The organism is Pseudomonas sp. Z4-7 (assembly GCF_051131965.1).
Lineage (GTDB): Bacteria > Pseudomonadota > Gammaproteobacteria > Pseudomonadales > Pseudomonadaceae > Aquipseudomonas.
Window position 1 is genome coordinate 5,547,672 of sequence record NZ_CP071642.1, and the last position, 57,671, is coordinate 5,605,342.

General features: G+C 61.6%; 48 protein-coding genes and 1 tRNA gene (2 of these 49 cut by a window edge). 31 read left to right on the plus strand and 18 right to left on the minus strand.

The annotated features are described in order from the left end of the window. The 13 genes from J3P91_RS24980 to J3P91_RS25040 form a co-directional block, all read left to right on the plus strand. Nucleotides 1-2,699 carry the 3' portion of a bifunctional diguanylate cyclase/phosphodiesterase gene (locus J3P91_RS24980; protein ID WP_434602019.1) on the plus strand. It extends 1,045 nt beyond the left edge of the window, so the window shows 2,699 of its 3,744 coding nt (coding positions 1,046-3,744); its start codon lies off the left edge, out of view; it ends in the stop codon at nucleotides 2,697-2,699. 15 nt (nucleotides 2,700-2,714) lie between these two features. Further along, nucleotides 2,715-2,791, plus strand: a tRNA-Ile gene (locus J3P91_RS24985). Between the two features lie 151 nt (nucleotides 2,792-2,942). Then, on the plus strand, nucleotides 2,943-5,378 hold the full coding sequence (locus J3P91_RS24990) for a hypothetical protein (RefSeq protein WP_434605219.1): 2,436 nt from the start codon (nucleotides 2,943-2,945) through the stop codon (nucleotides 5,376-5,378). Nucleotides 5,379-5,413: 35 nt separating this feature from the next. Further along, nucleotides 5,414-5,875, plus strand: a complete 462-nt coding sequence (locus J3P91_RS24995; protein WP_434602020.1) for an Lrp/AsnC family transcriptional regulator — start codon at nucleotides 5,414-5,416, stop codon at nucleotides 5,873-5,875. Nucleotides 5,876-6,147: 272 nt separating this feature from the next. Further along, complete coding sequence (locus tag J3P91_RS25000; protein ID WP_434571388.1) at nucleotides 6,148-7,830, plus strand: flavin monoamine oxidase family protein; 1,683 nt, start codon at nucleotides 6,148-6,150, stop codon at nucleotides 7,828-7,830. A gap of 12 nt (nucleotides 7,831-7,842) precedes the next feature. Next, nucleotides 7,843-8,637 carry a carbon-nitrogen hydrolase family protein gene (locus tag J3P91_RS25005; RefSeq protein WP_434602021.1) on the plus strand — a complete coding sequence of 265 codons (795 nt, stop codon included), beginning with the start codon at nucleotides 7,843-7,845 and terminating at the stop codon, nucleotides 8,635-8,637. A gap of 48 nt (nucleotides 8,638-8,685) precedes the next feature. Further along, nucleotides 8,686-11,124: a pyrroloquinoline quinone biosynthesis protein PqqF gene (gene pqqF / locus J3P91_RS25010; protein ID WP_434602022.1), complete on the plus strand. Its 2,439-nt coding sequence runs from the start codon at nucleotides 8,686-8,688 to the stop codon at nucleotides 11,122-11,124. Nucleotides 11,125-11,281: 157 nt separating this feature from the next. Further along, entirely contained in the window at nucleotides 11,282-11,356 is a 75-nt protein-coding gene (gene pqqA / locus J3P91_RS25015) for a pyrroloquinoline quinone precursor peptide PqqA (RefSeq protein ID WP_003177660.1), read from the plus strand. 79 nt (nucleotides 11,357-11,435) lie between these two features. Then, on the plus strand, nucleotides 11,436-12,347 hold the full coding sequence (gene pqqB / locus J3P91_RS25020; RefSeq protein ID WP_434571383.1) for a pyrroloquinoline quinone biosynthesis protein PqqB: 912 nt from the start codon (nucleotides 11,436-11,438) through the stop codon (nucleotides 12,345-12,347). Between the two features lie 189 nt (nucleotides 12,348-12,536). Continuing rightward, complete coding sequence (gene pqqC, locus J3P91_RS25025) at nucleotides 12,537-13,289, plus strand: pyrroloquinoline-quinone synthase PqqC (RefSeq protein WP_434602023.1); 753 nt, start codon at nucleotides 12,537-12,539, stop codon at nucleotides 13,287-13,289. Continuing rightward, complete coding sequence (pqqD, locus tag J3P91_RS25030) at nucleotides 13,286-13,561, plus strand: pyrroloquinoline quinone biosynthesis peptide chaperone PqqD (protein ID WP_434571379.1); 276 nt, start codon at nucleotides 13,286-13,288, stop codon at nucleotides 13,559-13,561. The genes pqqC and pqqD overlap by 4 nt, the downstream gene beginning before the upstream one ends. Further along, on the plus strand, nucleotides 13,554-14,684 hold the full coding sequence (pqqE, locus tag J3P91_RS25035; RefSeq protein WP_370871052.1) for a pyrroloquinoline quinone biosynthesis protein PqqE: 1,131 nt from the start codon (nucleotides 13,554-13,556) through the stop codon (nucleotides 14,682-14,684). Before pqqD ends, pqqE begins: the two co-directional genes overlap by 8 nt. Continuing rightward, nucleotides 14,650-16,476 carry an alpha/beta hydrolase family protein gene (locus tag J3P91_RS25040; RefSeq protein ID WP_434602024.1) on the plus strand — a complete coding sequence of 609 codons (1,827 nt, stop codon included), beginning with the start codon at nucleotides 14,650-14,652 and terminating at the stop codon, nucleotides 16,474-16,476. The genes pqqE and J3P91_RS25040 overlap by 35 nt, the downstream gene beginning before the upstream one ends. A 132-nt stretch (nucleotides 16,477-16,608) precedes the next feature. Here the strand turns inward: J3P91_RS25040 and J3P91_RS25045 are convergent, their stop codons facing one another. The 11 genes from J3P91_RS25045 to bioB form a co-directional block, all read right to left on the minus strand. After that, on the minus strand, nucleotides 16,609-16,767 hold the full coding sequence (locus J3P91_RS25045; RefSeq protein ID WP_038436734.1) for a YqaE/Pmp3 family membrane protein: 159 nt from the start codon (nucleotides 16,765-16,767) through the stop codon (nucleotides 16,609-16,611). A gap of 339 nt (nucleotides 16,768-17,106) precedes the next feature. Further along, complete coding sequence (locus tag J3P91_RS25050) at nucleotides 17,107-18,885, minus strand: acyl-CoA dehydrogenase C-terminal domain-containing protein (RefSeq protein ID WP_434602025.1); 1,779 nt, start codon at nucleotides 18,883-18,885, stop codon at nucleotides 17,107-17,109. A 252-nt stretch (nucleotides 18,886-19,137) separates the two neighbouring features. After that, a complete protein-coding gene (locus tag J3P91_RS25055) occupies nucleotides 19,138-20,934 on the minus strand; it encodes an acyl-CoA dehydrogenase C-terminal domain-containing protein (protein ID WP_434602026.1) in 1,797 nt (598 codons plus the stop codon). 91 nt (nucleotides 20,935-21,025) lie between these two features. After that, entirely contained in the window at nucleotides 21,026-22,315 is a 1,290-nt protein-coding gene (locus tag J3P91_RS25060) for a GGDEF domain-containing protein (RefSeq protein ID WP_305498358.1), read from the minus strand. A gap of 393 nt (nucleotides 22,316-22,708) precedes the next feature. Next, complete coding sequence (locus tag J3P91_RS25065) at nucleotides 22,709-24,514, minus strand: phenylacyl-CoA dehydrogenase (RefSeq protein WP_434571371.1); 1,806 nt, start codon at nucleotides 24,512-24,514, stop codon at nucleotides 22,709-22,711. A 277-nt stretch (nucleotides 24,515-24,791) separates the two neighbouring features. Then, nucleotides 24,792-25,088 carry a pyrroloquinoline quinone biosynthesis protein PqqE gene (locus J3P91_RS25070; RefSeq protein ID WP_305498355.1) on the minus strand — a complete coding sequence of 99 codons (297 nt, stop codon included), beginning with the start codon at nucleotides 25,086-25,088 and terminating at the stop codon, nucleotides 24,792-24,794. 118 nt (nucleotides 25,089-25,206) lie between these two features. Continuing rightward, nucleotides 25,207-25,887: a dethiobiotin synthase gene (bioD, locus tag J3P91_RS25075; RefSeq protein ID WP_434571368.1), complete on the minus strand. Its 681-nt coding sequence runs from the start codon at nucleotides 25,885-25,887 to the stop codon at nucleotides 25,207-25,209. Continuing rightward, entirely contained in the window at nucleotides 25,884-26,696 is an 813-nt protein-coding gene (gene bioC, locus J3P91_RS25080; protein WP_434602028.1) for a malonyl-ACP O-methyltransferase BioC, read from the minus strand. Before bioC ends, bioD begins: the two co-directional genes overlap by 4 nt. Continuing rightward, nucleotides 26,689-27,420 (minus strand): alpha/beta fold hydrolase, encoded by a 732-nt coding sequence (locus tag J3P91_RS25085; protein WP_434602029.1) that lies wholly within the window; start codon nucleotides 27,418-27,420, stop codon nucleotides 26,689-26,691. Before J3P91_RS25085 ends, bioC begins: the two co-directional genes overlap by 8 nt. Beyond that, a complete protein-coding gene (gene bioF, locus J3P91_RS25090) occupies nucleotides 27,413-28,591 on the minus strand; it encodes an 8-amino-7-oxononanoate synthase (protein WP_434602030.1) in 1,179 nt (392 codons plus the stop codon). The genes J3P91_RS25085 and bioF overlap by 8 nt, the downstream gene beginning before the upstream one ends. A gap of 96 nt (nucleotides 28,592-28,687) precedes the next feature. After that, nucleotides 28,688-29,743 carry a biotin synthase BioB gene (bioB, locus tag J3P91_RS25095; RefSeq protein ID WP_434602032.1) on the minus strand — a complete coding sequence of 352 codons (1,056 nt, stop codon included), beginning with the start codon at nucleotides 29,741-29,743 and terminating at the stop codon, nucleotides 28,688-28,690. Nucleotides 29,744-29,833: 90 nt separating this feature from the next. Between bioB and J3P91_RS25100 the strand changes: the two genes are divergently transcribed. The 5 genes from J3P91_RS25100 to rarD all read left to right on the plus strand — a co-directional run bounded on the left by J3P91_RS25100 (nucleotide 29,834) and on the right by rarD (nucleotide 35,608). Continuing rightward, complete coding sequence (locus tag J3P91_RS25100) at nucleotides 29,834-30,574, plus strand: ComF family protein (RefSeq protein WP_434602034.1); 741 nt, start codon at nucleotides 29,834-29,836, stop codon at nucleotides 30,572-30,574. A 55-nt stretch (nucleotides 30,575-30,629) separates the two neighbouring features. Further along, nucleotides 30,630-31,394 carry a TOBE domain-containing protein gene (locus J3P91_RS25105; RefSeq protein WP_434602035.1) on the plus strand — a complete coding sequence of 255 codons (765 nt, stop codon included), beginning with the start codon at nucleotides 30,630-30,632 and terminating at the stop codon, nucleotides 31,392-31,394. 67 nt (nucleotides 31,395-31,461) lie between these two features. Beyond that, nucleotides 31,462-33,363 (plus strand): PhoX family protein, encoded by a 1,902-nt coding sequence (locus tag J3P91_RS25110; RefSeq protein ID WP_434605221.1) that lies wholly within the window; start codon nucleotides 31,462-31,464, stop codon nucleotides 33,361-33,363. 169 nt (nucleotides 33,364-33,532) lie between these two features. Next, nucleotides 33,533-34,507: a serine/threonine protein kinase gene (locus J3P91_RS25115; RefSeq protein WP_434602036.1), complete on the plus strand. Its 975-nt coding sequence runs from the start codon at nucleotides 33,533-33,535 to the stop codon at nucleotides 34,505-34,507. Nucleotides 34,508-34,720: 213 nt separating this feature from the next. Beyond that, nucleotides 34,721-35,608, plus strand: a complete 888-nt coding sequence (gene rarD / locus J3P91_RS25120) for an EamA family transporter RarD (RefSeq protein ID WP_434602037.1) — start codon at nucleotides 34,721-34,723, stop codon at nucleotides 35,606-35,608. Nucleotides 35,609-35,825: 217 nt separating this feature from the next. Here the strand turns inward: rarD and J3P91_RS25125 are convergent, their stop codons facing one another. Beyond that, nucleotides 35,826-36,344 carry a glycine cleavage system protein R gene (locus J3P91_RS25125; RefSeq protein WP_434571355.1) on the minus strand — a complete coding sequence of 173 codons (519 nt, stop codon included), beginning with the start codon at nucleotides 36,342-36,344 and terminating at the stop codon, nucleotides 35,826-35,828. Nucleotides 36,345-36,868: 524 nt separating this feature from the next. Here J3P91_RS25125 and J3P91_RS25130 point away from each other — a divergent pair. After that, nucleotides 36,869-39,046 (plus strand): malate synthase G, encoded by a 2,178-nt coding sequence (locus tag J3P91_RS25130; RefSeq protein ID WP_434602038.1) that lies wholly within the window; start codon nucleotides 36,869-36,871, stop codon nucleotides 39,044-39,046. A gap of 278 nt (nucleotides 39,047-39,324) precedes the next feature. Here the strand turns inward: J3P91_RS25130 and J3P91_RS25135 are convergent, their stop codons facing one another. Next, nucleotides 39,325-39,771 carry a response regulator gene (locus J3P91_RS25135; protein WP_434571351.1) on the minus strand — a complete coding sequence of 149 codons (447 nt, stop codon included), beginning with the start codon at nucleotides 39,769-39,771 and terminating at the stop codon, nucleotides 39,325-39,327. Nucleotides 39,772-40,024: 253 nt separating this feature from the next. On the opposite strand from J3P91_RS25135, the gene J3P91_RS25140 reads away from it, so the two are divergent. From J3P91_RS25140 to J3P91_RS25175, 8 genes are all read left to right on the plus strand, one after another. After that, the gene (locus J3P91_RS25140; RefSeq protein WP_434571350.1) at nucleotides 40,025-41,965 is read left to right on the plus strand and encodes a putative nucleotidyltransferase substrate binding domain-containing protein; all 1,941 of its coding nucleotides are present in this window, start codon (nucleotides 40,025-40,027) and stop codon (nucleotides 41,963-41,965) included. Continuing rightward, nucleotides 41,962-42,669, plus strand: coding sequence for a 3'-5' exonuclease (locus tag J3P91_RS25145; RefSeq protein WP_434602039.1), 708 nt, complete (start codon nucleotides 41,962-41,964; stop codon nucleotides 42,667-42,669). Before J3P91_RS25140 ends, J3P91_RS25145 begins: the two co-directional genes overlap by 4 nt. Before the next feature lie 209 nt (nucleotides 42,670-42,878). Beyond that, nucleotides 42,879-43,397, plus strand: a complete 519-nt coding sequence (locus tag J3P91_RS25150; RefSeq protein WP_434602040.1) for an RNA polymerase sigma factor — start codon at nucleotides 42,879-42,881, stop codon at nucleotides 43,395-43,397. Further along, a complete protein-coding gene (locus tag J3P91_RS25155; RefSeq protein ID WP_434602041.1) occupies nucleotides 43,394-44,374 on the plus strand; it encodes a FecR domain-containing protein in 981 nt (326 codons plus the stop codon). The genes J3P91_RS25150 and J3P91_RS25155 overlap by 4 nt, the downstream gene beginning before the upstream one ends. A 218-nt stretch (nucleotides 44,375-44,592) precedes the next feature. Continuing rightward, nucleotides 44,593-47,031 (plus strand): TonB-dependent siderophore receptor, encoded by a 2,439-nt coding sequence (locus tag J3P91_RS25160; RefSeq protein ID WP_434602042.1) that lies wholly within the window; start codon nucleotides 44,593-44,595, stop codon nucleotides 47,029-47,031. A 221-nt stretch (nucleotides 47,032-47,252) separates the two neighbouring features. Next, nucleotides 47,253-48,383: a PepSY-associated TM helix domain-containing protein gene (locus J3P91_RS25165; RefSeq protein ID WP_434602043.1), complete on the plus strand. Its 1,131-nt coding sequence runs from the start codon at nucleotides 47,253-47,255 to the stop codon at nucleotides 48,381-48,383. Beyond that, nucleotides 48,380-48,559, plus strand: a complete 180-nt coding sequence (locus J3P91_RS25170) for a hypothetical protein (RefSeq protein WP_434602045.1) — start codon at nucleotides 48,380-48,382, stop codon at nucleotides 48,557-48,559. The genes J3P91_RS25165 and J3P91_RS25170 overlap by 4 nt, the downstream gene beginning before the upstream one ends. Before the next feature lie 177 nt (nucleotides 48,560-48,736). Next, entirely contained in the window at nucleotides 48,737-49,366 is a 630-nt protein-coding gene (locus tag J3P91_RS25175; protein WP_434602047.1) for a glutathione S-transferase, read from the plus strand. 201 nt (nucleotides 49,367-49,567) lie between these two features. Here the strand turns inward: J3P91_RS25175 and creD are convergent, their stop codons facing one another. From creD to J3P91_RS25195, 4 genes are all read right to left on the minus strand, one after another. Then, nucleotides 49,568-50,941, minus strand: coding sequence for a cell envelope integrity protein CreD (gene creD, locus J3P91_RS25180; protein ID WP_434602048.1), 1,374 nt, complete (start codon nucleotides 50,939-50,941; stop codon nucleotides 49,568-49,570). Nucleotides 50,942-51,167: 226 nt separating this feature from the next. Next, complete coding sequence (creC, locus tag J3P91_RS25185; RefSeq protein WP_434602049.1) at nucleotides 51,168-52,586, minus strand: two-component system sensor histidine kinase CreC; 1,419 nt, start codon at nucleotides 52,584-52,586, stop codon at nucleotides 51,168-51,170. Next, on the minus strand, nucleotides 52,586-53,266 hold the full coding sequence (gene creB / locus J3P91_RS25190; RefSeq protein ID WP_305498327.1) for a two-component system response regulator CreB: 681 nt from the start codon (nucleotides 53,264-53,266) through the stop codon (nucleotides 52,586-52,588). The genes creC and creB overlap by 1 nt, the downstream gene beginning before the upstream one ends. Nucleotides 53,267-53,335: 69 nt before the next feature. Beyond that, on the minus strand, nucleotides 53,336-53,842 hold the full coding sequence (locus tag J3P91_RS25195; RefSeq protein ID WP_434602050.1) for an ATP-dependent zinc protease family protein: 507 nt from the start codon (nucleotides 53,840-53,842) through the stop codon (nucleotides 53,336-53,338). Between the two features lie 197 nt (nucleotides 53,843-54,039). Here J3P91_RS25195 and J3P91_RS25200 point away from each other — a divergent pair, with 197 nt between their 5' ends. Further along, complete coding sequence (locus tag J3P91_RS25200; protein ID WP_434602051.1) at nucleotides 54,040-54,927, plus strand: acyltransferase; 888 nt, start codon at nucleotides 54,040-54,042, stop codon at nucleotides 54,925-54,927. Here the strand turns inward: J3P91_RS25200 and J3P91_RS25205 are convergent, their stop codons facing one another. Next, nucleotides 54,928-55,497, minus strand: a complete 570-nt coding sequence (locus tag J3P91_RS25205; protein ID WP_434571332.1) for a DUF2780 domain-containing protein — start codon at nucleotides 55,495-55,497, stop codon at nucleotides 54,928-54,930. 159 nt (nucleotides 55,498-55,656) lie between these two features. Between J3P91_RS25205 and J3P91_RS25210 the strand changes: the two genes are divergently transcribed. From J3P91_RS25210 to J3P91_RS25220, 3 genes are all read left to right on the plus strand, one after another. Continuing rightward, nucleotides 55,657-56,235: a hypothetical protein gene (locus tag J3P91_RS25210; protein ID WP_434602053.1), complete on the plus strand. Its 579-nt coding sequence runs from the start codon at nucleotides 55,657-55,659 to the stop codon at nucleotides 56,233-56,235. Nucleotides 56,236-56,550: 315 nt separating this feature from the next. Beyond that, on the plus strand, nucleotides 56,551-57,141 hold the full coding sequence (locus tag J3P91_RS25215; protein WP_434602054.1) for a lytic polysaccharide monooxygenase auxiliary activity family 9 protein: 591 nt from the start codon (nucleotides 56,551-56,553) through the stop codon (nucleotides 57,139-57,141). 48 nt (nucleotides 57,142-57,189) lie between these two features. Beyond that, on the plus strand, nucleotides 57,190-57,671 hold the 5' portion of the coding sequence (locus J3P91_RS25220; RefSeq protein WP_434602056.1) for an RHS repeat-associated core domain-containing protein. The gene runs 568 nt beyond the window's last position; 482 of the gene's 1,050 nt are visible here — the first part of the coding sequence; its start codon is at nucleotides 57,190-57,192; its stop codon lies beyond the right edge, outside the window.

Below are 57,671 nucleotides of genomic sequence, written 5' to 3' on the forward strand. Positions count from 1 at the left end.
TCGCCCATTGGCTCATCCCCGGATTCTGGCGCAACATCATTCACCCGGCGGACCTGATCCGCGCGCAGACATATTGTGATCACGAAGTCCTTGCCGGCCGCGACCATTGCATCGATTACCGGGTGATCACCGCCGACGGTCGCTGCCTGTGGGTGCGGGACATCGTCAGCCTGATCAAGCATGGCCATGAACCGTTGATGCGCGGACTGATGATCGACATCAGTGAAGCCAAGCACACTGAGGAAGCGCTGCGCCTTTCCGAACAGAAGTTCGGCTCGGTGTTTCGCCAGTGCCCGGACATCCTGGTGATTGCCCGCCTGCTGGACGGTTGCCTGCTGGAGGTCAACAAAGCCTTCGAAGAGCAGATCGGCCTCAGCGCCGCAGAGGTGGTCGGCAAAAGCGCTACCGACCTGGATATCTGGGGCATACAGGGCGTCGGCCCGAGCCTGCTCCAGCGGTTGCAGGCCGGGAGCATTCGCAATCTGGAAATGCCTTTCCAACGCAGCAACGGCGAAGTGTTCACCGGGCTGATATCTGCCGAACCCTTTGATCTGGACACCACGCCCGCGCTGGTCGTGGTGGTGCGGGACATCAGCCAGCTCAAGGAGACCCAGCAACAATTGCAGACCTCCGAAGAAAAGTTCGCCAAGGCTTTTCATGCCTCGCCCGACGGCTTGCTGCTATCCAGGCAGAGCGATGGTTTGCTGATTGAAGTCAACGACGGTTTCAGCCGCATTACCGGTTTCAACAGCGCCCTGTCGGTTGATCGTTCGACCCTGGACCTGGGAATCTGGGTCAATCTCAACGAGCGCAAGCAGATGCTCGACCTGCTGCAGCGGGACGGTTTCGTAAAGGATTTCAGCTGCCATATCCGCCGTAAAGACGGGCAGATACGGCTCTGCGAGGTGTCCAGCCGTCCGCTGCCCATCGGCAACGAGGACTGCATGCTGACTATCGCCCGGGACATCACCGAACGCCACTTCATGCAGGAGAAACTGCAGCAGGCCGCCACCGTATTCGAAAGCACCGCCGAAGGCGTACTGATCACCGATACGCAACAGCACATCAGCGCCGTGAACCGAGCCTTTACCGAAATCACCGGCTATAGCGAAACCGAAGCCCTGGGCCATACGCCTCGGCTGCTTGCTTCCGGGCTGCACGACAGCGCGTTTTATGCCGCGATGTGGCATCAGTTGACGGCGGAGGGCCACTGGCAGGGTGAAATCTCCAATCGACGCAAGAATGGCGAGCTGTATCCCAGCTGGCTGACCATCAGCGCCGTGCGCAACCAGGAACAACAGACCACCCATTTCGTCGCGGTTTTTGCCGACATTTCAAGCCTCAAGCACGCCCAGGCCCGACTCGACTACCAGGCGCATCACGACCCGCTCACGGGCCTGCCGAATCGCACCCTGTTCGAAAGCCGTTTGCTCTCGGCGCTCAATAGTCAGCAAGAAAATGGCGGCCAAGGCGCGGTGTTGTTCCTGGACCTGGACCGTTTCAAACACATCAACGACAGCCTCGGGCACCCGGTCGGCGATCTGCTGCTCAAGGGCATTGCCGTGCGCCTGCGCGAGCAACTGCGTGATATCGACACCGTGGCGCGCCTGGGCGGTGACGAATTCATCATCCTGCTGCCCGGCCTGCAGCAGCCCAGCGATGCCGAGCACATTGCGCAGAAGCTGTTGAACTGTTTCTGCGCGCCGTTCCAGGCCGGCGAGCATGAGTTTTTCATCAGCGCCAGCATCGGCACCAGCCTCTATCCGCAGGATGGCTGCGATGTCGCCACGCTGGTCAAAAACGCCGACGCGGCGATGTACCGCTCCAAGGCCAAGGGCCGCAACCGGGTGGAAAGCTACACTCGCGACCTCACGGCCCAGGCCAGCGAGCGCGTGGCACTGGAACACGAGCTGCGTCGGGCGATCGAACGCAACGAACTGTCGTTGTCGTTCCAGCCGAAAATCAGCCTCATCGACAACCGGCTGGTGGGCGCCGAGGCATTGATTCGCTGGACCCATCCGACCTTTGGCGACGTACCACCGGAGCATTTCATCCCCCTGGCCGAAGAAAACGGCATGATCCTGCAAATCGGCGATTGGGTACTGGAAAACGCCTGCCGGCAACTGCACGCATGGAACAGCTGTCACGAAAGCCTCGGGCCATTGTCAGTCAACCTGGCCGGCGCCCAACTGCGTCAGCCCAACCTGCTGAATCGGATCGAACAATTGCTGCGGGAAAACCACCTTGAGCCTGGTTTGTTGCAACTGGAGATTACCGAAAACTTCATCATGAGCCAGGCCGAAGAGGCCCTGACGGTACTGTATCAACTGAAAAAACTCGGCGTGCAACTGGCCATCGACGACTTCGGTACCGGCTATTCCTCGCTGAGCTACCTCAAGCGCCTGCCGCTGGACATCCTGAAAATCGACCAGTCTTTCGTCCGCGGCCTGCCCGATGACCCCCACGATGTGGCCATCGTGCGGGCAATCATCGCCTTGGGCCGGAGCATGCAATTCAGCATCATCGCCGAGGGCGTCGAAACCCTCGCCCAACAGCAATTTCTCGCCGAGGAAGGCTGCGAACAGATCCAGGGCTACATCGTCAGCCTGCCCCTGTGCGCCGAAGAATTTGCCGCGACGTTTCTGCATGTGACCGTATCGGATTTTTCGGATAGCACAGCCGAGAAACCGTCGCTATAATCCGCGGCCTACTGAGGGCCTATAGCTCAGTTGGTTAGAGCAGAGGACTCATAATCCTTTGGTCCACGGTTCAAGTCCGTGTGGGCCCACCAACTCCAAAGCCGCGCATTGCGCGGCTTTTGTATTTCCGGGCCGATCAGCAGCGTACTACCAAGGTTCTCGTAAACGGCTCAGCGCCGGACTTTGTCTTTTTTAACGTCCGCTCACTTACAATCAGATTTCCAATACCCCGCCGAGACGCCCATCATCGCCAGCCCCAGCCTTCCCCGCCTGTTCCTCGAACTCTTCTGGCAGCTCGGCATCCTGGTGGTGCCAGCCTTTTTCATTACCATACTGCCGCCGCCGCTGGCCTTGCTGGCGGTGGTGTTGCTCGGTTTGCTGATGGGTCTTGCCGCGCGGTTGGGCTTTTTGGGGGTGGGCCGGGGTATTGCCCGGCTGACTGTCGGCGCGGTGTTTGGCCTGGGTTTCAGTCTGGGGCGGGCATTGCCTGAGTGGTGGGGTATTCTGGTGGCGATCGTCGCCATCGTTGGCGGGCTCGCCTGCGTGAGCAAGTGGGAGCGCCGCCTTGGGTTGGCGCCGGTCTCCTCTACGGGCCAAGGACCGAGTGCCTGGGGCACAAACGCACCGCTGCTGACGCCCGAGGGCGAGCCGATCCGGGTGTTCAACCACAGTGAAATCGCCATGGGCGGCCCCGTTCATTGCGATTATCTGTTTCCTGATGGCGTGCTCTTGCAAGGCCTTGGCTCCTCGGCGGTGCTCTCCAGCGACGGTCGCTATTTCGCCGCGCCGGTACCTTCACGCCAGGAATGGGGACTGGTCGTTCTCGACCGGGAGCAACGCAAGCTGTACCGCTGTGCCGAAAGCGAGTTCTGGGAGCTGGATGCCCTGGACCTGGATCAACTGAGCGGCCGCCATAGCCCCTTGGTCGACAACAGCGTTCGTCAGGTCCGACTGGATGAACTGTTGCAGGCCGCCGAAGTATCCGACCTGATCCCGTTTGCGGACCTTTGGCTGGAGCCTGGCTGGAATCCTGATAATGTTGCGCGCAGCTTCGAACGGACTTCCATTGATGGGGGGCAAATCCTGCAGGGCGACATCTTGTTGCCCAAGACCTTTCGCGATCTGGCCCAGCCATTGGAGCCACTGTATTCGCCGCGCTACGCCATCAGCCTCAATGGTCAACCATCGGGCCTGGTCATGGCAGCCGATGCGCCACTGGTCTGGAGCGGCGATAACCGCGCCCTGGTCTGTCTGGCCCGGGAGCAGGCCAACGAGGCGGATGGCAATCAGTACTGGTTGTGGCAAGTGGATCATGGCTGGCGAGCCCTGCCCTCGCCGTGGGTGAAGAGCGACGCGGAGCCGTCCTTTTATTGGCACGAATTATTGAGTCTTGATGCGAGCCATGTCCGTATCGGCTCGTATCTCGATTATCCGCGACCAGGCGCCGGCCGTTATGGCTACCGCCTGGAGAGTATCCACGGCGATACCGAGACCCAAACCGGTCATGACGCTCAAGGACGCGTGCAGGTCGGTGAGTTCAAGCTGACCCGCATGGCGATCATGCTGCCGCTTGACAGCACGGGGCGGCGAGGCGACTCGTGCATCGAGACGCAACCATTGCAAGGCGATGTGCGCGCTGTCCTGACCTGGCTCGGTGACAATCGCCAAGGCCTGGGTGGCTATCGCTGCCGGATCGGTGACTGGTCGTTGCCGGGGGCTTGGCTGCTGGACCATCGGGTTTCCGATTGTGGACGCTATCTGGCGCTGCTGCCCTTTGAAAACTCAACGACAGTCACCAGCCATGCGCTGGTGGCGGATGTGCAGGAGCAACGTCTGCTGGAAGGGCCGCCCATGTGGGTGGAACGGATACTGGATTTGCGCGATGGTCGATTGAATCTGGCAGTGATCCAGGGCCGTCTTGATCAAGACAAGGAAAGCAGCCCGTTGCAACGTTTCAACATCGCCGCGCCAGAGGTTGGCGGCGACGCGTCGTTCTTCCGTCCCAACGAGCAATCCCGGCTGTTCTACAACACTGTGCAGTTGCAGCCGACAGACTCGCAGCTCAAAGCCGTCCCGACTTGGCGTCTGGTGGCTGGCCCGCAAGCGGCCACTGCCGAGGGAGATTTCATCCAGCCCGCGCCGAATGATCAGGATGCCGCCTGGCTGTTCGGCAGTGAGACGGAATACGCCGACAGCTGGGTGCGTACCGGTACGCCCCGTCTCGGCGGGCATTTGCTGACCGTCTCAGGCTGCGCGTTGATTGATCTGGCGCCCTCGATGATCTGGTCGGCGGACAGCCGCTACCTGGCCCTGACCTGCATGGCGACCGATGTCACGGAACTGTGTGGAAGTTACCGCGGTTGGCAACTGCTGCTTCTTGATGTTGAGGCGCGTACGCTGCGTATACATCCGCAATGGCTGGGCAATCGGCCGCTATTTGAAAGTTTCGAAGAAGAGCAACTACGCCTGCGAAGCTTCCAGCGCGACTGGGAGACCGAAGCCGACAAGGACCAGGGTTCGGTGCAGTCGTTCTCACTGGACGCTCTGCTGCAGTTGCCCACTGAGCAACTGATCTGCCAGGAAGGTGTCTGGCTCAGGTCTTCCCAGGCGCACCTGGCAGCCGCCTGGCGGGCGCTGGCTTTACCTGCCACTGGCTATTTCGAGCGAGGGAACCTGTAACATGCCCGCCATTGATGCCCGCGCCGGAGCCAACCTTGACTGAGATCCGCCCCCCCGTCCTCGACGAAATCGACCGCCAGTTGATCTCGGCCCTGCAAATCAACGCGCGGGAAAGCGTCGCCATGCTCGCCCGGCAATTGGGAATTGCCCGCACCACAGTGACTTCGCGCCTGGCTCGACTGGAAAAAGCCAGGGTGATCACCGGCTACGGCGTGCGTCTTGGCCAGCGGGTGATCGATGGCGGTCTACAGGCCTATGTCGGCATCAAGGTGCAGCCACGCTCCGGTAAAGAGGTACTGCGACGCTTGAGCGCCATGGCCCAGGTCCAGCAGTTGTGCGCAGTCAGCGGCGAATTTGATTATGTGGCGTGGCTGCGCACCGATTCGCCGGAGCAGCTAGATCAGTTGCTCGACCAGATCGGCAGCGTGGACGGGGTGGAGAAAACGACTACGTCGATCATTCTCAGCAGCAAGATCGATCGGGGCCAGCCGGTCTGAAGTCTTGCAACTTACCCTGTGGGGGCGAGCCTGCTCGCGAATGCGGTGGGCCAGTTGGAGTAGTTCTTTTTGACAACCGCTTCGCGAGCAGGCTCGCTCCCACAGGATCATACTTCGTCATTACGACTCGACCAGATTACAAAATGACTTGTAATCACGCAAAACGACGACACATTGCGTCTTATTAACGTGCTTCACCCTCTCTAGAATGGCTGGCATCTTTTCTATACTCAGACGCGAACGCCGCGTCGAGTCGCCCATCAAGGTCAGCCATGAACAAGCACAATCGCCACCCAGCAGACGGTAAGAAGCCCATCACCATTTTCGGGCCGGACTTTCCTTTCGCCTTTGACGACTGGATCGAGCACCCGGCCGGCCTGGGGGTCATTCCCGAGCACAACCACGGGGCTGAAGTGGCGATCGTCGGCGCGGGGATCGCCGGTCTCGTAGCCGCTTACGAATTGATGAAGCTGGGCCTCAAACCGGTGGTCTACGAGGCGTCGAAGATGGGCGGACGTCTGCGCTCCCAAGCGTTCAACGGCGCCGAAGGCATCGTTGCCGAGCTCGGTGGCATGCGTTTTCCGGTGTCGTCCACGGCGTTCTACCACTACGTCGACAAACTGGGCCTGGAGACCAAACCGTTCCCCAACCCACTGACCTCGGCCTCGGGCAGCACCGTCATCGACCTGGAAGGGCAGACTTACTACGCCGAAAAAATGGCCGACCTCCCTGCGCTGTTCCAGGAAGTCGCTGACGCCTGGGCCGATGCCCTGGAGGATGGCTCGCGTTTCAGCGAAATCCAGCAAGCGATCCGCGAGCGCGACGTGCCGCGACTCAAGTCGCTGTGGAACACCCTGGTACCGCTGTGGGATGACCGCACGTTCTACGATTTCGTCGCCACCTCCAAGGCGTTCGCCAAGCTGTCTTTCCAGCATCGCGAAGTGTTCGGCCAGGTCGGCTTCGGCACGGGCGGCTGGGACTCGGACTTCCCCAACTCGATGCTGGAAATCTTTCGTGTGGTGATGACCAATTGCGACGACCATCAGCACCTGGTGGTTGGCGGTGTGGAACAGGTACCGCAGGGAATCTGGAGGCACGTGCCGGAGCGTTGTGTGCATTGGCCGGAGGGCACCAGCCTGAATTCGTTGCACCTGGGCGCGCCACGCAGCGGGGTGAAGCGTATCGCTCGCGCCGACGACGGCCGATTCAGCGTGACCGACGTCTGGGGCGACACGCGCGAATACGCCGCCGTGCTGGTCACCTGCCAAACCTGGCTGCTGACCACCCAGATCGAGTGTGAAGAAGCGCTGTTCTCGCAAAAAATGTGGATGGCCCTGGATCGCACCCGCTACATGCAATCGTCGAAGACCTTCGTGATGGTCGACCGGCCGTTCTGGAAGGACAAGGACCCGGAAACCGGCCGCGACCTGATGAGCATGACCCTCACCGATCGCCTGACCCGAGGCACCTACCTGTTCGACAACGGCGACAACAAGCCGGGGGTCATTTGCCTGTCGTATTCCTGGATGAGCGATGCACTGAAAATGCTCCCGTACCCGGTGGAAAAACGCGTCAAGCTGGCCCTGGATGCCCTGAAAAAAATCTACCCGAAGGTGGACATCGCCGCGCGGATCATTGGCGAACCGATCACCGTGTCCTGGGAAGCCGACCCGTATTTCCTCGGCGCCTTCAAGGGCGCGCTACCCGGCCACTATCGTTACAACCAGCGCATGTACGCGCATTTCATGCAGGACGACATGCCGGCCGAACAAAAAGGGATCTTTATCGCCGGCGACGACGTCTCATGGACACCCGCCTGGGTTGAAGGCGCGGTGCAGACCTCGCTCAATGCCGTGTGGGGAATCATGAAACACTTCGGCGGTAAAACCCATGCCGAGAACCCGGGTCCAGGGGATGTGTTCGACGAAATCGGTCCGATCGCCCTGCCCGAATAAAAGGAGTTGTCGATGCGCGTAGCCCTCTACCAATGTCCACCGCTGCCAATGGATCCGGCCGGCAACCTGCAGCGCCTGCACCAAGTCGCGCTGGAGGCCCGAGGCGCTGACATATTGGTGCTGCCGGAGATGTTCCTGACCGGCTATAACATCGGCGTCGATGCGGTGAATGTACTGGCCGAGGTCTACAACGGCGAATGGGCCCAGCAGATTGGCCGCATCGCCAAGGCGGCCGGCCTGGCGATTCTTTATGGCTACCCCGAACGCAGCGAAGACGGACACATCTACAACGCCGTGCAACTGATCGATGCCCAAGGCGAACGCCTCGCCAACTATCGCAAGAGTCACCTGTTCGGCGACCTCGACCATACGATGTTCAGCGCCGGGGGTGCGACGCTGCCCATTGTCGAGCTCAACGGCTGGAAACTCGGTTTCCTGATCTGCTATGACCTGGAGTTCCCGGAAAACGCCCGGCGGCTGGCCTTGGCCGGTGCCGAGCTGATCCTGGTGCCGACCGCCAACATGCAGCCCTACGAGTTCATCGCCGACGTCACCGTGCGGGCACGGGCCATTGAAAACCAGTGTTTCGTGGCCTACGCCAACTACTGTGGCCATGAAGGTGAATTGCGCTATTGCGGCCAGAGCAGCATCGCCGCGCCGGACGGCAGCCGCCCGGCCCTGGCGGGGCTGGACGAGGCGTTGATCGTCGGCGAACTGGATCGACAGTTGATGAATGACTCACGCGCGGCCTACAACTACCTGCATGACCGTCGCCCGGCGCTATACGGCGACTTGCATAAACACTGATCCGGGCTAATCCGCTAGCATGAGCACATCCTTGTCCTGGAAGCGCTCATGCCGGCCCCCGATTCCCTCCGCCCCCATACCGAAACCCTGGCCAACGGCCTGCAAGTGACGTTGCGCCATGCACCCGGCCTCAAGCGCAGCGCTGCGGTGTTGCGGGTGGCGGCCGGCAGCCATGATGCGCCCGAGGCCTGGCCGGGCCTCGCGCATTTTCTCGAACATCTTTTCTTCCTCGGGACAGAACGTTTTCCCAGCGGGCAGAACCTGATGGCCTACGTCCGGGACCACGGTGGGCAAGTCAACGCGCGTACCAGCGAGCGCACCACGGACTTTTTCATCGAGCTGCCGCCTGCCGCCCTGGCCGACGGGTTGGAGCGTCTGGCAGACATGCTCGCTCATCCCCGACTGGATGAAGCCGACCAGTTACGCGAGCGGGAAGTGCTGCACGCCGAATTCATCGCCTGGTCCCGGGACGCCGCCGCCCAGCGCCAGGTTGCCCTGTATGACGGGTTGTCGGCGGCTCATCCGCTGCGAGGTTTTCACGCCGGCAACCGCGACAGCCTCGGCGTATCACAGCCTGAATTTCAAACGGCGCTGCGCGGTTTCCATCAGCGTTTCTACCAGAGCGGTCAGATGACCTTGAGCCTCGCCGGCCCGCAAAGCCTCGAAACAATGAAGGCGCTGGCCGATCAATTCGCTACAAGCATGCCCATCGGAAAAGCGGTGACCAGGCAATCGCCGCCGAGGCTAATGACGTCGCCAGGCATCGCTTATCAACAGGTCCGGGAAGGCTGCCTCGACTTGCTCTTCGCCCTCGAACACTTGCCTGGCGCCTCGCCTCAAGCATTGGCCTTCCTGTGTCACTGGCTGAACTCCAGCAAACCGGGCGGCTTGCTTGCGACGTTGCGCCAACGAGGTCTCGCCGACAGCCTCAAGGCTTCGCCGCTGTATGAATTTGCCGGTCAGGCACTGCTGCACATCGAGCTCAAGCTCGACAGCGGCCAGGTACCGTCGGCTATCGAGCCGTTGCTGCGCGATTGGCTGGGGTTCTTTGCCGCCCATGACGACTGGGCTCCCTTGCGCCAGGAATTCAACGCGCTACTGCAGCGCCGTCAGGAAACGGCAACCGCCCTGCAACTGGCGCGTTGGGACGGCGATGGATGTGCCGGGGCTCTAGCGGAAAACGACTTGATGCGGGTTCGAGAAATCCTCAAACAATTGCACCCTGCGAATCCGGTCACCGAACAATGGCAACTGCCCTCGCCCAACCCGTTCCTGCAAGCGCCAAGCGAGCCGCCCCGCGCCGGTTTGATACGCGGCCAGACCAGCGCCCACCGTGGTCTGCGCACGTTCGCACAAGACCGCAGCCGGGGCCGGCGGGAACGCTCGCCCATGCAGTTCAGCCAGGCATTGCCGGACTCCCGGGAAAGTGCGGTGTATGTGCGCTGGCAACTGGAGACCCGGGTACCGCTGGATTTTCAACCCAGACTCGATCGGCACCTGGCGGATGTGCGCGAGGACGCCCGGCAGGCAGGCGTGGACATCACTTTCGAAGCCTGTAGTGATCGATGGCTGTTGAAGCTGGTCGGTTTGCAAGCACCGATGCCGTTGGTGCTTGAGCACCTGCTGACGAAGCTGGAGCAGCCGCTGCCACCCATTCAGGCCAGGAACGAAACGCCCCTGATGCCGATTCGACATTTGCTGCGGGAATTGCCGGATTACTATCAGCAAAACCTGCGGCATGCAGAGCTGCCACCGCCCGACAGCGAACAAGACGTCTGGGCAAGCGCCCGCTGGGACGGCCTGGCCATCGGTCTGTCGGCTGCTTCCCAAGCGGCTGTGGGCCCGTTGTTGGCCCGAATTCCTGGCGTGGCCCGCGAGGCGACGGCGCCAGCAGTGACGCCTTCACCAGGGCGGATCTGGCGCACCCTCGAGACCCATGGCGACGAACACGCCGTGTTGCTGTTTTGCCCCTCGCCCACGTTGGACTTGCCCGACGAAGCTGCCTGGCGATTGCTGGCTCATTTGTGCCAGACCCCGTATTACCAGCGCTTGAGAGTCGAGCTGCAGTTAGGTTATGCGGTGTTCAGTGGTTTGAAACAAATCGATGGGTGGACCGGCTTGTTGCTGGGTGCGCAATCGCCCGAGACGTCGGCCGCACAGTTGGTCAGCCATATGGAGCAGTTCCTGACCGAGCTCCCCGCAGTGGTCGAGAAAACCGACGATGCAACCCTGGCCAGCCAACAACAAGCCCTGGCCAGCCAGATGCAAATCGCGGCGTTGCCCTGCGCCCAGGCGGCCGAGCTACTCTGGCAAGGAAAACTGGCCGGCCACCCGGCGGACTTCCCTGAGCGACTGGCCGATGCCATCCTGGGCATGCAGCGCATAGACCTGGTGAATGCCGCCCGCCGCTTGATCGATGCGCATGGAGGACGTTATTGCCTCAGCAACGCGCCGAGCCCGGGCGCCCCTTGGCGAGCGGCCGAATGATCATTACAGGCGCTGCAATGAGCTTTCTCAGAGAATCGCAGCGAACCAAATTGTCAGATTTAGTAACATAGTCACCTGAGCATCTGAACATCTCCGGACGGAGGTGGACTATATGTATAGCTTTAAACCGATCCACCCCAACCAAAGGAGTATTCCCATGTCCTGGTCCAAACCCGCATATATCGACCTGCGTATCGGCTTCGAAGTCACCATGTACTTCGCCAGCCGTTGATGATTGCAGGCAGTTAGTACGCGACACAACGCCTCGGCCATCCGGGGCGTTTTTATTTTGGTTTGCAGATGGAGCGAGCATGTTCGTCCAGATTCTAGGTTCCGCCGCCGGCGGGGGCTTTCCCCAGTGGAACTGCAACTGCGCCAATTGCGCGGGTTTTCGCGACGGCAGTCTCCGAGCGCAGGCGCGCACCCAGTCGTCCATTGCAATTTCCGATGATGGCGTGAGCTGGGTCCTGTGCAACGCCTCGCCGGACATCCGCGCGCAACTCCAGGGTTTCGCCCCGATGCAGCCTGGCCGGGCGCTACGGGACACTGGCATCGGCGCGATCATCCTGATGGACAGCCAGATCGATCACACCACCGGCTTGCTCAGCCTGCGCGAAGGCTGCCCGCATCAGGTCTGGTGCACCGACATGGTCCATGAAGACCTGAGCACCGGTTTCCCGCTGTTCAACATGCTGACCCACTGGAACGGCGGCCTGAGCTGGAACCGCATCGAGCTGGACCAGAGCTTCACCGTCCCGGCCTGCCCGAACCTGCGCTTCACCCCGCTGCCGCTGCGCAGCGCCGCGCCGCCCTATTCACCGCACCGCTTCGATCCGCACCCGGGCGACAACATCGGGCTGATCGTTGAAGACCTGCGCAGCGGCGGCAAACTGTTCTATGCGCCGGGCCTGGGCAAGGTCGACGAACCGTTGCTGCAGATCATGGCCGACAGCGACTGCCTGCTGGTGGACGGCACGATGTGGGACGACGACGAAATGCAACGCCGTGGCGTCGGCACTCGCACCGGTCGGGAAATGGGCCACCTGGCGCAGAATGGCCCTGGCGGCATGCTGGAGGTGCTGGAGCAATTGCCCGAACAGCGCAAGGTGCTTATCCATATCAACAACACCAACCCGATCCTGGACGAAGACTCGCCCGAGCGGGCCGAGCTGGTGCGTCGCAAGATTGAAGTGGCCTATGACGGGATGAGTATTGAGTTGTAGGAATGTGCAGACGAATGTGTGAGCGGCTTTGCGGTGTGCCAGGTCCTCTTCGTGAGCAGGCTCGCTCCCACAGTAGTCGTGAGTCGTACCGGACATCTGCTTTAGCACAACCCAATGTGGGAGCGAGCCTGCTCGCGAAGAGGCCGACCAGGCAACCCATCCGCCAGCGGTTATCCAAGGAGAACCGAAATGACTGACACCCCCCTGTCCATCGCCGAGTTCGAGGCGGCCCTGCGTGCCAAAGGCGCGTACTACCACATCCATCATCCCTATCACGTGGCGATGTATGAAGGCCGCGCCACGCGCGAGCAGATCCAGGGCTGGGTCGCGAACCGCTTTTACTACCAAGTGAATATTCCACTCAAGGACGCCGCGATCCTGGCCAACTGCCCGGACCGGGAAATTCGTCGCGAGTGGATCCAGCGCCTGCTCGACCATGACGGCGCCCCCGGCGAAGACGGCGGCATCGAAGCCTGGCTGCGACTGGGCCAGGCAGTGGGCCTGGACCCCGATCAGCTGCGCTCACAAGAGTTGGTGCTACCCGGCGTACGCTTCGCCGTGGATGCCTACGTCAACTTCGCCCGCCGGGCCTCCTGGCAGGAAGCCGCCAGCAGCTCATTGACCGAACTGTTCGCCCCGCAGATCCACCAGTCGCGCCTGGACAGCTGGCCGCAGCACTACCCCTGGATCGACCCGGCCGGCTATGAATATTTCCGCACCCGCCTGGGCCAGGCTCGGCGTGATGTGGAGCATGGTCTCGCGATCACCTTGCAGCACTACACCACCCGCGCAGGCCAGCAGCGCATGCTGGAAATTCTCCAGTTCAAATTGGACATTCTCTGGAGCATGCTCGACGCCATGAGCATGGCTTACGAATTAAAACGCCCGCCCTATCACAGCGTGACCGATCAACGGGTGTGGCATAAAGGGATTACCTTATGAGCTTCGACCGCAGCAAAACCCCTCAGTGGCGTCCCGGCTATCGCTTCCAATACGAACCGGCCCAGAAAGGCCATGTGCTGCTTTATCCTGAAGGCATGATCAAGCTCAACGACAGCGCTTCGCTGATCGGCGGCCTGATCGATGGTGAACGGGATGTCGCGGCGATCATCGGCGAGCTGGAGAAGCAATTCCCGGACGTGCCGGAACTCGGTGACGACATCGAGCAATTCATGGAGGTCGCCCGTGCACAGCACTGGATCACCCTTGCCTGAGAAGCCCGCCGTCGGCTTGCCGCTGTGGCTGCTGGCCGAGCTGACCTATCGCTGCCCGTTGCAATGCCCGTACTGCTCCAACCCGCTGGACTTTGCCGAGCAAGGCAAGGAGCTGAGCACCGAGCAGTGGTTCAAGGTCTTTCGCGAGGCCCGGGAAATGGGCGCCGCGCAACTGGGCTTTTCCGGTGGCGAGCCGTTGGTGCGCCAGGACCTCGCCGAGCTGATCGGCGAGGCGCGCAAGCTAGGCTTCTACACCAATCTGATCACCTCGGGCATCGGCTTGACCGAACAGAAAATCAGCGATTTCAAGAAGGCCGGCCTCGACCACATCCAGATCAGTTTCCAGGCCAGCGACGAGCAGGTGAACAATCTGCTGGCCGGTTCGAAAAAAGCTTTCGCGCAAAAACTGGAGATGGCCCGAGCGGTGAAAGCCCATGGTTATCCGATGGTGCTGAACTTCGTCACCCATCGGCACAACATCGACAAGATCGACCGCATCATCGAGCTGTGCATCGCCCTGGAGGCGGACTTTGTCGAACTCGCCACGTGCCAGTTCTATGGCTGGGCACACCTCAACCGCGTCGGCCTGCTGCCCACGCGGGAACAACTGGTGCGTGCCGAGCGCATCACCAATGAATACCGGGCCAGGCTCGAGGCCGAAGGTAACCCGTGCAAGTTGATCTTCGTGACCCCGGATTACTACGAAGAACGTCCCAAGGCCTGCATGAACGGCTGGGGCAGCATCTTCCTGACCGTTACCCCAGATGGCACGGCATTGCCTTGCCATGGCGCCCGGCAGATGCCGGTGCAGTTCCCGAATGTGCGTGACCACAGCATGCAACACATCTGGTACGACTCGTTCGGCTTCAACCGTTTTCGAGGTTATGACTGGATGCCCGAGCCCTGCCGCTCGTGCGATGAAAAAGAAAAGGACTTTGGCGGCTGTCGTTGCCAGGCGTTCATGCTCACCGGTGACGCCAGCAATGCCGATCCGGTGTGCAGCAAATCCGCGCACCACGGGATGATTCTCCAGGCTCGCGAAGACGCCGAGCATGCCACGCAAACCATTGAACAACTGGCCTTTCGCAATGAACGAAACTCGCGCCTCATCGTTAAAGGCTGAACCTTTCAGCGCCGCCCAGGCCGTCGCGGCAGGCGTCGACTTTGCCGAGCTGCAACTCGGCCCCCAGGGTCTTTTCTGGAACGAATACCGCCCCGAAGATGGCGCTTGCCGGATCTGGCATTGGCGAGACGGCAAGGCGCGTTGCCTGACCCCGGACGGTTTCAGTGTGCGCAGCCGGGTGTATGAATACGGCGGCGGGTCGTTCTGCCTGAGCGACGACGGCGTACTGTTCGTCAACGAAAGCGACCAACAGCTGTATCACCAATCGCTGCGCGACCAGTGTCCGGTAGCGCTGACCGCGGGCGATTGTCGATACGGCGATCTGCACTTCGCCACAGGGCACGTGCTGGCCGTGGAGGAACAGGCCGATCAGCATCGATTGGTATCGATCGGGCTGGCGGATCACCAACGCCGTGTATTGGCCGAAGGCGCGGACTTCTATGCCGCGCCGATCTTGAGCCCCGACGGAAAACGTCTCGCCTGGATTGAATGGAGTCGCCCTCACCAGCCATGGACAGCGACGCGGCTGATGCTCGCCGAACGCAACGATTCAACCTGGGCAGCGCCATGCTGCGTGGCCGGCGATGATGGCGAAGAATCCATCCAGCAACCTCGCTTCGATGCTTGCAGTCGCCTTTATTGCCTGACCGACCGAGACGGTTATTGGCAGCCCTGGAGTGAACGCGCCGGCGTCCTGAAGCCAATGGACGCCGCCGAAGCCGATCACGCCCCGGCGCCTTGGCAACTGGGCGGGTGTACATGGTTGCCGGTGGATGAAAGCAGTTACCTGGCAAGCTGGACCGAGGCCGGCTTCGGGCGGTTGGGGCTGCGCTGCGGCGGCGTGCTCGAAGATTTCACCGGCACTTACAGCCGCTTCCGCAGCCTCGCGCTGGATGAGCAATTCATCTGTGCCATTGCCGCCTCGCCAGCCAGCCCCTCGGCGGTCATTGCGATCGAGCGGCGCAGTCATGAAGCGCTGGTGCTGGCCGGAGGCATCGCGCCGTTGCCTCCCGAGCAAATCAGCCGCCCCCGGACTCTGCGCTATCCCTCTGCGTCCAGCGAAGCCCACGGTTTTTTTTATCCAGCCATGAACACCGACGCGAAACCGCCGCTGGTGGTGTTCGTCCACGGCGGGCCCACTTCGGCTTGCTACCCGATGTTCGACCCGCGCATCCAGTATTGGACCCAGCGCGGCTTCGCCGTTGCCGACCTCAACTACCGTGGCAGCAGCGGCTATGGCCGCGCCTATCGGCAAGCGCTGCATTTGAGTTGGGGCGTGGTGGATGTCGAGGATGCCTGCGCCGTGGTTGCTTACCTGGATGAGCAAGGCTTGGTCGATGGCCGCTGCGCCTTCATCCGTGGCGGCAGCGCGGGAGGCTATACCAGCCTCTGCGCCCTGGCGTTCCGGGACGTGTTCCGCGCTGGCGCCAGCCTCTACGGCGTCAGTGATCCCGTTGCCCTGGCCCGCGCTACGCACAAATTCGAAGGTGACTATCTGGACTGGCTGATCGGCGACCCGCAACTGGACGCCGAACGCTACCGGGCCCGCACCCCGTTACTGCATGCCGAGAGGATTCGCGCGCCGGTGATTTTTTTCCAAGGTGAACTGGACGCCGTGGTCGTGCCTCAGCAGACCCGCGACATGGTCAAGGCGCTGGAAGACAACGGTGTTGCGGTCGAGGCTCATTACTACCCTGATGAGCGCCATGGCTTTCGCAAGGCCGCGAACCAGGCACATGCGCTGGAGCATGAGTGGTTGTTCTATCGCAGGGTGATGGATGCTCGCCTCTAGAAGCGACAAGTACTTGTGGCGAGGGAGCTTGCTCCCGCTGGGTCGCGGAGCGGCCCCAGGCTTTTGCGATTGCTGCGCAATCGAGCGGGAGCAAGCTCCCTCGCCACAGAGGTCGTAGTCATTACATTAACTTCAGCGCTTGGCGATGATGTACACCGCATGCACGATGCCGGGGATATAACCCAACAGCGTCAGCAGAATGTTCAGCCAGAAAGCCCCGCCGAACCCGACTTGCAGGAACACACCCAGCGGTGGCAACAGAATGGCGATGATGATTCGAATGATATCCATGGACAGCTCCTGATGGTCGATGGCCACATTGCCATATAGCTCATGGACAGCTGACCGCTCGTCAGGGTTCAGTGCGCGTCCAAAGAGGCGCGCCGCAGGGAGAAGATACGCAGGCAAAAAACGCGGGCAAAAGAAAACCCCGCCGAAGCGGGGCTTTGCAGACTGTTTCCCTGACATCCATTTCACTCCGCCTTCCTGGCAGAATCCTACGTGTCCGTGTTGTAACTTTGCGCGTCCTGCGCTACGTCCATGGAAGCTAGATTAGCCGTGGATCCAATCGGCCGATAGAGGGAAATCGCCAGCACGTCATGTAAGCTTTTTCCTACATATCGTCTTCTTTTAGAACTGACCGGGTTCCAGCAAGAACAGCGACTCGCTGCCCGCCCTTACCGAAGCGCCCAAGGAATGGATTCGTGGCAACAGGCGGGCGAAATAGAAACGTGCCGTGCCCAGTTTGCTCGCGTAGAAATCGTCCTGCTTTTCCTTGCCCAGGGCCGCCCGGGCCATGAGCGCCCACATGTAGGCATACGCGGTGTAGCCGAACGCCTGCAGGTACTCCACCGAAGCCGCGCCAATTTCATGGGGATTGTTTTTCGCCCGGTCCAGCAGCCACTCGGTCAGCTCGTCCAGCGTGCCGACGGCATCGTTCAACGGCTGGGTGAACTCCGTCAGATCGCTGCCAGCGGTAGCGGTGAAATGACGAATCTCGTCGGCGAACAGTTTGTAGAACGCCCCGCCGTTGCCGACGATCTTGCGCCCCACCAGGTCCAGTGCCTGGATGCCGTTGGTGCCTTCGTATATCTGGGTGATGCGCACGTCGCGCACCAGCTGCTCCTGGCCCCATTCTCGAATGTAGCCGTGGCCGCCGAAAACCTGCTGGCCGTGAATGGTGGTTTCCAGGCCCAGGTCGGTCAGGAAAGCTTTCGCTACTGGCGTCAGCAAGGCCACCAGATCTTCGGCACGCTTGCGAGTCGTCGGGTCTTCGCTGAACTTGGCGGTGTCCAGTTGCATCGCCACGTAGGTGGAGAATGCCCGGCCACCTTCGTTCGACGCTTTCATGGTCAGCAACATCCGGCGCACATCCGGGTGGACGATGATCGGGTCGGCGATCTTGTCCTTGTTCTGCGCGCCGCTTGGCGAACGGCTTTGCAGGCGATCACGGGCGTATTCGACAGCGTTCTGGTACGAACGCTCGCCGGAGGCCAGGCCCTGGATCCCCACGCCCAGGCGTTCGTAATTCATCATGGTGAACATCGCCGCCAGGCCTTTGTTCGGCTCGCCGACCAGGTAACCCACTGCTTCGTCGAAGTTCATCACGCAGGTGGCGGACGCCTGGATGCCCATCTTGTGTTCGATCGAACCGCAGTTGGCCGCGTTGCGTGCGCCCAGGCTGCCGTCGGCGTTGACCATGAATTTCGGCACCAGGAACAGCGAAATGCCTTTCGGGCCCGCCGGTGCGTCGGGGAGCTTCGCCAGCACCAGGTGAATGATGTTTTCGGTGAGGTCGTGTTCGCCACCGGTAATGAAAATCTTCGTGCCGCTGACCTTGTAGGTGCCGTCAGCCTGGGGCTCAGCCTTGGTCCGGATAATCCCCAGGTCGGTGCCGGCATGGGGTTCGGTCAGGCACATGGAGCCGGCCCAGACGCCGGCGTACATGTTTGGCAGGTACGCGGCTTTCAATTCCTCACTGGCGTGGGCGTTGATCGACAGGCAGGCTCCTGCGGTAAGCATCGGGTACAGACCGAAGGACAGGCTGGCGGAGTTGACCATTTCCTCGACCTGGGCCGAAACCGCCTTGGGCATGCCCATGCCACCGTACGTTGGATCACCGCCGACGCCGACCCAACCGCCTTCAGCGAAGGTCCTGTAGGCTTCAGGGAAACCCGCCGGGGTGGTCACGGCGCCGTCAGCCCAGTGGCAGCCCTCCTCGTCAGCTGCACGGCTGAGGGGCGCGATGCTTTTACCGGTGACCTTGCCCGCCTCTTCGAGGATCGCTTCGACGGTTTCAGCGTCTACGGTTTCGGCCAACGCCGGCAGTTGAGCCCAGAGTTTCGCGACCTCGAATACTTCATTGAGGACGAAGCGCATATCGCGCAGGGGCGCTTTGTAGTCAGCCATGGCAAACCTCGCAGGATCTAAACAATTGGTTCGTAGGAAAGCGTTCTCGCAATGGCCCAGAGTGTACCTCAACAACTTTTGAGACACATAGGGTCAACCTGTGACTGTTTTGTTATTTTTAGTCAACCTCGAAGCTCTGTTTTTCCGTGGCGAGGGAGCTTGCTCCCGCTTGAGTGCGCAGCGCTCACTAGAGGGCTGCTGCGCACCCCAGCGGGAGCGAGCTCCCTCGCCACTGAGAAATGTTTCAGCCTGTCAAAGCGCAAACAACTCCGCCGGCAACCTCATCAGGCAATCGCTCCCTGCCTCTATTGCAGCCCGATGGGCGGCCGTACGCGGCAGCAGGCGCTTGAAGTAAAACTCGCACGTCGCCAGCTTGGCCCGGCAGAAATCGCTGTCTCCAGTGCCGCTGTCGAGTTGCGCCTGGGCCACCAACGCCATGCGCAACCACAGATAGGCCAGAATGATATACCCGCTGTACATCAGGTAATCCACCGAAGCGGCGCCCACCTCATCCGGATTTTTCATGGCGGCCATGCCGACCTGCGTCGTCAGTTCGCCCCATTGCTGGTTGAGCCCGTCCAGTTGCGCAATGAAAGCCTGGAGCTGCGGATGCCCGGCATTGGCAGCGCAGAATTTGTGAACGATTCTGGTGAAACCGCGCAGCAACTTGCCCTGGCTACCCAGCACTTTGCGCCCCAGCAGGTCCAGGGCCTGGATGCCGTTGGTGCCTTCATAGATCGGCGCGATCCGGCAATCACGCACCAGCTGCTCCATGCCCCACTCACGAATGAAGCCATGACCGCCAAAGACCTGCATGCCGTGGTTGGTCACTTCCAGCCCGGTGTCGGTCATGAAGGCTTTGCAGATCGGGGTGAGGAAGGCCAGCAGGTCTTCGGCTTCCTGGCGGGCGCTTTCGTCGCGGCTCAAATGCGCGGTATCGAGCAGTTGCGCGGTGAAATAGGTCAGCGCCCGGTTGCCTTCGTTGAAGGCTTTCATGGTCAGCAGCATCCGACGTACGTCGGGATGGACGATGATCGGGTCGGCGACTTTTTCCGGCGCCTTCGGGCCGGTCAAAGAGCGCATCTGCAGGCGATCGTTGGCGTATTTGATCGCACCCTGGAAGCTCGCTTCGCCGAGGCACAGGCCCTGCATGCCGGTACCGAGGCGGGCGTGGTTCATCATGGTGAACATGCAGTTGAGGCCCTTGTTCGGTTCGCCGATCAGGAAACCCTTGGCCCCATCGAAGTTCAGCACGCACGTGGCCGACGCCTTGATGCCCATCTTGTGCTCGATCGAACCGCAGGAAACACCATTGCGCTCACCGGCCTCGCCCGCTGCATCGGGCAGGAACTTGGGCACGATGAACAACGAGATGCCTTTGGTCCCGGCGGGAGCATCCGGCAATTTGGCGAGCACCAAGTGAATGATGTTGTCGCTCATGTCGTGCTCGCCGGCACTGATGAAGATTTTGCTGCCGGTCACCGCGTAGCTACCATCCGCCTGAGGCACGGCGCGGGTCTTGATGATGCCCAGGTCAGTGCCGCAGTGGGCTTCGGTCAGGCACATGGTGCCGGTCCACTGGCCGGCGGTGAGCTTGTTGAGGTAGGTCTGTTTCTGCTGTTCGGTGCCGTGAGCGTGGATGGCCGACATGGCGCCGTGGGTCAGGCCGGGGTACATGCCCCAGGAGGTATTGCTCGACCCGATCATCTCGCTGATCACCAGCCCCAGCGAGCTGGGCAGGCCTTGGCCACCATAAGCCGGATCCGCTGCCAGGCCGTGCCAGCCGCCTTCCACATACTGTGCGAAAGCTTGCTTGAAGCCCGTAGGTGTAGTGACCACGCCGGTATCGAAATGGCAGCCCTCTTCGTCACCCGGACGATTAAGCGGAGCCAGCACGTTCTCACAGAATCGGGCACCTTCTTCGAGGATGGCGCTGACCATGTCCGGACTGGCGTCGCTGGCCCCCAACTCGGCATAGCGACCGTGGAAATCAAAGACGTTGTCGATCAGGAAACGCATATCGCGCAGCGGGGCTTTGTACTCGGGCATGGTGGTTTTCTCCGGTAGCAGATCATCCCAACCTACTGCCGGCCGCCAAGGCCCACAATCAATCTCCAGACGCTGAATGCGCCGTCATCACTCAACCCGCGGCGGCTTCCATGCGCACTGCGCCGCGACGATTCTGGCCGAAGGCAATCACACAATTGCGCCCCGCCCCCTTGGCGTTGTAGAGCGCCTGGTCGGCGGACTTGAGCACTTCCTCGGGCGTGCGCTGGTCCACGCGTTCGGCCACGCCGATGCTGACGGTCACCGATACGCTGGTGGCGCCGCTGCCGGAGCGACGCTGGCGACCTTGCTGATCGTCCTGGGGGCGATTGTCGGGATTACGCAGTTGAATGGCGTACGTCTCGATGGACTGGCGGATGACTTCCAGATGAGGCATGCATTCATCAATGGTCTTGCCGGCAAACACCAGAGCAAACTCCTCGCCGCCGTAACGATAAGCCCTGCCGCCACCACCGATTTTCGACAGCTTGCTGGCCACCAGGCGCAGCACCTGATCGCCGACATCGTGACCGTGGGTGTCGTTGAATTTCTTGAAGTGATCCACGTCGCTCATCGCCAGCACGTAGTTGCGACCCAGGCGCTGCATGCGTTCATTCAGCGCCCGGCGCCCCGGCAGGCCGGTGAGCTCATCGCGGAAGGCCATCTGGTAGGCCTCGTGAGCAACCGCGGCGGCGATCATCAGCATTACCTGGCTGCACATGATGTTCAGGGTGAACGGCAAGATGAACGTCTTCGGCAGCATCCAGAACAACCCGACCAACCCCACCAACTGCGCCGCATGCAAGGGCCGCGGGTTACGCCAGTATTGCCAGGCCAGCAGCACGAACGCAGCGGCAAACACCGGGTATGACAATTGGATCAGGCTCATCCAGGCACCATGCAGCGCCGGCCAGCGTATCTCCGAAAGCCACAGCAGCAGGGCCTGGGGAAAGCTTTGCTCCAGGGCCAGGGCCACGCCACCAAAGGCCAGCAGCACCGCGAAACGCGCCACCATGTCCTGGAACAGATGCGTGCGCTCCTGCCACGCCGCGAACAGCCCGAACAACAGCGGCAGCAGCAGGCAGACCAGATGGAAAACCACCGCCGCGTCTTCGCGCACCTTGCCGTTATCGCGATAGAAGTCGGTCTGGGTATCCAGCAGGAAATAAGCGATGTACACCGTGACCATCAGAAACAGTTCGCGCTGACGTCGGTAAACGGAGCAGTACGCCCCGCCCAACAACAACACCAGCGTAGGAAGCACGTTGAACAATGATGTGAAGAAGACGTTCAGGTCCTTGACGTAGGCAGCCGCGAGCCCCGCCAGTAAAAGCACTGTCGACGGTAGGAAATGGCTGAAGCGCATTACGGAAAGACGCGGCAAGGGTAAAGCTCCGACCCGGCTGATCAAAGATGGCATTGTGCCTGCAACTGGAGCAGTAAGGCACGCGAGAGGTGACAGATGTCACACTGCCATCGCTGTAACGGCAGGGCAGGAAGTTTTCTTAGGGTCCGGTTCGATGAATATTGTTTCAGGATCGCCATGGTTCCCCTGTGGCGAGGGAGCTTGCTCCCGCTCGGCTGCGAAGCAGTCGTAAACCGGCGGGCGCGGTGTGTCGGATGCTCCGTATTCGGCAGGTTTGGGGGCCGCTTCGCAGCCCAGCGGGAGCAAGATCCCTCGCCACGGGTTTGTCGATGGCCTGACTGGGGTTATGACAAACATGAAAAAGCCGCTGCTCCCGAAGAAGCAGCGGCTTTTTGAAGAAACGCTTAAGGCTTAGTAGCCCAGCGCGAAGTCTTCTTCTTTCATGTCCATCAGGTTGTTGGCGCCCGACAACATGGTCGCCACGTGAGTGCGGGTGCGCGGCAGGATACGCTGGAAGTAGAAGCGCGCGGTCTGCAGCTTGGCGGTGTAGAACGCTTCTTCGGTCGTGCCGGCCGCCAGTTTTTCCGCAGCCAGGCGCGCCATGTCGGCCCAGAAGTAAGCCAGGCAGGCGTAACCGGAGTACATCAGGTAATCCACCGAGGCCGCGCCGACTTCTTCGCGATCCTTCATGGCGGCCATGCCGACCTTCATGGTCAGTTCGCCCCACTCCTTGTTCAGTGCAGCCAACGGCTCGACGAATTCCTTGACGGCTTCGTTGCCTTCGTTGCCCTGGCAGAACTTGTGGACAATCTTGGTGAAGCCCTTGAGCGCCTCGCCCTGGGTCATCAGCACTTTACGGCCCAGCAGGTCGAGCGCCTGGATGCCCGTGGTACCTTCGTAAAGCATCGAGATGCGGCTGTCACGCACGTTCTGCTCCATGCCCCACTCGGCGATAAAGCCGTGGCCGCCGTAGATCTGCACGCCGTGGTTGGCCGATTCGAAGCCGACTTCGGTCATGAACGCCTTGGCGATCGGGGTCATGAACGCCAGCAGGGCGTCAGCCTTCTTCTTCTCTTCTTCATCCACGCCGTACTTGACGATGTCGACCTGCTTGGCGGTGAAGTACACCATCGCCCGGTTGCCCTCGGCGAAGGCTTTCATGGTCAGCAACATGCGACGCACGTCAGGGTGCACGATGATCGGGTCGGCGGCCTTGTCCGGTGCTTTCGGGCCGGTCAGGGAACGCATCTGCAGGCGGTCGCGAGCGTACTTCAGGCCACCCTGGAAACCGATTTCGGCGTGGGCCAGGCCTTGCAGCGCGGTACCCAGGCGAGCGGTGTTCATGAAGGTGAACATGCAATTCAGGCCCTTGTTCGCTGGGCCGATCAGGAAACCGGTGGCCGCGTCGAAGTTCATCACGCAGGTGGCGTTGCCGTGGATGCCCATCTTGTGTTCCAGGGAGCCACAGCTGACTGCGTTGCGCTGGCCGATTGAGCCGTCGGCCTCAGGCAGGAATTTCGGAACGATGAACAGCGAGATACCTTTGGTGCCAGCCGGTGCGTCCGGCAGGCGCGCCAGCACGATGTGGACGATGTTGTCGGCCATGTCGTGTTCGCCGGCCGAGATGAAGATCTTGGTGCCGGTCACTTTGTAGGAGCCGTCGGCCTGAGGTTCGGCCTTGGTGCGCAACATGCCCAGGTCGGTGCCGCAGTGCGGTTCGGTCAGGCACATGGTGCCGGTCCATTCGCCGGATACCAGCTTGGTCAGGTAAGCCTCTTGCTGCTCGGGGGTACCGTGCTCGGAAATGGTGTTCATCGCGCCATGGGACAGGCCCGGGTACATGCCCCACGACCAGTTGGCTTCGCCGACCATCTCGCTGACTGCCAGGCCCAGGGATTCCGGCAGGCCTTGGCCACCGTGCGCCACGTCATGGGCCAGGCTCGGCCAGCCGCCTTCGACAAATTGCTTGTAGGCTTCCTTGAAGCCGGTCGGGGTTTTCACGCCGGACTCGCTCCAAGTGCAACCTTCGAGATCACCCACGCGGTTCAGCGGCGCCAGCACCTGCTCACAGAACTTGGCGCCTTCTTCGAGGATGGCGTCAACCATGTCCGGAGTTGCCTCCTGGCACGCTGGAAGGCTCTGATAATGCGCTTCGTAGCCGAGCAGTTCGTCACGAACGAAGCGAATATCACGCAAGGGGGCCTTGTAGTCAGGCATAGCGATAAACCTCTGCTGATGTAACCGGGAATGAACGACCGCGTGGATTTGTTATAGCGATCAAACAGCTGTTTGAAACATACGTTTACGCCCATACCTTGTCAAGCGGCGATCTTTTGCCGTTCGTCATCGTCCTGCAGGAAATTTCGGCCGTGAAAAATCCATCGCCAAGCAGAGGCACGGCTCGCGCAGTGAAAGATTAGTTGAGGAAGAAAGAGTTAGAGACAAAAACGCCGCGAATGAATCGCGGCGTTTTCACTACATCTGAACGGCAGAGTCAGGCGAACGTATCGATCAACGTTCCGAGCATTTCGTCGGAAGCCTTGGCAACGTTCACCCCCAGTTGCACCTGGAACTTGCCTTGGGCCATTTCGACCATGTTGCTGGTCAGGTCCGATTGCTGACTGCGATCCACCGAACGCAGGCGATCCACCTGAACGTCGGAGGACTGGCTGGTGACCGAGCGCTCGATCGTGTTGTTGGCAATCTGGCTAGAGGCCTGATCAACGCGGTACTGCCCTGTCTGAATCGTGCTCAGACCGGCATAGAACGCGGTGTTTCCTGAGATTTCCATGGCAGGGAGGGTCTTCTTGAAGGGTCGACACGGGCATTGAACCAGATGCCTTGGGAAAAGGCTCGACAAAAACACTAATGGCACAGTGCCGCGTCATAGCCAAAACCTTGGTTCGAGGTCAGTCCAGCAGATCCAGTTGCAGATGTTCGGCCACCGCCTCGGCCGTCACGTCCTTGATTCGCGCGACTCTGCCCAGGCAGGGCGCCGGCAGGCGTTCGGCGAGGGTCGCGAGGTTTTCTTCCATGCGCGACGTTGCCGGATCGATGATGTTTGCTACCCAGCCGGCCAGTGGCAAGCCGTCCCGGGCGATAGCCTCGGCGGTCAGCAACGCGTGGCTGATGCAGCCCAGGCGTACCCCCACCACCAGGATCACCGGCAGGCCCAACGCTATCGCAAGGTCGGAAAGATTGTCTTGCCCGGCCAGCGGCACACGCCAGCCGCCCGCGCCTTCGATCAAGGTAAAATCCGCATCCAGAGCCAGCACCTCGCGCATCGGCCCGAGCAAGGATTGCACGGTCAATGCCACGCCAGCTTCCCGGGCGGCCAGGTGAGGTGCGATCGCCGGTTCGAATGCCACCGGATTGACCTGTGCATAAGTCAATGGCACCGAACATTCGGCCAACAGGGCCAAGGCATCGGCGTTGCGCAGGCCCTTGGGCGTCACTGCGCAACCAGAGGCTACGGGCTTGCCCGCGGCGGTGCTCATGCCGGCCCGCCTGGCCGCGTGCAGCAGCCCCGCCGCAACAGTGGTCTTGCCCACGTCCGTGTCGGTGCCGGTGATGAAATAAGCCTGGCTCATAGCGGTTTCTCCAGCACGGCGTAGACCACCTGGTAAGTGGCCGGCAGGCCCTGGGCCTGGCGATACTTTTCATAGGCCTGGACCAGCGCGAAAATTCTCGCCCTCCCCGTCAACCCACCGGGACGACCAGGATTCAGATTGTGCGCACCCAATGCTTTCAATTCGTGGGTCAGGGCACGTACATCGGGATAATGCAGAACATGCGGGCGATTCTCCAGGCTGACGACGCGCAACCCGCTGGCGTCGGCCAGCTGTCTATAGGTATCGAATGCGCGGAAACGGTTGACGTGTACCAGGCCATCCACTTCACGCCAGCTGTCGCGCAACTCGTATAACGTGCCGACACACAGGCTGGTGAAGGCAAACATCCCACCGGGTTTCAGAACACGATAGGACTCGCTCAATACCGAGGCAAAATCGCCACACCATTGCACCGCGAGGCTGGAATACACCAGGTCACAGCTGGCCGACTGCAACGGCAGCCGCTCGGCATCACCGGCGATGAAATGCGCGGCGCCGCCTTGAGGACGGGCGTGGTTGAGCATGCCTTCGGCGATATCCAGCGCAACACCCGCCCTCTCACCGAACCGCGCACCAAGGGCGCGGGTGAAATAACCGGTGCCACACCCCATGTCCAACCAGCGTCCCGGCATAAACGAGACGGGCAGCCGCGACAGTAATTGCTGTCCGACGTCGCGCTGCAGTTCAGCGACGCTGTCATAGCTGGCCGCCGCCCGGGAGAACGAGGCCGCGACCTGACGTTTGTCGGGCAAGGCGCCCGGCAACTTCACAACAGATAAATCAGTCATCACCGGACTCATGCAGGAAAGCCTGGATCGCCCCCGCCACGCCGTGGGGGTCCTCCAGTGGGAATCCGTGGCCGGCCTGTTCAATCAGACCGATTTCGACATCTGGCAGCATCGCCAGCAGTTCTCCCGCAGCCTCGGCAGGCACCAGCGCGTCGAGCCCGGCAAACAGATGCAATTGCGGGCCTCGAAAACCCTGCAAGGCAACCCCCGTGTCCAGTCGCGCCAGCAGCTCGAGCCCGGCCATCAATACCTCAGGCGAGGTGTTCGGCGCGCCGGCCAGCAGCAATCGCGACAACCCGCGCGGGTCGCCACAGCCTTGCGCACACAGCAAGCTGAAGCGTTTGAGGGTCTGGCGCGGATCGGCGGCGCATCCGGCGAGAAATCCATCGAAAGTGTCAGCGGGCATCGCGCTCGGCCAATGCTGGTGGGCCACAAAAGACACGTTGCTCGCCAGGGTCAGCAGGCCACAGCAACGCTCGCCCCGACGTGCCGCCAGTTCCGCGGCCAGCATCCCGCCCAGGGACCAGCCGCCCAGCCAGGCATCCTGGGGCAACGTGGCATCCAGTTCATCGAGCCATTCACCGAGGTCGCTCGACACCAGTGCAGGCAATGGCTCGATTTCCACTTGCAAGTGCTCATCGAGCCCTTGCAGGGCCGCCGCCAGCGGTTCGAGGGGCGAAACGCCCAAGCCCCAGCCGGGCAGCAATATCAGTCGATCACGCATGGCTTGGCTCCGCTCCCAGTTGCGCAAAACAATCGGCCAGTGCATTCAACAATAGTTGTACCTGGGCTTCGCTGTGGGCAGCGGTCAACGTCACACGCAGCCGAGCGCTGGCGGCGGGCACGGTGGGTGGGCGGATCGCGGTGACCATCAGCCCGCGCTCGCGCAGCATCTGCGACAGCCGCATCGCCCGTCCCGCGTCGCCGATCAGGATGGGCTGGATCGGCGTGAAGCTGTCCATCAATTGCAAGCCGATCTGCTCGGCACCGTGGCGGAACTGGCGGATCAGCAATTGCAGATGCTCACGCCGCCAATGCTCCCTGCGCAGCAACTCAAGGCTCTTGAGCGTGGCGCAGGCCAACGCCGGTGGCTGGCTGGTGGTGTAGATGTAGGGGCGCGCGAACTGGATCAGGCTCTCGATCAATTCTTCGCTGCCGGCAACAAATGCCCCGGCGGTGCCGAACGCCTTGCCCAGCGTCCCTACCAGGACCGGTACGTCTTCCTGGCTCAGGCCGAAATGCTCGACGACACCGCCGCCGGTGGCACCCAGCGTGCCGAAGCCATGGGCATCGTCGACCATGAGCCAGGCGCCCTTGGCCCGTGCTGCGCGGGCAAGAGCCGGCAGGTCGGCGATGTCGCCGTCCATGCTGAACACGCCGTCAGTGACCACCAGGGTATTGCCGATGGCTTTTTCCAGGCGGGTCGCCAGGCTTTGGGCATCGTTGTGCAAGTAACGGCTGAAACGAGCACCGGACAACAGCCCGGCGTCGAGCAACGACGCGTGGTTGAGCCGGTCCTGCAACACCGTGTCGCCCTGTCCGACCAGCGCCGTGATGGCACCAAGGTTGGCCATGTAGCCGGTAGTGAATAACAGTGCCCGGGGCCGGCCGGTCAAGTCGGCCAGCGCTTCTTCCACGGCGTGATGAGGGCCGCTGTGGCCGATCACCAGATGCGACGCACCGCCACCGACGCCCCAACGCGACGCGCCGGCACGCCAGGCCTCGATCACCTGCGGGTGATTGGCCAGGCCCAGGTAGTCGTTATTGCAGAACGCCAGCAAGGGCTGGCCATCCACCACCACTTGCGGGCCTTGGGGGCTTTCAAGCAGCGGACGCTGGCGATAGAGGTTTTCGGCACGACGGGCAGCCAGGCGTGCGGCAAGATCGAAGGGCATGCAGGCCTCAACTGTTTAAAGACTGGCCAAAGACCCCGGTGGGAGCGAGCCGGCTCCCACAGCGTCTTGCATTCCAGTCAGGGAATCGGTGAGCAATCAAACAGCTGCGTTATAGAACTGCTCGCTGCTCTTCTGCTCCACCAGCGCCTGCTCGATGGCCGCCTGATGCACTTCATCGGCATGCTCTTCGCGAGCTTCCGGCTGGATGCCCAAGCGCGCAAACAGTTGCATGTCCTTGTCGGCCTGCGGGTTGGCGGTGGTCAGCAATTTGTCGCCGTAGAAAATCGAATTGGCGCCAGCGAAAAACGCCAAGGCCTGCATCTGCTCGTTCATGGCTTCGCGGCCAGCAGACAAGCGCACATGGGATTTCGGCATGAGGATGCGCGCCACGGCGAGCATGCGGATGAAATCGAACGGGTCGACGTCCTCGGCATTTTCCAGCGGCGTGCCGGCGACTTTCACCAGCATGTTGATCGGCACCGACTCTGGATGCTCCGGCAGGTTGGCCAGCTGGATCAGCAGGTTGGCGCGGTCGTCCAGGGACTCGCCCATGCCCAGGATCCCGCCGGAACAGATCTTCATCCCCGAATCCCGTACATACGCCAGGGTTTGCAGGCGCTCGCTGTAGGTGCGGGTGGTGATGATGCTGCCGTAGAACTCCGGCGAGGTGTCGAGGTTGTGGTTGTAATAATCCAGGCCGGCCTGGGCCAGCGCTTCGGTCTGCTCCTGGTCGAGACGCCCCAGGGTCATGCAGGTCTCCAGGCCCATGGCCTTGACCCCCTTGACCATCTCCAGCACGTAGGGCATGTCCTTGGCCGACGGATGTTTCCACGCCGCGCCCATGCAGAAACGGGTCGAACCGATGGCCTTGGCGCGCGCGGCCTCTTCAAGGACCTTCTGCACTTCCAGCAATTTCTCTTTTTCCAGCCCGGTGTTGTAGTGGCCGGACTGCGGACAATATTTGCAATCTTCCGGGCAGGCGCCGGTCTTGATCGACAGCAGGGTCGAAACCTGGACGCGGTTGGCGTCGAAGTGCGCGCGGTGCACGGTCTGCGCCTGGAAGAGCAGGTCATTGAATGGCTGGACAAAGAGTGCTTTGACTTCGGCCAAAGACCAGTCATGACGCAGGTAGGCAGTGGTGCTGGCGCTCATGGGCATTTCCTTGATTATGCTTGGCTGGCGCTTGAGGGACGCAATACCCACAGGCGCGACACGGATGTTCGGCATATTTAAGGAAGAGCCATGCGCTGTCAACCACGATACAAAGGCCCGGTTTACATCTGGTTAAAAAACAAACAACTTTGTCTATTGTGCGGCGAGTCCACCGACACCTTGCAACCCATCTGCACCCCTTGCGAGAGCGAACTGCCCTGGCTCGGCGAGCATTGCGCCGTTTGCGCCCTGCCGCTGCCCATGGCCGGGCTCCGTTGCGGCCAATGCGCCGCGCGGCCTCCGGCTTTCGAGCGGGTCCTGGCCCCATGGGCCTACGACTTTCCGGTGGACAGCCTGATTACCCGCTTCAAGCACCAGGCAAAATGGCCCCTCGGTCGACTGCTTGGCGAGTTGCTGGCGCAATCGCTGCAGCATCATTTCGACGAAGGCCTGGAGCGGCCCGATGCGCTGGTGCCAGTGCCGCTGGCGTCACGCCGCTTGCGCCAGCGCGGCTTCAACCAGGCGACGCTGCTGGCCCGCTGGCTCAGCGCAGCGCTGCGGATCCCTTGCGAAGACGACCTACTGTTGCGCATCCAGGACACCCCGGCCCAACAGGTCCTGGACGCCCGGGCCCGGCGCCGGAACTTGCGCCAGGCCTTTGCCTTAGCGCCCCGCGCGGTGTTGAACAACCGTCACCTGGCGCTGGTCGATGATGTACTCACCACTGGCGCCACGGCCCAGGCACTGGCCCGGTTGCTGCTCGATGCCGGTGCCGCACGGGTCGATGTGTATTGCCTGGCGCGCACGCCGAAACCCGGTGATCCGGCTTGACGTGCAGTGGCCGAGGCGCCAACGTCCTGCATCCGTCCCGTACAGGGTTTGCACCATGTCATTGCCTACGCTGTTGAGCCAACATATCGTCCGCCGTCCACAACGCATCGCCCTGTTACAGCACATCGCCGAGCAGGGTTCCATCACGCGGGCCGCGAAAAGTGCCGGGCTGAGCTACAAGGCGGCCTGGGATGCGATCGATGAGTTGAACAACCTGGCGGACCGGCCATTGGTCGAGCGCAGCGTTGGCGGCAAGGGCGGCGGTGGCGCGAAACTGTCGGAAGAGGGCCTGCGCGTGCTGCGTCTTTACCAGCGTTTGCAGGCATTGCAGGCGCAGTTGCTTGAAGCGAGCGAGAACGCCGGTGACCTGGGCCTGCTCAGCCGCCTGATGTTGCGCACCAGCGCGCGCAACCAACTGCATGGCAAGGTCGTCGGCATCCAGGCCCAGGGCCACAACGACCGGATACACCTGGAACTGGCGCGCGGCTTGCTCATCGACGCGCAGATCACCCACGACAGCACACTGCGCCTGGAGCTGGGCCTCGGTACCGAAGTGGTGGCCCTGATCAAGGCCGGCTGGCTGACGTTGTATCCACTCGACCAGCCGGACGATTGCTCGGCCAACAGTCTGCAAGGCGTGATCGAGCACATCGCGGTCGCTGCGGATGGCCCCAATGAAGTGCGCATCGGCTTGCCCAACGGCCAGACGTTGTGTGCCCTTGCAGACCCGCTTGAGCTGGTTGAACGAAACCTCGACGCCGGCTCACCGGTGCAAGTGCGTTTTTCCCCTGCAAATGTGCTGCTCGGCACACCGTTGTAGCGCGCTGAAACATAAACTTCATCGACCCGCTTTAAGGTGACTGCCAAAACCAGCAGGGAGCCTGATGATGAGCCTATTAGAAGAAAACCAATCCACCGACCTGGAAAAGATCGTCGGCCTGAGCCGTCGCCGCTTCATCGGCGCAGGCGCTCTGTGCGGCGCGGCGATGTTCCTGGGCGGCAACCTGCTGAGCCGCAGCGTCATGGCCGCCGCCGTGAGCGAAGGCAACAAAAGGTTGTTGGGCTTTGACAGCATTGCCGCCGCCACGACCGACACCATTACCTTGCCGCCAGGCTACAAAGCCTCGGTGCTGATCAGTTGGGGCCAGCCACTGCAAAAAAATGCCCCGGCATTCGACCCCAGCGGCAATGGCACCGCCCGCGCGCAGGAGATGCAGTTCGGTGACAACAACGACGGCATGAGCCTGTTCCCGTTTCCCGGCGAGGACAATCGGGCGCTGATGGCGATCAACAACGAGTACACCAACTACCGCTACCTCTTCCCCCATGGCGGCCAGCCGCAGTCCGCCGAAGACGTGCACAAGGCCCAGGCCAGCGAGGGCGTATCGGTCATCGAGATCCAGCGGCGCCGTGGCCAGTGGCAATTCGTCCAGGATTCGCGCTACAACCGCAGGATCCATGGCAACACGCCGATTCGCCTGGGCGGCCCGGCTGCCGGTCACGACCTGATGAAAACCAGCGCCGACAAGAGCGGCAAAAAAGCGCTGGGGACGTTCCAGAACTGCGCCAACGGCATGACGCCGTGGGGCACCTACCTGACCTGTGAAGAAAACTTCACCGACTGCTTCGGCAGCAGCAACGCCGATCTGAAGTTCGATGAGGCGCAAAAGCGCTACGGCGCCACCGTCACCAGCCGCGAAATCAACTGGCATCTGTACGATCCGCGTTTCGACCTGGCGAAAAACCCCAACGAGCTCAATCGTCACGGCTGGGTGGTTGAAATCGACCCGTTCGATCCGAAGTCCACGCCGGTAAAACGCACCGCCCTGGGCCGCTTCAAACACGAAAACGCCGCGCTGGCGAAAACCCGTGACGGGCGCGCCGTTGTGTACATGGGCGACGACGAGCGTGGCGAGTTCATCTACAAGTTCGTCAGCCGCGATCGCATCGACCGCCGCAATCCCAAGGCCAACCGCGACCTGCTGGACCACGGCACGTTGTATGTGGCGCGCTTCGACGCCGGCGACGGCAACCCGGACCATCCGAAAGGCAAGGGCCAGTGGATCGAACTGACCCATGGCAAGAATGGCCTCGACGCCGGCAAGGGCTTCAACGACCAGGCTGAAGTGTTGATTCATGCACGCCTGGCCGCCACTGCCGTTGGCGCCACCCGCATGGACCGCCCGGAGTGGATCGTGGTGAGCCCGAAGGATGGCCAGGTCTATTGCACGCTGACCAACAACTCCAAGCGCGGCGAAGAAGGCCAACCGGTGGACGGGCCCAACCCTCGGGCCAAAAACGTCTACGGGCAGATTTTGCGCTGGCGCACCGACCGCGACGATCACGCCTCCAAGACCTTCGAGTGGGATCTGTTCGTGGTCGCCGGTAACCCGACGGTGCATGCCGGCACGCCCAAGGCCGGATCGTCCAACGTCAATGCCCAGAACATGTTCAACAGCCCCGACGGCCTGGGCTTCGACAAAGCCGGCCGGCTGTGGATCCAGACTGATGGCGACTCAAGCAACGCCGGGGATTTCGCCGGCATGGGCAACAACCAGATGCTCTGCGCCGACCCCAACAGCGGTGAGATCCGCCGCTTCATGGTCGGACCGGTGGGTTGTGAGGTCACCGGGATCAGCTTCGCGCCGGACTACAAGACCTTGTTCGTGGGCATCCAGCACCCTGGGGAAAACGGCGGTTCGACGTTCCCCGAGCACCTGCCCAATGGCAAGCCACGGTCGTCAGTGATGGTGATTACGCGCGAGGATGGCGGGATCATCGGCGGCTGATCGGGCCTCATCGCGAGCAGGCTCGCTCCCACAGTGGATCTACGGTTGCCGTCGATCTCTGTGGGAGTGAGCCTGCTCGCGATCGCTTCAGCGCAGCCCCCTATCTGCCTCTGTCTGCGCTACCATGCCGGGTCGGACGCGGCAGCCCTGCCGCTGCGCAGGAGTCAGCATGTCCCATCCGTTTGAAACCCTTACGCCCGACCTGGTGCTCGATGCCGTTGAAAGCATCGGCTTTCTCAGCGACGCCCGCGTGCTGGCGCTCAACAGCTACGAAAACCGTGTCTATCAGGTCGGCATCGAAGACGCCGAGCCGCTGATCGCCAAGTTCTATCGCCCCCAGCGCTGGACCAACGAAGCGATCCTGGAAGAACACCGCTTTACCTTCGAGCTGGCCGACTGCGAAGTGCCGGTGGTGGCGCCGCTGATCCATAACGGTGCCAGCCTGCATGAGCACGCCGGGTTTCGTTTCACCCTGTTCCCCCGTCGCGGCGGGCGGGCGCCGGAGCCAGGCAATCTCGACCAGCTCTATCGTCTGGGCCAGTTGCTCGGAAGGCTTCACGCGATCGGCGCGACCCGGCCATTCGAGCATCGCGAAGCACTGGGCGTGAGGAACTTCGGCCATGACTCGCTGGAGACCGTGCTGCAAAGCGGCTTTGTCCCCCGCAGCCTGCTGCCGGCCTACGAATCAGTGGCCAGGGATCTGCTCAAGCGTGTCGAAGATGCCTACGCCGCCACGCCCCACCAGAACATCCGCATGCACGGCGATTGCCATCCCGGCAACATGATGTGCCGCGACGAGGTGTTCCATATCGTCGACCTCGACGATTGCCGCATGGGCCCGGCCGTGCAGGATCTGTGGATGATGCTCGCCGGGGATCGGCAGGAATGCCTAGGGCAGCTATCGGAATTGATGGACGGCTACCGGGAATTCCATGATTTCGACCCGCGCGAATTGGCCCTGATCGAACCGCTGCGCGCCCTGCGCCTGATGCACTACAGCGCCTGGCTGGCGCGCCGCTGGGATGACCCAGCGTTTCCGCGAAGCTTCCCCTGGTTCGGCAGCGAACGTTACTGGGGCGACCAGGTGTTGGCGTTGCGCGAGCAACTGGCGGCGCTTCAGGAAGAGCCGTTGAAGCTTTTTTGATGCCAGATCCAAATGGCTCCCGCAAATCCCTGTGGGAGCGAGCTTGCTCGCGATAGCGTTTAGATATGCAACATATCTGTCGACTGACACACCGCCATCGCGAGCAAGCTCGCTCCCACAGGGGTTGCGTGCAACATTCATAAAGGCACCAGCACAATAAGACAAATCTACTTACAATCACTTTTTTGTTAGCTGCCTAAGCAAGGATTCTGCATGCAAGCCGCCAACCCGCGTCGCGGGTATATCCTGGGCCTGAGCGCCTATATCATCTGGGGCCTGTTCCCCATCTATTTCAAAGCCATCGCCAACGTTCCATCGGTGGAAATCATCATCCACCGGGTGCTCTGGTCGGCGCTGTTCGGCGCGGCCCTGCTGATGGTCTGGAAACATCCGGGCTGGTGGCGCGAGCTGCGGGACAATCCGCGGCGCCTGGCGATCCTGGCCCTGAGCGGCACGCTGATCGCCGCCAACTGGCTGACCTACGTCTGGGCGGTGAATAACGGTCGCATGCTCGAAGCCAGCCTGGGCTATTACATCAATCCGCTGGTCAACGTGTTGCTGGGCATGTTGATCCTCGGCGAGCGGCTGCGCCGCATGCAATGGGTCGCGGTGGCGTTGGCAGCCATTGGCGTGGCGCAACAGGTCTGGCAGGTGGGCAGTCTGCCGTGGGTGTCGCTGATGCTGGCGCTGACGTTTGGCTTCTACGGGTTGATCCGCAAGCAGGCGCCGGTCAAGGCCTTGCCAGGGCTGGTGGTGGAAACCTGGATGCTGGTACCGATTGCTATCGCATGGCTGCTGTTCAACCCGGCCGCCACCAGCGCCCAGGCGGCTTTCTGGACGACTTCCGAAGCCTGGTGGCTGGTGGCGGCCGGTCCCGTGACGCTGGTACCTCTGGTCTGCTTCAACGCGGCGGCGCGGCACCTGCCCTACACCACGCTGGGTTTCTTGCAGTACATCGCGCCGACGCTCGTCCTGCTGCTCGCGGTGCTTCTGTTTGACGAACATTTGTCGTCCAGCACGCTGGTGGCGTTCCTGTTCATCTGGGCCGGTCTGGCGGTGTACAGCATCGACGCGGTGGTCAGCATGCGCCGGCGCACCTGATCAAAAAACCAACACATCTCTACAGGCCACGTCCGGCGTGGCCTGCGCTTATCCTTCCCAAGGTTATCCACAACGTGATCCCCGGCGTTTGTGCACAAGCCTTTGAAAACTGGCGATTTTTTGATCATCGCTGGCTGAGGCCCGGCAGGCTTGGGCTGGCGCCGGGTCTCTACAGGTTATCCACAGGCAGGCGCAGCTTTTCCTTGGATAACGTGCGTCAGCTTTCGTCGCTGAGTTTCAGCTCGACCATCAATTCATCGGCCAGGGTTTCCAGGCGCTCCTGCAGGGTGTCCAGTGACAAAGTCAGGGGCACTCCGAGAATCGCCTCGGCATGAAATAACAATTCGCTGCTCATCGGCGCGGGTCGAACATGGGTAACCAGCCGCTCGACGTTCACCCCCTGCTCGCTCAACAGGCGCGTGATGTCGCGCACGATGCCGGGACGGTCATTGCCCACCAGTTCCATGGCGATGGGTTTCCAGGTGCAGGATTCTTCGATCGCATTCTCGGCAATCAGCACACGAATGCCATGGGCCGCCAGCCCATGCAAAGCCTCGATCAGTTCTTCATGAGATTCAGCCGGGGCGCTGAGGCGCAGGATCCCGGCGAATTGCCCGGCGAGGTGGGACATACGGCTTTCCAGCCAGTTGCCGCCGTGCTCGGCAATACACTCAGCGATGCGCTCGACCTGCCCGGGTTTGTCCGGGGCGAAAACGGTGATGACGAGATGGTCCATGGCGCAGCCCTTCTGTTGATGGAACGGACAGTATAGGCAAGGCGAGAAATCCACACGGTCGCGCTTTTGGGTTGAGGAGCTTGCTCGCCTTGGACTGCGTAATGATCGTAAATCGCTGGATCAGTGCTGCGCACTGAAGCGGGAGCAAGCTCCCTCGCCACGGGGAAATGTGTACGAATCTTAGATTTATCTGGAACAATCCAACGGTTTTTTGAGAACATCTGGTTCCGCGCCGTGACTGTAGTGCTTTAGTCGGTCGCGGAACGACGCAATTAGTCTGATTTTCACAACCGTAACTGATCATGTAGTATGCCGCAGCGGGCACTACATAACCGCAATGCCTAATGTTGCACCGATGTCTGCCCAGGCCAGTCGCATCCCTGAAAGCCCCGTCAGCAAGGCTTAACCCAGCCGCCAGCAATGGCATGTACTGGTCCAGGGGTTTGTGGTTTAAATGTCCCGAGGCTTCATTGTCCAAATCGAAGAGCTGAAAAGCGCAATAGCTGAGCAGAGTGAGGCAAGCAATGACTGAACACGTTCAAGTCGGTGGCCTGCAGGTCGCCAAAGTCCTGTTCGACTTCGTGAATAACGAAGCCATTCCCGGAACCGGCCTCACCGCCGACGCATTCTGGGCCGGCGCCGACAAGGTCATCCACGACCTGGCGCCGAAGAACAAAGCCCTACTCGCCAAACGCGACGATTTCCAGGCGCAGATCGATGCCTGGCACCAGGCTCGTGCCGGCCAGGCCCACGACGCCGTGGCTTACAAAGCCTTCCTGCAAGACATTGGTTACCTGCTGCCAGAAGCGGCGGATTTCCAGGCCACGACCCAGAATGTCGATGACGAAATTGCCCGCATGGCCGGCCCGCAGTTGGTGGTGCCGGTGATGAACGCCCGTTTCGCCCTCAACGCCTCGAATGCCCGCTGGGGTTCGCTGTACGACGCGCTGTACGGCACCGATGCGATCAGCGAAGCCGATGGCGCGGAGAAAGGCAAAGGCTACAACAAGGTCCGCGGCGACAAGGTCATCGCCTTCGCCCGGGCCTTTCTCGACGAAGCAGCCCCGTTGGCGGCCGGCTCCCACGTCGATTCCATTGCCTACAAGATCGTCGACGGCAAGCTCGTCGTGACGCTCAAGGGCGGCAGCAACAGCGGCCTGCGCGACGATGCCCAACTGATCGGTTTCCAAGGCGATACGTCGGCGCCGAGTGCAGTGCTGCTCAAGCACAACGGCCTGCACTTCGAAATCCAGATCGACGCCAGCACTCCGGTCGGGCAGACAGACGCCGCCGGCGTCAAAGACATTCTGATGGAAGCCGCGCTGACCACCATCATGGATTGCGAAGACTCGGTCGCCGCCGTCGATGCCGATGACAAGGTGGTGATCTACCGTAACTGGCTCGGCCTGATGAAAGGCGATCTGTCGGAAGAAGTCGCCAAGGGCGGCCAGACGTTTACCCGGACCATGAACCCTGACCGCGTCTACACCGCCGCGGACGGGTCGAGCGTGACACTGCACGGCCGTTCGCTTTTGTTCGTGCGCAACGTCGGTCACCTGATGACCATTGACGCGATCCTGGACAAGGACGGCAATGAAGTGCCGGAAGGCATCCTCGACGGGCTGATCACCAGCCTGGCGGCGATCCACAGCCTCAACGGCAACACCTCGCGCCGCAACAGCCGCACCGGCTCGGTGTACATCGTCAAGCCGAAGATGCACGGTCCGGAAGAGGCGGCGTTCACCAACGAGTTGTTCGGCCGCGTCGAAGACGTGCTGAACCTGCCGCGCAACACCCTCAAGGTCGGGATCATGGACGAGGAGCGCCGTACCACGGTCAACCTCAAGGCGTGTATCAAGGCGGCCAGCGAGCGCGTGGTGTTCATCAACACCGGCTTCCTTGACCGCACCGGCGACGAAATCCACACCTCCATGGAAGCCGGCCCGATGGTGCGCAAGGCCGACATGAAGGCCGAGAAGTGGATCGCCGCCTATGAAAACTGGAACGTCGACATCGGTTTGAGCACCGGTCTGCAAGGTCGTGCGCAAATCGGCAAGGGCATGTGGGCCATGCCTGACCTGATGGCAGCCATGCTGGAGCAGAAAATCGCTCACCCAATGGCCGGCGCCAACACCGCGTGGGTACCATCGCCGACCGCTGCCGCCCTGCACGCGTTGCATTATCACAAGGTCGACGTGTTCGCCCGCCAAGCCGAGCTGGCCAAGCGCGCTCGCGCTTCGGTGGACGACATCCTGACCATCCCGCTGGCCGTCAACCCGAGCTGGACGCCGGAGCAGATCAAGAACGAACTGGACAACAACGCCCAGGGCATTCTTGGCTACGTGGTGCGCTGGATCGACCAGGGCGTGGGCTGCTCCAAGGTGCCGGACATCAATGACATCGGCCTGATGGAAGACCGTGCGACGCTGCGGATTTCCAGCCAGCACATCGCCAACTGGCTGCGCCACGGCATCGTCACGCAGGAGCAGGTGATGGAAAGCCTCAAGCGCATGGCGCCGGTGGTCGACCGCCAGAACGCCAGCGACCCGCTGTATCGCCCGCTGGCGCCAGACTTCGACAGCAACATCGCCTTCCAGGCGGCGGTCGAACTGGTGATCGAAGGGACCAGGCAACCAAATGGCTATACCGAGCCGGTGCTGCACCGTAGTCGTCGCGAGTTCAAGGCAGCCAATGGGTTGTGATTGAGCGGTAACACGCGGCAAATAAAAAAGCCCTGATCGAAAGATCAGGGCTTTTTCATGCGGGCTGTTCAGTCCCGAAAGTTTGCAACAGTTTCAGGCCTGGACAGGCTTCTGTGGCGAGGGAGCTTGCTCCCGCTGGGCTGCAAAGCAGCCCCTCTTTTCAGATTTCGAACTTCATCGGCAAACTTGCGACTGCTGCGCAGTCGAGCGGGAGCAAGCTCCCTCGCCACAAAAGCTCTCAATCACTAAAGCAATCGGGTCAATTGAACAGACGGTGGCTAGAGATCCATCCCCAACTCATGCTTGACCAGCCCCAGCAGCTTGTCGGTGTCGATCGGCTTTAACAGGAAATCCACCACACTCAGATGCATCGCCTCGATGGCGTCCTTCACGTCGGCATCGCCCGACACAATGATGATCGGCAGCGCCGCCCGCTCCGACTCGCGTACCAGGCGCACCAGTTCCAGGCCATCGACATTGCCCATGCGCAGGTCCGTGATCAGCAGGCCGATGGCGGGCTTGGTTTCCAGCATCCTGAGTGCGGTTTCGCCACTGGCGGCGGTCATGCAGCGTATGCCATCCAATGCCAGGATTTCCGACAGCAGCTCACGGGCGTCCTTGTCGTCATCGACAATCAGGACTCGCTGCGGCGGCAGGTCGGGTTCCAGCATGACGGCACTCAGCGCCTCGCGCTCGGCGTCACTCAAAATATCGTGGTCGGACATGATGCTCTCTACGTTCTCGAATCGATCCCCTGGCACAGTGGTCAGACATCGTTCTGCGGCGCTTCAATGTGCACTTCGTCGGATTTTTTTCCAAGTACATTCCTTGAAGAATTTTTCGACGCAAGGCGTGGGAGTTTTCCTTGGTTTCGCTCCCATTGCCGCGACCTAGACTTACGTCCAATGGGCACCCCGCGCTCAGGGGCCGACCATGGGGGAACAGATCCGACCACAACAATTCGAAAAAGACTGCGTAATGGTTATGAAAAAAGCGGACGCCTTCATCCAGGCAGGGAAAACCGCGGTGTTGCAGAACATCCAGGGTACGTTGCAGTTTCTTCAGCGTTTCCCCCCGTTCAACCAGATGGAAAACGCCCACCTGGCCTACCTGGTCGAACAATGCCTGCTGCGTTTTTATGCCCCGGGCGAAACCATTATCAAGCCGGCCGACGGTCCGGTTGAGCACTTCTACATCGTCAAGCAAGGCCGGGTAGTGGGCGAGCGACCGCACTCGGCGAAGGGCGGCACCGAGACCACCTTCGAGATCACCACCGGCGAGTGCTTCCCCCTCGCGGCCCTGTTGGGTGAGCGAGCGACCCGCACCGAGCACCGGGCCGGCGAGGACACTTTCTGCCTGCAGTTGAACAAACTGGCCTTCATCAAGCTGTTCGCCCTGTCCGGCCCGTTTCGCGATTTCGCCTTGCGCGGCGTCAGCAGCCTGCTCGATCAGGTCAACCAGCAAGTACAGCAGAAATCCGCGCAGACCCTGGGCACGCAATATTCCCTCAATACCCGCCTGGGCGAGCTGGCAATGCGTCACCCGGTCAGTTGCAGCCCCGAAACGCCGTTGCGCGAAGCCGTCAAGCTGATGCATGAGCAGCAAGTCGGCAGCATCGTGGTGGTGAACGAACACAAGGCGCCGGTCGGGATTTTCACCCTGCGCGATCTGCGTCAGGTCGTGGCCGACGGTACCGGGGATTTTTCCGGGGCGATCGCCATGCACATGACCCAGGCACCGTTTTTCCTGTCGCCTGACCACAGCGCCTTCGATGCGGCCATCGCCATGACCGAGCGCCACATTGCCCACGTCTGCCTGGTCAAGGACCAGCGCTTGTGCGGCGTGGTCTCGGAGCGGGACCTGTTTTCCCTGCAGCGCGTCGACCTGGTGCACCTGGCCCGGACGATCCGCAACGCCCCCAGGATCGAGAACCTGGTGACCTTGCGCGGCGAAATCGGTCAACTGGTGGAGCGCATGCTGGCCCATGGCGCGTCGTCGACCCAGATCACCCACATCATCACCCTGCTCAACGACCACACCGTATGCCGGGTCATCGAGCTGACCCTGGCCGAGAAGGGCGACCCGGGCGTTGCGTTCAGCTGGCTGTGCTTTGGCAGCGAAGGCCGCCGCGAACAGACCCTGCACACCGACCAGGACAACGGCATCCTGTTCGAAGCCCGGGACGCTGCCCATGCGGCGCAGATCCGTGGCCTGCTGCTGCCCATCGCCCAGCAGATCAACCAGAGCCTGGCCTTGTGCGGCTTCACGTTGTGCAAGGGCAACATCATGGCCGGCAACCCCGAGTTGTGCCTGTCCCGCGCCGAATGGGCACGCCGCTTCGCGGCCTTTGTCCGTGAGGCCACCCCGGAGAACCTGCTGGGTTCGAGCATCTATTTCGATTTGCGGGTGGTGTGGGGCGACGAGCAAGGCTGCGAGCAGTTGCGCCGGCAGATCCTCGATCAGGTGGCCGACAATCGCCTGTTCCAACGCATGCTGGCCGAGAACGCGCTTCGCCATCGCCCGCCCGTTGGCCGCTTCAGGGATTTTGTGTTGAGCCGCAAAAACGGCGAGAAGGCGACGCTCGACCTCAAAGTACAAGGCCTGACCCCCTTCGTCGACGGCGCCCGCCTGCTGGCGCTGGCCAACGGCATCGAGGCCAACAATACTCTGGAGCGCTTGCGGCAACTGGTCGTCAAGGAGGTGATCGAGCCGCTGGACGGCGCGGCTTATGAAGAGGCCTATCACTTTATCCAGCAGACGCGCATGCAACAGCATCAGTTGCAAACGCGGGAGAACCAGCCCTACTCCAACCGCGTCGACCCGGACAGCCTCAACCACTTGGACCGGCGCATCCTGCGTGAGTCCCTGCGCCAGGCCCAACGCCTGCAGAGCAGCCTGACCGTGAGGTACCAACTGTGAGTCTGTTTTCCTGGTTGCGCCCGGTCCAGCCGATGCTCTCGGACGCATTGCAGCAGCGCCTGAACGATCTGCCCGCCGCCGCGCCATTGACGGAGCGCAGCCTGCGGGAACAACGGTGGGTGGTGGTCGACCTGGAAACCACCGGCCTCAACCTGAACAAGGATCAGGTGCTGTCCATCGGTGCGGTCGTCATTGAAGACGGCGCCATCGACTTCAGCCAGCAGTTCGAGCGAACCTTGCAATGCGACCAGCAGAAGCTTGGGCCAAGCGTACTGATCCATGGCCTGGCACCCAGTGCCATCGCCGCCGGCAGCGACCCGGCCGAAGCGCTGGTGGCATTCATGGAGTTCGTCGGCGACAGCCCATTGCTGGCGTTCCATGCGCCGTTCGATTCGCACATGCTCGGACGCGCCATGAAAGATTATCTGGGCTGCCGGCTGCTGCATCCGTTCCTGGACGTGGCCGACCTGGCCCCGATGCTTTGCCCGCAAGCCAATCTGCGCAAGTCAGGCCTGGACGAGTGGATTGACTGGTTCAAGCTGCAAGTCTTCGAGCGCCACAACGCCAGCGCCGACGCCCTCGCCACCGCGGAACTGGCGCTGATCCTGTTCAGCCGCGCCCGCCAGCAGGACATCCACAGCGCGCTCGACCTGCAACAGCGCCTGGGGCAATGGAAACGGAGGCAGCAGGCGCCTTCGCTTTAATTGAAACAGCAAGGCTTTTGTGGGAGCGAGCCTGCTCGCGAAGGCAGTTTGTCAGCCGGCATCAATGTATTGGATGGACCGCTTTCGCGAGCAGGCTCGCTCCCACAGGAGTGCACAGTTTTATCCCGACCAGCGCCAATTGCTTTCCCGCCCCCGCCTCTGCCACAATCGCGAACAATTCTCGTTACTTAATGCGTCGGTGATGCTCCGTGTCGTCAGTTCCTACTCCTAACGGTGATCTGGTTGGTGCGTTGTACCGCGACCATCGCGGCTGGCTATTGGCATGGCTACAGCGCAACGTGGCGTGCCCACAGCGGGCGGAAGACTTGAGCCAGGACACTTTCGTGCGGCTGCTGGGGCGTGACGGGTTGCAGCCACCGCGCGAGCCCCGGGCGTTTCTGCTGGCGATCGCCAAAGGCCTGCTGTTTGATTATTTCCGCAGGGCCGCGCTGGAGCAGGCTTACCTGACCGAACTGATGCTGATTCCCGAGGCTGAGCAACCTTCGGTAGAGGAGCAGCAGATGATCCTCGAAGACCTCAGGAACATCGACCGTCTGCTTGGCAAACTGTCGAGCAAGGCGCGTGCGGCCTTCCTCTATAACCGCCTCGACGGCCTCGGCCATGCTGAAATTGCCGAGCGCCTGGGGGTTTCGGTGCCGCGGGTGCGCCAATACCTGGCCCAAGGCGTGCGGCAGTGCTACATCGCCCTTTACGGTGAGCCGACATGACCCTGGCCTCTTCCAAGCCAGTCTCGGCGCGGGTGTTGGACGCGGCCATCGCCTGGCAATTGTCCCTGGACTCAGGCAATGGCAGCCCTCAGGAGCGTGAAGCCTTCGCTCAATGGCACGCCGCCGATGAGGAGCATGCACGCGCCTGGCAACAGCTGGGCATGCTCGACCAGCGTTTCAGCGCCGCCAGCGGCCCGGCGCGTGCGGCGCTGCTGCAATCGCGGGTCAGCATCCGGCGGCGGGTACGCAAGATCGGCAGCGGCCTGGCCAGTGTCGTCGCGGTCATCGGCCTGGCGCTGTTCGCTGGCGAGCGTTACCTGCCGCTGGATTATTGGCTGGCCGACCAGCGCACCGCCACCGGTGAACAGCGCACGTTGCGCCTGGCCGACGGCACGCTGATCAACCTCAACACTCACAGCGCGCTGGATGTGCGTTTCGACGACAAGCAGCGGCGCGTCATCCTGCAGGAAGGCGAGATCCTGGTGGAAACCGGCCACAACGATCCGCGCCCGTTCATCGTCGAGACTCGCGAGGGCAGCATGCGCGCCTTGGGCACGCGCTTTCTGGTCAGGCTCGAAGACGAAGGTACACGCCTGAGTGTGTTGAAATCCGCAGTGGCCGCGCATCCGCAAGCGACCGCTGAGGAGCAGATTCTTCGCGAAGGCCAGCAGGTGCTGATGCGCCGCGACGGCCTCGGTCCAACCTTGGCCCTGAGCCCCGGCGCCGATGCCTGGACTCGCGGCATGCTGGTGGTGGACAACGCGCGACTCGAAGACCTGGTCCGTGAGTTGGCGCGCTATCGGCGCGGCTACCTCGGCGTCGAGCCCAAGGTGGCGGACCTGCGCATTACCGGCAGTTTCCCGCTGCATGACACCAACCTGGCGTTGACCGCTTTGCTGCCGACCTTGCCGGTGCAGGTCGAGCATCACACGCGTTGGTGGGTGGTGGTGGCGCCGCGGGTCGAGGCCAAGCGCTAGAGAATGTTGCGTCTCTGAGGAGGCCTTCGCGAGCAGGCTCGCTCCCACCAGGCAATGCGAACCCCTGTGGGAGCGAGCCTGCTCGCGAAGAGGCCAGTTGCATCACCATCAAACCGCTCGCAATCTGAATCTAAATTATTTTCATCCACCCCTATCACTTTTCGGTTTTCATCCGGCACACAGGCAATTGAGAAATATTTCCATTCAGGAGCCGCCGTATGTCCCGCCCGCTAGACACCCTGTTGCGTCCCAGCCTGTTGGCCGTCGCCATCGCCTTCGCCACCCCGCTGGCCAGCGGTCCGCTGCTGGCCGCCGAGCAGGCGTCCAGCGTGCGCGCCTACAACCTGCCCGCCGCGCCATTGGCCAGCACCCTGAACCAGATCGCCAGCCAGGCCGGCCTTGCCCTGAGCCTGAACCCGGCGCTGGCTTCGGGTAAAACCTCGGCGCCGGTCCAAGGCCAGTTCGACGCCACCGGTGCGCTGCGTGAAGCCTTGCGCGGCACCGGCCTGCAACTGGAACAAAGCAGCGCCGGCACCTACAGCCTGGTGGCCGTGCCGGAGGGTGTCATGGTGCTGCCGGAAACCAGCGTGATCGGCGCCGGCGTCAGCGAAACCGCCTGGGGCCCGACCGAAGGCTATGCGGTCACCCGCACCGCCGCCGGCACCAAGACCGACACGCCGATCGTCGAACTGCCGCGCTCGGTCTCGGTGGTCACGCGCCAGCAGATGGACGACCGCTCCGTGCTCAACCTCAACGATGCCCTGCGCTACACCGCCGGCGTGCAGAGCAGCGGCTACGGTTCGGATTCGCGCAATGACTGGCTGCTGGTGCGCGGCTTCGTACCGACCCAGTTCCTCGATGGCCTGCCGTTGCCCAAGGGCAACTACATCACACCGAAGATCGAGCCGTGGAACCTTGAGCGCATCGCCGTGCTTCGAGGCCCGGCGTCGTCGGTCTACGGCCAGACGCCACCCGGCGGCATGCTCGACATGGTCAGTCGTCGCCCGCAAGCCGAGAGCAGCAATGAAGTGGAGTTGCAGGCCGGCAGCCACGAGCACAAGCAGATCAACTTCGACAGCACCGGCAAGGTCGACGACGAAGGCCAGTTCCTCTACCGGCTCAGCGGTACCGTGCGCGACAGTAACTCCCAGATCGATCACATCCCCGACAAGCGCTACAACATCGCCCCGAGCCTGACCTGGAACATCAACGACGACACCCGCCTGACATTCCTCTCGCAATACACCCGCGATGACACCGGCATCACCGGGCAATTCCTGCCCCTGCAAGGCACCAAGCTGTCGTCGCCGGCGGGCAAGATTTCCCATCACAAGAACCTCGGTGATCCAGATTGGGAATTCTACGACCGCACCTACTACGCGCTCGGTTATGCCTTTGAACACCGCCTGAACGACACCTGGCAGTTCCGCCAGAACCTGCGCTACACCAAGAGCGACCTGGAAACCCAGGGCATCTCCGCCGGTGGCCAATTCTGGCCAGATGGCCCGGACCAATCGGTGGACGCCGACGGCAACGTCAAGCGCAGCGCCAGCGTGATCGACGAAGACATCAGCCAGTTCGCCGTGGACAACAACTTCCAGGCCGATTTCCAGACGGGTGATCTGAGCCACACCTTGTTGCTGGGCCTGGATCACCAGCGCTCGAACAGCAATTCGCGTTGGGATTGGGGTTCGACTGGCGTGCCGACCAGCAATATCAACAACCCGACCTACGGACAGGATTTTTCCAACGTCCAGTACTTCACGATGTATGACTACAACCAGAAGACCAACCAGACCGGCCTGTACTTCCAGGACCAGATTGCCCTGGACAAGTGGCGCCTGACCCTTGGTGGTCGTGAAGACTGGATTCACACCGGAACCGTGTTCCACAACCAGAACAATGTCACCAACACCCAGCGCGACAAGAAATTCAGCGGCAACGCAGCGTTGAGCTACGTCTTCGATAACGGTGTGACGCCCTACGTTTCCTTCGCCCAGTCGTTCCAGGCGGCGGCGGGTTCAACCGTCAACAGCACCGAAGCCTTCAAGCCGACGGAAGGCGAACAGTACGAGGCGGGGATCAAGTACCAGCCACCCGGCACCAAGACTTTGTTGACGGCTGCGGTGTTCGACCTGACCCAGAAAAACAACTCCGTCACCGAAAACAACGTCACCCGCCAGGTCGGTGAAGTCCAGGTGCGCGGCCTTGAGCTGGAAGCCTCGGGCGACGTTACCGACAACCTGAAGCTGGTCGGTTCCTACACCTACAACGACAGCGAAATCACCAAGGGCACCGCGGCCGAAGAAGGCAAGCGCATGGCCCAGGTTCCGCGTAACCAGGCCACCGCATGGGCCGACTACACCTGGCACAACGGCCCGCTGGACGGGTTCGGCGTGGGCGCCGGCGTGCGTTATGTCGGCGACACCTACGGCAACACCACCAACACCGATTGGGGGCATGTTGGCTCCTATACCGTGTATGACGCCTCGGCCCATTACGACCTGGGCCGTTTGAACAAGACCCTCAAGGGCGTCACCGTGGCGGTGGACGCGAAAAACATCTTCAACAAGGAATACCTGTCCACCTGTGACGGCTTCTATTGCTACTACGGAGACCAACGCAACGTCGTCGCCAGCGTGAATTACAAATGGTAAACGGTTAGCATTTGCAAAACCTATTTGAGAGTGCTCGGTTGGCAATGCTGTTCATGTAAGGAAAACCGTGGCGAGGGAGCTTGCTCCCGCTGGGCTGCGTAGCGGCCCCAAAAGCTTGGGATCGCTGCGCAATCCAGCGGGAGCAAGCTCCCTCGCCACAATGGCTCTCCCCAAAAGAACAGCGTTATCCCCCAAGGTGCCCTTTTGCATTCGGATCGATCATGAAAAGCAAAACCATTCGCCGCTGGTCCTTTGTCCACACCTGGAGCAGCCTGATCTGTACGGTGTTCCTACTGATGCTGGCAATCACCGGGCTGCCGCTGATTTTCCATCATGAAATCGAACATCTGTTGGGCGATGCCCCGGAACTGCGGGAAATGCCGGCCGGCACGCCGCCGTTGGATCTTCAACAACTGGTGGAAAAAGCCAAGGCTCATCGTCCGGGTGAAGTGGTCCAGTATTTCGGCTGGGACGAAGACGACCCCAACGGCGTGATCACCATCATGGCGCCGACACCGGGCACCGAACCCAATTCATCCCATACCTTCATGCTCGACGCGCGCACCGGCGAAGCCCTGGAAATGCCTTCGGCCAACGGTGGTTTCATGATGATCATGCTGCGCCTGCACGTGGACATGTTCGCCGGGCTGCCGGGCAAGTTGCTGCTGGCGTTCATGGGGTTTCTGTTCGTGATTGCCATCGTCTCCGGCGTGGTGCTGTACTTGCCGTTCATGCGGCGCTTGAACTTCGGCACGGTGCGCCAGGACAAATCCACCCGCCTGCGCTGGCTCGACCTGCACAACCTGATCGGCGTCGTCACCCTGGTCTGGGCGCTGACCGTGGGCGTGACCGGCGTGATTGCCGCCTGCGCCGACCTGATCATCGCCGCGTGGCGCAACGACAGCCTCAGCGCGATGGTCGAGCCGTACCGCAACGCCCCGCCATTGACGCAACTGGCGCCGGCGACCCGCCTGCTCGACATTGCCAAGGAAGTCGCGCCGGGCATGGAACCCAGCTTCATCGCCTTCCCCGGCACGCTGTTTTCCAGCGAGCATCACTACAGCGTGTTCATGAAGGGCGACACCCACCTGACCTCGCACCTGCTCACTCCGGTATTGATCGACGCCAGCACCCTGGACGTCACCGCCGTGGCCGAGCGGCCGTGGTACATGGACGTGATGAGCCTGTCCCTGCCGCTGCACTTCGGCGACTACGGTGGCCGGCCAATGCAGATTTTCTGGGCAACCCTGGATGTGCTGACCATCATCGTCCTGGGCAGTGGCGTTTATCTTTGGGTGGTGCGACGGAAAGCCGCCAAGCGCGCGACTGTCGGCACGGAGGTAACCTCGTGAGGCCCCGGCAGTCGAATTTCTGGAAGGTGTTTGGTATTCCCGTAGTGATCGGCGCATTGAGCGCGGCGGGGCTGTTCAGCGCATTGCTCGGTGACGGCGCCTGGGATGCGCTGAGCTGGGTTGGATTGGGAATCCCGACCCTGCTTGGGGCCTGGGGCTTGATCAAACGCGGATAACCCCAGCGCGGCAAAGAACCTGTGGGAGCGAGCCTGCTCGCGAAGGCGGTAAGTCAGTTACATTCATGCTGACTGACACTCTGCTTTCGCGAGCAGGCTCGCTCCCACATTCGTTGCTCGCCAGCAGACCCGCAACTGTCTAGGCTAACCCAGCCCGCCCAATCGAGGATGTTCTGCATGTCCACCCCCAGCATGACCCTGTTCCACAACCCCGCTTCGCCCTTCGTCCGCAAGGTCCTGGTGCTGCTCCACGAAACCGGCCAGCAGGATCGCGTCGCCTTGCAGCTCAGCCAACTCACGCCGGTCAAGCCGGACCTGGCGCTGATCGGCGACAACCCGTTGAGCAAGATCCCGGCCCTGCGCCTGGCCAACGGGACGGTGATCCACGACAGCCGCGTCATCCTCGACTACCTCGACCACCAACACGTCGGCAACCCGCTGATCCCGCGCGAGGGCGCCGCGCGCTGGCGGCGCCTGACCCTGGCCTCCATGGCCGACGGGATCATGGACGCGGCGGTGATGATCCGCTACGAGACCGCCCTGCGTCCTGTGGAAAAACACTGGGACGAATGGCTCGATGCGCAGCGGGACAAGATTCGTCGCGCCCTCGCCACGCTCGAATCTGAGGCGATTGCCGAACTGGCCAGCCATTTCGACGTCGCGTCCATCAGCGTGGCCTGCGCCCTGGGTTACCTGGACCTGCGCCATGCCGACCTGGAATGGCGCGAGAACAATCCGCAGCTGGCGACGTGGTTTTCCGAGGTCAGTTTGCGGCCTTCGATGGTCGAGACGGTGCCCAGGGTCTAAAACTGCCTTGGCTCCACCGGCGGCCTCTTCGTCGGAACGCCGCCCGGAGCAGGCTCGCTCCCACATTTGAGTGTGTTGCTCTCTTGTGGGAGCGAGCCTGCTCGCGAAGGCCGCGCACCGGATCCAAAGGAAACAACCCGACAATTCGCATCACCAGCATTTCCCCCACCCGCTGGTCCTCCCGCAACCCCAACGACCGGCTCATTTCACCTCTCCCAGATCAAAACTCATCGCAGCCGCCGGCTTCGCGCCCACCCCGTACCAATCCAGCTTGCGGGTCAGCACCATGAACACACCCAGCAGGCCGAACAGCAGCAACGAACCCATCAACAGCGCGTAGTCTTCGGCGCTCAACAGGCCGTAAAGCAGTCCGTACAACCCCGCCAACCCCGCTGAAAATCCCAGGCCGTGGCTCACGCTGCGCAGCACATGGCAGACGTAGAAGCCAATCAGCACCACGCAGGCACTGGCCGATACCAGGTACGCCAGGGTGAAGCCGATGTGCTCCGACAGCGACAACAGCAGCAGGTAGAAGAACGCCAGCGCCACGCCGACCAATGCGTACTGGACCGGGTGCACCGCGAGGCTCTTGAGCACTTCGAAGAGGAAGAACCCGGCGAAGGTCAGCGCGATGAACAGCAGCGCATATTTGATCGCCCGGTCGCTCTTCAGGTACTGGTCCACCGGATCGACGAAACTTACACCGAACGCACGACTGCGGAACGCTTCGCAACCATCGCTGGGATCGCAGGCTTGCAGCGTTTCCAAAAGGTTGGTGGAGAAAAACGAGGTCTGCCAGTCGGCATTGAAGCCCTGTTCATTGATCTCGCGATTGACCGGCAGGTAATTGCCGATGAAGCTCGGGTGCGGCCAATCGGCGGACAGGTGCACCTTGGTGGACTTGCCCACCGGCAGGATCTGCAGCTCGCCGGTGCCTTGCAGGCGCAGGTCGAAGCCGAAGGTCAGTTCGGGGCTGCCCTGGGCGGTGATCATCGGCAACGGCACATGTACGCCCTGCCCCAGCCAGCCAAGCCGCGAACCGGGAAGGAAATCGACCGTCTGCTGGTTCAGCGTCAGGGTCAATGCATTCTCGATGCCACGAATATCGCTGATGCCGACGCTCAGGTACGGCTCGTCAAAGCGGTAGTCGGCGAAATCCTTCGGCGCGACGCCATAACGTTCCGGCACCTTGAAGCGGCCATCGATCCGGTTGTCGGCATGAAACAAGCGCGCTTCGTAGATGCCCCGGGCACGTGTTTCGGTGCGGATCTGGCCGTCGAGCTCGAATTGCTCCGGGAGGAAATACAACTCGCCCGTTTGCTCGACGGTTTCGAGGAAGCGCACGCCGGTCTTCTCGTTGGTATTCCAGACCTTCACGTCCTTGCGAAACGGCACCACGATCATCGGGCCGATCAACTGCTGGCTGTGGCTGGAACTGCGGGCGATGTCCTGCAACACCCCATCGCGCAGCTCCTGGCGCTCATCGATAAGGCCGTTGATCATCAACAGCGGGATCATCAGCAAGAGAATCAAGAGGGCAATCATGCCCAGTTTTATGGCGAGGCTGCGGTTCATGTGGGGCTCTCCCTGTTCGAATGGGGAAGAGTCTGGCGCGGCTGTGTGGGCGGTTTATGAGGGGAATGTGGAGATTGTGTGGAGACAGGCCCGACGGCAACTGAACTGTGGGAGCGAGCCTGCTCGCGATAGCGGACTGTCTGGGCGATGATGTTGGATGTGCCACTGTCTTCGCGAGCAGGCTCGCTCCCACATAGGAGTGCTTTTTCAAATGGATTTTGTGGTGTCAGGGCAACCGCAGCACCACTTCCACCCCACCCTCGACATTACCGATGCCAAATTCCCCCCCATGCAACTGCACCACTTCCTCGACGAAGTTGAGCCCCAGGCCTGTGCTCTTGCGCCCGGTGCCAGGGCGCGGCAAGGAATAAAACCGCTCGCTCAGGCGCGGTAGTGCGTAGTCGGGAATCGGCTCGGCCTGGTTGAAAAGACGGATCTCGACGCGGCTGCCCAGGCGCTCGGCTCTGATGCGCAACAAGCCTTCGACAGGGGTGAAGTCCAAGGCATTTTCCAGCAAGTTGCCCAGAGCCTGGCGCAACAGGAAGGCCTCCCCGGTCAGCGTCAGATCAGCGGCGATGTATCGCTCTATGCGCAATTGACGGCTTTCGATCCAGCCGCCGCGAGCCTCCAGCAATTCATCGACCAACGCCGCCAACGGCACCGCGACAATATCCTCCAACCCCTGGCGCTGCTCGACCTGCGCCAGGTTGAGCAGGCGCTCGATCAATTGCTGCATGCGCACGCTTTCGCTGTCGATGTTGCTGACAAAGCGCTGGTGCTGGGCGGCGGGCATGTCGCTCTGCAGCAGCTCGGCGGCGCCGCGAATCGCGGCCAGCGGACTCTTCAGTTCATGAGTCAAGGTGTGCACATAACGCTCGACGTAGGCCTTGCCTTCGAGCTGGGTGCGCATGTGTTCGACGGCGCCCGCCAGTTGCTCGAATTCGCCACCGCGATAATGCGGCACTTCCACCCGCCGCCCCTGGCTGACCGCCTGGGCATAACGAGTCAACCGACGCAAAGCCGCGCTGAGCCACCAGGACAGCAAGGCGCCCAGCAACAGGCCCAGGCCGATCAACCCGGCACCGTACGCCAGCAAGCGCCGCTCCGTGCGGTCGATATAAGGTTGCAACGAGCTGTTGGGCTTGGCCACCGTGACCACGCCGATGATTCTTCCGTTCTCGCGGATCGGTGCCCCGACATGCATCACCGACGACGCCGGATCGTCCGGATCGTTGCGGGTCGAACGAGCGCCGTAATGGCCGCGCAGGGTCAGGTAGACGTCATTCCACCGCGAATAATCCTGGCCCACCGCCACGCCACTGGAATCGAGCACGACGATGCCATTGGCATCCGTGACGTAGATGCGATGGTTGACCTGGTTCTTTGGCAATCCCCAGATCGTCGCCGCCGGCTGGCGTTCGCCATAGGACCTTAGCAATTGCGGCCAGCGGTTCTGGCTGAGCGTCCCGGCCTTGAAATCGTCCCGCAGGATCTCGGCCATCAGGTTGGCCGTGTCCACCAGGGTTTCCTCGGTGGACTGGCGCACACCGGGACGGATCTCCTCCATCACCGTGTTGAGCACGAAATACCCGGCCAAGCCGATGAACAGCACGTAGGCCAGGAAAATCCGGATACCCAGCGACATCAGCTGTGGCCCGGGCTGTAGCTGTAGCCAAGGCCCCGGTGGGTCTGGATCGGTTCGGCCTCGGCCCTGACCAGACGCAACTTGGCGCGCAGGCTCTTGATGTGGCTGTCGATGCTGCGCTCGTAGCCGGCATCGCTGGCCACGCCCAGGGCGTCGAGCAACTGCTCGCGACTGAAGACCCGCTCAGGCTGCTCCAGCAGGCAGTTCAACAGGCGAAACTCATGACGAGTGAGGTTCAACGGCTTGCCGCGATAGCTGATCTGCACGCGCTCGCTGTCCACCTGGAACAACGCCGAACCTGCTTCCGCGAAGGGCCGCGGCGCCACGCGTTTGAGAATCGCGCGAACCCTGGCGGCAACTTCGCGAGGGCTGAAGGGCTTGACCACGTAATCATCAGCGCCAATCTCAAGGCCCACCACCCGGTCGATCTCGCCATCCCGAGCCGTAAGAAAAATTACCGGAACGTCGCTGAAACGTCTGAGATTCTTGCACGTCTCGAAACCGCTGATATCCGGCAGGCCCACGTCGAGAATAATCAGGTCCGCCGGAGTCTTCTGCTGATGCTCCAGGGCCGCGGCTCCCAGGCTCAACCAGGTGGTGTCGAAGCCCTCGCCCTGCAGTGCAAACACCAGCGTATCAGCGATGGCGGCTTCGTCTTCGACAATCAGAATATGAGGCATGGCGACCGGGCCCGACAGTAAAGTTGCCGGAACGGTGCCCCAAGCCTCGGGGCACGTCAATCGGGGAAATCAACAGTCCGGTTTATCCGCCGTAAACCGCCGCGCCGGGTTCACCGCCGCGTCGAACTCACGCAAGGCCTTGGCACCGATCAGCAACGGGTAGTTGAAACTGCTGCGGTCGGTCAGGTTGACCTCGACGGTGCGCTTGACGTTACCCAGGCACATTTCCAGCTCCACCACCGGTCGCTTGCTGGGGGCGACCTTTTCGTCGTCGTCCTCGTCCTCTTCGGAACGGGTCTTGATCTTGCTGATGCGGGCGATCTTGTGTTCGTAGATCTTGTTGCTCGCGTCCTTGGTCGCCAGGCGGAAACGTACCCAGTCATCGCCGTCACGGGTGAACGTCTCGATGTCCTTGGCCGACAGCGAGGCGGTCAATGCGCCGGTGTCCATCTTGGCCTTGAGCACTTCGCCACCGATTTCCGGCAGCGCGATGTATTCGTAGCGCCCATAGAGGGTCGGTTCGGCGGCGAGCACGGGGAGGGCCACCAGGGAAAGCAGGGCTAAAACGGATTTCATGTAAGGGGCTTCCGTTGTGGGAGTGGGATTTTAGACAGTGGCCGATGAATTCGTTCGGTAAAACGCACCGTGGCGCCCTCGCCACAAAAGCAGATTCAGCCTATACAAGTCCAAGTGAAACTTTCGTCCAGGCCGATTTGGCCTGCCGCTCGAAGCTGCTTATGATGGCCCGCCCAACCCGTTTGCAAGAGTCATCTATGCGCCGCCTGCTCACCGGCTGTTTCGTCACCCTGCTGCTATTGCTCAATACCCTGGTGCTGTTCGGGCCACTGATGGTGTTCGCATTGTTCAAACTGGTCCTGCCCGGGCGTCTTCGCGACTACGCCTCGTGGGCGGTGATGTGGATTGCCGAGACCTGGGCCGAGATCGACAAACTGATTTTCGCCTCGTGCATCCCCACCCGATGGGACATTCGCGGCGGTGAAGGCCTGCGCAGCGACACCTCGTACCTGGTGATCAGCAATCACCAGTCATGGGTGGATATCCCCGCCCTGGTCCAGACCCTCAACCGACGCACGCCGTTCTTCAAATTCTTTCTCAAGAAAGAGCTGATCTGGGTGCCGTTCCTGGGGCTGGCGTGGTGGGCATTGGATTACCCTTTCATGAAGCGCTATACCAAGGCGTTCCTGGCGAAGAATCCGGAGCTGGCCGGCAAGGATCTGGAAATCACCAAGGCCGCCTGCGAGCTGTTCAAGCGTCAGCCAGTCACCGTGGTGAATTATCTCGAAGGCACGCGCTTCACCGCCGCCAAAAGCCAACAGCAGCAATCGCCCTTCAGTCATCTGCTCAAGCCCAAAGCCGGTGGCGTGGCGTTTGTGCTGGCGGCGATGGGCGAGCAGCTGGATGCGATCCTCGACGTGACGGTGGTTTATCCGCAGCAGCGCATCCCCGGGTTCTGGGACTTGATCAGCGGCGCGGTGCCCAGGGTCATTGTCGACATCCAGACCCGCGAACTGGACCCGGCGCTGTGGCAAGGCGATTACGAAAACGACCCGGTGTTTCGCCAGCATGTGCAGGACTGGGTCAACCAGCTCTGGCGCGAAAAGGACCGGCGCATTGCCCAACTGCGCAACGAGGGCGGCTGATCAGATACCGGCGCCGGCGCCCCAGATGCCGCCCAGATTCTGCAACAACGAGCTGGCGACGCCCTGTTGGCCGAGGTACTGCAAGATGATCGGGGCAAACTGGCCGATCATGCCGCTGTCCATGCCCAGCGCGCTGAAGGCATTGTTCAGGTCACCGGTGTCCTTGACGTTGCCGAGCAAGCCGTCGAGCAAGGCGTTTTTGTCCGACCCGCCGCCCAGCAAGCCACCCAAGCCGTTAAGGCCACCGATGGCGCTGTTCCCGGCGATCTGATCGAGCCCCGGCACACTTTTGCTCAGCTCGGAGAACTGCGCCTCGCTGAGCTGGTTCCTGGCCAGCCCGAGCATCGCCCCGGCACCGCCCACGGCTTGCTCCGGCGTGATCTGGAGTTCCGAGCCGAGGGTGTTGAGCAACCCGGCGGCTTTCGGCGCAGCCGCCACCGCCCCCTCCTGCTGGTTGCCCTGAATGGCCGAGATCACGCTTGTCGCATCAGCGAGGCTGAACTGTGCGAAGGCCGGGCCAGCTGCCAACGAAAGCAGGCAAGACAGTGCAAAACCGCGTGAAACCTTCATCGGGACATCCTCTGGAACATGAAAAAGCCGCCCGGAAAGGGGCGGCGCAAAGTCGAGCGTTGGACTGGGATAGCCGGGGTTTGTTCAACACCGCGCTTGCCGCGTGCAGCAATGTCTGCCATCGAATACAGTGCAGCCTTCTTTCAGCAGAGTAACGCCATGAACGTACAAATCGGTGGCGGCGCCCTCGCGGTCATCCTGACGGGCATGCTCATCGCCTTCGGCGTCAGCGAGTGCCAGCGCGGCCCGTTGAATCCGGAGCTTGCCGACGACGTCAGCGACGCGCAAAAGACCTGGCTGACCATCGAGCACCGCATCAAGCGTTATGATCCAGCCCTGACGCAGGTCACGCGAGACCAGCAGGGCCTGACCGTTTTCTACCGCCCCGCCACGCCCACCGAGGAGGGTGACGATTGGGCGCCGGACATGCTGCGCATCGTCGGCCACGGCCTGGCGGCGCTGAATGGCGCGCCAGGAGGAAAGGCGTATACCCAAGTGACCGTGAAAGCGCGAATGCTTGCCGATGATGACGTCGAACTGATGTATGACATGCCGGGGTTCGATGCCATCAAGACCCAACAGGATGGCTACTTCAACTTTGCCAGCATGCCGCGCAGCCTGTCATTCAGTCCGGCCGCCCTGGCGCAGATCAAGGACGATTGCCGTGGCATGAACGCGCAGGCGTTCTATTCGCAATTCTGCCAGCGGGTCGGAGAGGCCATAACGAGCCAACCCTGAACGCAGTCGCACAGCGAGCTCTTGACCCGTTTTTTTGACGCAGTACTGTCAACTCTGACAGTAGGCAGTTGTTCATCCCGGTCCTAAGCTCGGATCGTCGAAGGTAAAAACCTTGGCAGATACCATTCCTTTGCGCTGAAAACAGCCCGGACGTCGTGTCCGAAATAAAGGAATTTTCTCCAGAAAAAGGAATTTACAATGAAATATTCCAGCCTAGCCCTGAGCTGCATCCTTCTGTCCAGCATCGGTTTGATCAGTTGCACTGATGTCAAAACCCCGCCCAAGAGCCCCTAGATAAAACACGGTACATCACAGATGCCTCCGTCCCGCCAGTACTACTGCTGGGATCAGCAAGACTTCAACAATGGCAGTGAAAACATCAAGAACGCTGCGTGTAGGGAAGCCTTTACAGCGGCAGGCGACGCCGACTGGGAACGCGCCCGCCTGTTCAACGATTGGAACGCCTACTCGCAAAACATCCCCGAAGGCACAAAGCCGGAAGACGTCGCTCCCGACGGGAAACTTTGCTCCGCCGGGCAGGATCGCTTCGACAGCATCAATATTAAAAGCGCTGCCTGGCACACCACCAACCTGGACGTGAAGGATGGCCGCGTGCAGCTCACTTACGTGGCGAGCCAGATGCATGATCCCAGCGAATTCAAGGTTTACCTGACCGACCCGGACAACCTCAACTGGGCCGCGCTGAAGCAATCCCCTGACGTCAAGGTCAGGCTCGCTCCGGACACCAAGGGAGCGGGTACTTATTACCTGGACGTTCAATTACCTGCAGGCTACGCCACGGACAGCCGGTCAGTGATCTTCATCATGTGGCAACGCCATGAAGACCCTGCCCGTGAAACATTCTTCAGTTGCAGCGATGTGGTGCTGGTGAATGCGAAAGGGTAAGCGAGGCACTTTGTACTGTTAACAGCGGCCTTTCACGGGACTGATCTCATGTCGAAGAACCAGCGAACCTTACTTTGCCAATACCATTACGATCCGCTGGACCGCCTGGCTGATTGCACGGTACCAGACCAGTCCAGCGCCCGACGCTTCTATGTGAAAGGCCGCGTGAGCACCGAGATCCAGGGGCAGATCCAACGTTCGGTCGTCCAACACGGCGATCAACTGCTGGCGCAACAGCTGTGCCAAGGTGGCACCGTCGAAACCACCTTGCTGGCAACCGATCGACAGCGTTCTGTATTGCAGCTGCTTGATCCAACACAACCTGACGCCCTCGCCTACACGCCTTACGGCCATCACGTCCCGGCTAACGGCTTTCTCAGCCTGCTCGGCTTCAATGGCGAACGGCCGGATCCGGTGACCGGGCATTATCTGCTGGGTAATGGGTATCGGGCTTTCAATCCGGTATTGATGCGGTTCAACGGTCCAGACAGTTGGAGTCCGTTTGGAAAGGGTGGGTTGAATGCGTATAC

Excerpts from the sequence above, each read along its gene's own strand:
- J3P91_RS25210 (WP_434602053.1), top strand. The coding sequence starts at position 55,657 with ATGAACGTACAAATCGGTGGCGGCGCCCTCGCGGTCATCCTGACGGGC.
- pqqF (WP_434602022.1), top strand. The coding sequence starts at position 8,686 with ATGCCGGCCCCCGATTCCCTCCGCCCCCATACCGAAACCCTGGCCAAC.
- bioB (WP_434602032.1), bottom strand. The coding sequence starts at position 29,743 with ATGAGCGCCAGCACCACTGCCTACCTGCGTCATGACTGGTCTTTGGCC.
- creC (WP_434602049.1), bottom strand. The coding sequence starts at position 52,586 with ATGTCGCTGGGTATCCGGATTTTCCTGGCCTACGTGCTGTTCATCGGC.
- J3P91_RS25125 (WP_434571355.1), bottom strand. The coding sequence starts at position 36,344 with ATGGACCATCTCGTCATCACCGTTTTCGCCCCGGACAAACCCGGGCAG.
- bioF (WP_434602030.1), bottom strand. The coding sequence starts at position 28,591 with ATGCCCTTCGATCTTGCCGCACGCCTGGCTGCCCGTCGTGCCGAAAAC.
- J3P91_RS25050 (WP_434602025.1), bottom strand. The coding sequence starts at position 18,885 with ATGGCTGACTACAAAGCGCCCCTGCGCGATATGCGCTTCGTCCTCAAT.
- J3P91_RS25070 (WP_305498355.1), bottom strand. The coding sequence starts at position 25,088 with ATGGAAATCTCAGGAAACACCGCGTTCTATGCCGGTCTGAGCACGATT.
- J3P91_RS25110 (WP_434605221.1), top strand. The coding sequence starts at position 31,462 with ATGAGCCTATTAGAAGAAAACCAATCCACCGACCTGGAAAAGATCGTC.
- pqqB (WP_434571383.1), top strand. The coding sequence starts at position 11,436 with ATGTTCGTCCAGATTCTAGGTTCCGCCGCCGGCGGGGGCTTTCCCCAG.
- creD (WP_434602048.1), bottom strand. The coding sequence starts at position 50,941 with ATGAACCGCAGCCTCGCCATAAAACTGGGCATGATTGCCCTCTTGATT.
- J3P91_RS25135 (WP_434571351.1), bottom strand. The coding sequence starts at position 39,771 with ATGTCCGACCACGATATTTTGAGTGACGCCGAGCGCGAGGCGCTGAGT.
- J3P91_RS25165 (WP_434602043.1), top strand. The coding sequence starts at position 47,253 with ATGAAAAGCAAAACCATTCGCCGCTGGTCCTTTGTCCACACCTGGAGC.
- J3P91_RS25040 (WP_434602024.1), top strand. The coding sequence starts at position 14,650 with ATGAACGAAACTCGCGCCTCATCGTTAAAGGCTGAACCTTTCAGCGCC.
- creB (WP_305498327.1), bottom strand. The coding sequence starts at position 53,266 with ATGCCTCATATTCTGATTGTCGAAGACGAAGCCGCCATCGCTGATACG.
- bioC (WP_434602028.1), bottom strand. The coding sequence starts at position 26,696 with ATGACTGATTTATCTGTTGTGAAGTTGCCGGGCGCCTTGCCCGACAAA.
- pqqD (WP_434571379.1), top strand. The coding sequence starts at position 13,286 with ATGAGCTTCGACCGCAGCAAAACCCCTCAGTGGCGTCCCGGCTATCGC.
- J3P91_RS25005 (WP_434602021.1), top strand. The coding sequence starts at position 7,843 with ATGCGCGTAGCCCTCTACCAATGTCCACCGCTGCCAATGGATCCGGCC.
- J3P91_RS25205 (WP_434571332.1), bottom strand. The coding sequence starts at position 55,497 with ATGAAGGTTTCACGCGGTTTTGCACTGTCTTGCCTGCTTTCGTTGGCA.
- bioD (WP_434571368.1), bottom strand. The coding sequence starts at position 25,887 with ATGAGCCAGGCTTATTTCATCACCGGCACCGACACGGACGTGGGCAAG.
- J3P91_RS25195 (WP_434602050.1), bottom strand. The coding sequence starts at position 53,842 with ATGAAATCCGTTTTAGCCCTGCTTTCCCTGGTGGCCCTCCCCGTGCTC.
- J3P91_RS25105 (WP_434602035.1), top strand. The coding sequence starts at position 30,630 with ATGTCATTGCCTACGCTGTTGAGCCAACATATCGTCCGCCGTCCACAA.
- J3P91_RS25115 (WP_434602036.1), top strand. The coding sequence starts at position 33,533 with ATGTCCCATCCGTTTGAAACCCTTACGCCCGACCTGGTGCTCGATGCC.
- J3P91_RS25155 (WP_434602041.1), top strand. The coding sequence starts at position 43,394 with ATGACCCTGGCCTCTTCCAAGCCAGTCTCGGCGCGGGTGTTGGACGCG.
- J3P91_RS25100 (WP_434602034.1), top strand. The coding sequence starts at position 29,834 with ATGCGCTGTCAACCACGATACAAAGGCCCGGTTTACATCTGGTTAAAA.
- J3P91_RS25065 (WP_434571371.1), bottom strand. The coding sequence starts at position 24,514 with ATGCCTGACTACAAGGCCCCCTTGCGTGATATTCGCTTCGTTCGTGAC.
- J3P91_RS25000 (WP_434571388.1), top strand. The coding sequence starts at position 6,148 with ATGAACAAGCACAATCGCCACCCAGCAGACGGTAAGAAGCCCATCACC.
- J3P91_RS25045 (WP_038436734.1), bottom strand. The coding sequence starts at position 16,767 with ATGGATATCATTCGAATCATCATCGCCATTCTGTTGCCACCGCTGGGT.
- rarD (WP_434602037.1), top strand. The coding sequence starts at position 34,721 with ATGCAAGCCGCCAACCCGCGTCGCGGGTATATCCTGGGCCTGAGCGCC.
- J3P91_RS25055 (WP_434602026.1), bottom strand. The coding sequence starts at position 20,934 with ATGCCCGAGTACAAAGCCCCGCTGCGCGATATGCGTTTCCTGATCGAC.
- J3P91_RS25160 (WP_434602042.1), top strand. The coding sequence starts at position 44,593 with ATGTCCCGCCCGCTAGACACCCTGTTGCGTCCCAGCCTGTTGGCCGTC.
- J3P91_RS25175 (WP_434602047.1), top strand. The coding sequence starts at position 48,737 with ATGTCCACCCCCAGCATGACCCTGTTCCACAACCCCGCTTCGCCCTTC.
- J3P91_RS25200 (WP_434602051.1), top strand. The coding sequence starts at position 54,040 with ATGCGCCGCCTGCTCACCGGCTGTTTCGTCACCCTGCTGCTATTGCTC.
- J3P91_RS25140 (WP_434571350.1), top strand. The coding sequence starts at position 40,025 with ATGGTTATGAAAAAAGCGGACGCCTTCATCCAGGCAGGGAAAACCGCG.
- J3P91_RS25215 (WP_434602054.1), top strand. The coding sequence starts at position 56,551 with ATGCCTCCGTCCCGCCAGTACTACTGCTGGGATCAGCAAGACTTCAAC.
- J3P91_RS25085 (WP_434602029.1), bottom strand. The coding sequence starts at position 27,420 with ATGCGTGATCGACTGATATTGCTGCCCGGCTGGGGCTTGGGCGTTTCG.
- J3P91_RS25130 (WP_434602038.1), top strand. The coding sequence starts at position 36,869 with ATGACTGAACACGTTCAAGTCGGTGGCCTGCAGGTCGCCAAAGTCCTG.
- pqqC (WP_434602023.1), top strand. The coding sequence starts at position 12,537 with ATGACTGACACCCCCCTGTCCATCGCCGAGTTCGAGGCGGCCCTGCGT.